This is a genomic window from Mesorhizobium sp. WSM4833 (genome assembly GCF_055811095.1).
Genome location: NZ_JBVVQG010000004.1, coordinates 111,558 through 162,500, shown reverse-complemented (window position 1 = coordinate 162,500; position 50,943 = coordinate 111,558). Strand labels below are relative to the sequence as shown.

The following is a 50,943-nucleotide window of genomic DNA, read 5'->3' as shown; positions in this document are numbered from 1 at the left end:
CGGAAGATGTCATAGCCGAACTCGGCAATGAGCCGCCGCTGATCGCGGATGGCCGCAGCGGCCCGCCCGACCGGCGCGAGGTTTCTGCACGCTGGCTGTCGGGAACATTTCTCACCGGCGTGACCTCGAGCGTGTTGATGGGCGTGGCGCTGTTCGCCGCTCTTGACGGCCGCCAGCAGCTGGCCACCCCACCCGAGATCGCCGAGTTGATCAGCCTTGCCGGCAACGGAGATTCCGGCGAAGTCGCCAAGACGACCAGGCTGGTGGCGCCGCGTCAGATCGCAAAGGCCAAGGACCGCCGCCGCATGGAAGTGTCGATGGTCACCAAGGTCGGCGACCGCGACGTCATCCACACCATGCCTTTCGTGCAGATCAAGATGGCCCTTGCCGCCGGCCACACCACCAGCCGCGCCTACCCCCCCTTCGACCCGATGCAAGTGTTCGGCGACGACGGCGACGACAATGCCCAGCCGGCGACGGCCGCTTCCGGCCAGATCTACGGCGCCAAGGTCGAAAGCGAGATGAGCCTGAAGACCGTCGATTTTCCGATCGACACGGCTTCCTTCGACGAAAAGAGCGACCTCTCCGCCGACGAGGTGGAAAAAGTGGTGCGCGAGGCCGGCACCGACCTCAGCGACGGCGCCGTGCAGGTCGCTTCGCTCCACTATGTCGATCCGCAGCGATTCGGCGAAGCCTTTGCCGAGAGCATGGCCGGCTCCTACGACGTCAAGATCGTGCCGGAAAACGTCTCGGTGGCGCCGCGAGCCACCGTTGACGACCAGGCGCCGGCTTTCGCCGAGGAAATCATCCCCTTCACCAAGGATCTCGACGTCACCGAGGCTTTTGCTGATTCGGGCTACACAGGGGAAGACGCCACCGGAATGGCCGAAGCCATCGCCAAGTTGCTCAATGCGACGGCGCTCAAGGCTGGAACCGTGCTGCGCGTCGGCCTCGAGGTTCACGGCGATGCCGCCAAGGTCGTGCGCACCAGCGTCTACGACCGGACCCAGCACATCGTCACCATCGCGCTCAACGATCGCGGCCAGTATGTGCCGGCGCAGGAACCGGATCCGAACCCCGAATTGCTGACGGCCTTCGATGATTCGTCGGCGCCGGTGGTGGTGCGCGGCAACCTGCCCAACGTCTATGACGGCATCTACCGCGCCGCCTACTCCTACGGCATGTCCAAGGCGATGACGCAGCGGTTGATCAAGCTGCTGGCGTCCGACGTCGACTTCCAGTCTCGCCTCAGCCCCGCCGACCGCATCGAAGTCCTGTTCTCGCAGCCCGACGGCGACGATCAGACCTCGGACAGCTCCGAGCTTCTCTACGTCTCGGCGACGTTCGGCGGCCAGACCCGCAACTTCTACCGCTTCCAGATGCAGGACGGCGGCACCGACTATTTCGATGAGGACGGTTCGAGTGCCGAGCAGTTCCTGTTGCGCAATCCCCTGCCCGCCGGGAAATTCCGCTCCGGGTTCGGCGCCCGCAGGCATCCGATCCTCGGCTATGTCCGCATGCACACCGGCGTCGACTGGGCAGCCCCCATCGGCACGCCGATCATCGCCGCCGGCAACGGCACGGTCGAGAAGGTCGGCTGGGCCGGCGGTTACGGCAAGCAGATCATCATCCGCCACGCCAATGGCTACGAAACCTCATACAATCACCAGAGCGCCTTTGCCAAAGGCATCGAACCGGGCGTGCACGTCCGCCAGGGCCAGACCATCGGCTTCCTCGGCCAGACCGGCCTCGCCACCGGCCCGCATCTTCACTACGAGCTGATCGTCAACGGCACCAAGGTCGATCCGATGCGTGTCCGCCTGCCGGTCGGCAAGGTGCTGAAGGGCGATGACCTCGTCGCCTTCAAGCGCGAACGCGAACGCATCGACGAACTGTTGAAGCAGGAAGACAGCGATTCGCTGAAGGTTGCGAGCGCCAAGATCGACGGTTGATCGGCTTCAGCCTGGCGTATCTTCGGCCCGTCGCGGCCATGGCAATCGATCACCGGGAATGGTCGTCCAGGCGATGACAGCCGCAAGCAGGCAAAGCAGCGCGGTCACCGAAGAAACCGCGGCAAACGCGGCGTCGCTGGCGGCGAGCCTTGTCGCATCGATGGCCGGGGCAAGCCCGGCTGGCGCCGGTTCACCAAATCCCGGGATGCCGGACGTTGCGCTCGCGTCCAGTGCATTCGCGTAGACCCACGCGGCAAGCGAGCCCATCGCCGCCACCGCGATCAGACCGCCGATGCGTGAGACGGCATTGTTGATGCCGGAGGCCGCCCCCGTGTCCTTGTCCTCCACCGCCGTCATGATCGCGGTCGACAAGGGCGACACGACCAGAGCCATGCCGAGCCCCATCAGCCCCATCAGCGGAAATGTTCCCGTCCAGAAATTGTGGATGCCGGCGTAGGTGAGCAAGGCCAGCCCGGCAAACGCAAAAGCCACGACCAGGCTGCCGCAGGCGATCGGAAAACGCGGTCCGATCCGGTCCGACAGCTTGCCGACAGGTCCCGACAAAAGCGCGATCGATGCCGACAAGGGCAGGAAGATGAAGCCGACCTCGGCCGTGCTCAGCCCCCAGCCGGCGATCAGCAGCATTGGCAGATAGAAAAGGTTGGCCGACAGCGCAAAATAGAGGAAGAACGTCGCCACATTGGCGCCGGCGAAAGCACCGACGCGAAACAGGCTGAGGTCGATCATCGGCTCGCCCTGCCGAAGCTCGAAGACGATGAAGACAGCCAGCAATACGACGCCGGCGGCAATGCTCGGCCCTGCCATGAGGCCCTCGCCGCTGGCGCTCATCGAGGTCAGCCCATAGGCAAGCGCACCGAAAGCCAATGTCGCGAGCGCTGCACCGCCGAGATCCAGGCTGCGTTTCTCCGTCGGCGCATCGGCCGGAACCTTGGCCAGCAGAAGCCAGATCGAAATCAAGCCCAGCGGCAGGTTGATGGCGAAGATCGCCCGCCAGATGCCGTCACCGAAGGCCGACAGCACGAAGCCGCCGAACACCGGGCCAAGTGCCGTGGTCAGCGCCGAAGCCGCCGCCCAGATGCCGATCGCGCGGCCGCGTTCTTTCTTCGGGTAGGCCTTGGCGATGATGGCGAGGCTGCCAGGCACCATGATTGCCGCACCGATGCCCTGCAACGCGCGAAATGCGATCAGCACAATTGCATTCGGCGCCAGCGCACAGGCAAGCGAAGCGAGGATGAACAGCGCAATGCCGGCCACGAAGGCGCGGCGCAGACCGAATCGGTCGCCGGCAGCGCCCCCGGCCAGGATCAGCGCCGAGAGCGTCAAGGCATAGGCATTGGAAATCCACTGCGCCTCGGCAAGGCTTGCGCCGAGATTGACGCGGATCGCTGGTGTAGCGATGGCCAGGATGGAGCCGTCTATGAAGCCAAGCGCCGAGGCCAGAATTGCCGCGACCAGCACAAATCGTCGCCGCGACTGCGGACAAAACGTTCCATTCGTGACCGGATTGGTCAGCGGGACGGCGGCGGCTTCACTTGGTGAATGCATGAAACCTTGCTTAAACCCCTGGCGCACCGGCAACAACCAGCCAGTGGCTTGCTGTCGCTGAAACCAGCCGTTTGGCCAGGGTCGCACCCTGTCAGATGCAAATGGCGGCAACCATGCTAGGTTTCCGGAAGGTGCCGATGGGGAAACATCGATGAAGCGGCCACTTGAAGCATCGGCTGAGGGACGCGGCCGTATCGTCGGGATCACCGATGGCGTATTCGCCATCGCGCTCACCCTGATCGTTCTCGAAATCAGGGTGCCGGCGCACGAGGCGATCCATTCCGAACGCGAGCTGCTCGCTGCGATCGCCGCCCTGGCGCCGCGTTTCCTGACCTACGCCTTGAGCTTCCTGACGCTGACCATCTTCTGGTTTGGCCAGCAGGCGCAGCATGGTCTGATCGCCAAATCCGATCGACGGCTTGCCACGCTGAACCTTTGCTTTCTCGCCTTCATCGCCTTGCTGCCCTTCTCGACCGATCTTCTGGCCGACTTCCTCGAGTTCAGAACCGCGGTGCTGGTCTACTGGCTCAATCTGCTGGCGCTCGGCGTCACGCTGTTCGCGAGCTGGCGTTATGCGGAGAAAAGCGGCTTCGTAGCAGAGGATGTCGATGCGGAAACCAAACGCACGGTCTATCTGCGCATCATCAAGGCACAGATCCTGTGGGCGGTCGGCGCCGCACTCTCGCTTGTCAGTCCCTTGCTCGGCGTCGGCTTCATCCTGGTCGTGCAGTTGGTCTATGCCGCCGCGCTTCGCGGTTCACTGCTGCGCAAGGTTATCGGCTGAGGGCCCGCCGACAAACTCCACCGTCACGCCCGGCGAAACCAATTTGGCCAGCTCCCGCGCATCCCAGTTGGTCAGGCGTACGCAGCCATGGCTCTCGGTCTTGCCGATCTTCGACGGATCGGGCGTGCCGTGGATGCCGTAGGTCGGCTTATCCAGGGCGATCCAGACCGAACCGACGGGACCGTTCGGGCCCGGCGGAATGGTCAGGACCTTGTCGTTTTGACCCTGCTTGAAATTGATGCTGGGATTGTAGGTGTAGTTCGGATCGAGCGCCACGCGCGACACCGTGTGTATGCCGGACGGTGACGGCGTATCCGACGAGCCGATGGTTGCGGGATAGGCCGCGACCAGTTTGCCGCCGGCGTCATAGGCGAAAACCTCTTTCTTGTCCTTGTCGGCGACGATACGCGCCACCGGCGTCGAAACCAGCCTGCCGAAATTGGCGACCTTGATGATCGTGCCGGGACGATTGAAATCGACCTCCGGGTTGAGCGCCTTGAGATAATTCTCGTCCATGTGAAAGCGCTCCGCGAGCGCCTCGGTCACCGACGTATAACCCATGCGGTCGAGTTGCGCCTTCTGGCTGTAGTCTTCCGGGATCGACGCGACATAAGGACCGGCCGCGTCCTCCGCTGTGATCGTGTAATTGGCGAAGGCATCGCCGCCGGATTGCGCAAGTGCCGCCTGGATGGCGACCGCGTCGGTCGATCGCAGATTGGCGCCGGTGATCTGGTTGTAGGCGGCGAGCGCCTTGTCGACATTCGAACCGAAACGCCCGTCGATGACGCCAGGCGAAGCGCCACCCCGGTCGAGCAGCACCTGAAGGGCGGCGACATCCTGGCGCGCTCCCAGCGAAAGTGCCGGGGCAACGGTGGTCTTGTCGCCGGCCTTTGGCGGCAGAGCCGCCTGATCGGCGGGTGTCGTCGGCTGGGCAGGGTCTATCGCGGCCTCGTTCAGCGGCTGGCGCTTGATGGTACCCGGCTTAGCCGGCTGCGGCGCGTCGGGATAATTGTCGTCGTAATTGCCATCGTCCTGCGGCGCCGGCGGGTAGGCTTCGGCGGAATTGTCCCCATAGGGATCGTACTCATCCGCCGGCGGCGGGATAACGCGGCCTTCCTCTTCCAACTGCTTGCGCCGGAACCGCGCCATGTCTTCCGGATCGTCGAGATAGTAGCGGTCGTCGCCTTCGGGGGCGCGGCCCAGTTCGCGCAGTCGTGTCTCGCGGCGCAAGGCGCGGCGGTCGAGCCGGGTCTGCGGCGGCTGGATGGCGATGACCTTGCCGGTATCGGCATCGACGATCACGCGGTTGCCCCTGGCGTCGTAGTAGATGTCGAGATTGCCGTCCTGGGCGACAAGGATGCCCCCGGTATCGGCAGCGCGGACAACCCTTGGCGCATTGTCCGTCGTCGGCGCGGCGAACGCCCCGGAAGACACAAGCCCGGCGGCTAGCGCCGAGAGGGCAAAGATCGTGCGGAACATGGTGGCCAAATTCTCCGGTCCGTAAATTTGCCGCCGCCGGCATTGTCTTCTGGCGAACCCCTTCGCCAGCAAACCAGTTACACCATCCTATGGTTCCAACATGAACCGGGCATGAAGATGGCGGTTTTCCGGCGCCTCAAGGAATATAGGCTAGCTTTCGGCAAGTCCCAATTCCTTGCGCGCCTGCCTGGTAAGCTTCAGGGCGACAAGGCGATGGCTCTCGCGCAGATAGTCCTTCAGCGCGGCATCATCCATGCTCTGGCTTGTCCGACGCTGGATCCATGTCATGCCGCGCGAGGCAAGATAGGGTGCGGGCCGTAGCCCCGGCTGTTCCTTGAGCACATCATAGGCGATATCGGAACATTTGAAGGTGACGAAGAGCTGCTGGCCATCGTCCCAGCCGCCGATCGCGAAGACCTTGGCCCCCACCTTCCAAACATGGGCGCCACCCCACTGGACGGCATGGGTCGTCGAAGGCAGCGAGTCGCAGAAGCTGTTGTAGTCGTCCAGTGTCATCCCCGCCCCACGTTTTATATGAAAACGCCACGCGTCCAGGAAGGACGCGCGGCGCAGGATCAGGCTGCCGCTTCCGCCGCGACGATCGTCGGTTTGGAGCGGAAATTCAGCCGGTCGGAACCGGCTGTCACCTTGACGGTCGAGCCGTCGAGGATGTCGCCGAGCAGGATCTTCTCCGCCAGTGGGTCCTGCAATTCCTTCTGCATCACCCGCTTCAGCGGCCGCGCGCCATAGGCCGGGTCGTAGCCCTTGGCCGCCAGCCAATCCACCGCCTCCTGGTCCAGCGATAGCGTGATCTTGCGGTCGACAAGCAGGCTCTCGAGCCGCTTGAGCTGGATCTCGACGATGCGGCCCATATCCTGCCGGCGCAGCCGGTGGAACAGGATCACCTCATCGACGCGGTTGAGGAACTCCGGCCGGAACGATGCCCTGACGACGTTCATCACCTCGTCGCGCACCAGATCGACATCCTGGTCCTCGGTGAGGTTGACGAGATATTCGGCGCCGAGGTTCGACGTCATGATGATCAGCGTATTGCGGAAGTCGACCGTGCGGCCCTGGCCGTCGGTCAGGCGGCCGTCGTCGAGCACCTGCAAAAGCACGTTGAACACATCCGGATGCGCCTTCTCGATCTCGTCGAACAGCACGACCTGATAGGGCCGGCGCCGCACCGCTTCGGTCAGCGCGCCGCCTTCCTCATAGCCGACATAGCCGGGAGGCGCGCCGATCAGCCGGGCGACCGAGTGCTTTTCCATGAACTCCGACATATCGATGCGCACCATGGCGCTCTCGTCGTCGAACAGGAAGCTCGCCAGCGCCTTGGTCAACTCGGTCTTGCCGACACCCGTCGGTCCGAGGAACATGAACGAGCCGATCGGCCGGTTCGGATCCTGCAGGCCCGCGCGGGCGCGGCGCACCGCTTTCGACACAGCTTGCACCGCCTCGCCCTGGCCAACGACGCGCTTGCCGATCTCGTCTTCCATGCGCAGCAGCTTGTCGCGCTCGCCCTGCAGCATCTTGTCGACCGGAATGCCGGTCCAGCGCGAGACGATATGGGCGACGTGGTCGGGGGTAACCACCTCTTCGACCATGCCGGCTTTGCCGTCCTGGGCCTCGGCCTCCTTCAGCTTCTTTTCCAGTTCCGGAATCTTGCCATAGGCAAGCTCGCCGGCGCGCTGGAATTCACCCTTGCGCTGGGCAATGGCAAGGTCGTTGCGCGCCTCGTCGAGCTGCTTCTTCAGGTCGGCGGCGAGCCCGAGCTTCTGCTTCTCGGCCTGCCACTTGGCGGTGATCTCGGTCGATTCCTCCTCAAGGCCGACGAGTTCCTTTTCCAGGCGGGCGAGCCGGTCCTTCGAAGCATCGTCCGTCTCGACCTTCAGCGCCTCGCGCTCGATCTTGAGCTGCATGATGCGGCGATCGATCTCGTCCAGCGCCTCGGGCTTGGAATCGACCTGCATGCGCAGCCGCGATGCGGCTTCGTCGACCAGGTCGATCGCCTTGTCCGGCAGGAAGCGATCGGCGATGTAGCGGTTGGACAGCGTCGCCGCCGCCACCAGCGCTGAATCCGAAATGCGCACCTTGTGGTGCTGCTCGTATTTCTCCTTCAGGCCGCGCAGGATCGAAACGGTGTCTTCCACCGTCGGCTCGTCGACGAAAACCGGCTGGAAGCGCCGGGCAAGGGCTGCATCCTTCTCGACATGCTTGCGATACTCGTCGAGCGTGGTGGCGCCGACGCAGTGCAGTTCGCCGCGCGCCAGCGCCGGCTTCAACAGGTTGGACGCATCCATGGCGCCATCCGCCTTGCCGGCGCCGACCAGCGTGTGCATCTCGTCGATGAACAGGATGATGTTGCCGCTGGCCGAGGTGACTTCGGAGAGCACGGCCTTCAGCCGCTCCTCGAACTCGCCGCGATATTTGGCGCCGGCAATCAGCGCGCCCATGTCGAGCGCCATCAGCTGCTTGTCCTTCAGCGATTCCGGTACGTCGCCATTGACGATGCGCAGTGCCAGGCCTTCGGCGATCGCCGTCTTGCCGACGCCCGGTTCGCCGATCAGCACCGGATTGTTCTTGGTGCGGCGCGACAGCACCTGGATGGTGCGGCGGATCTCGTCGTCACGGCCGATCACGGGGTCCAGCTTGCCGGCACGGGCATCCGCGGTCAGGTCGCGCGCGTATTTCTTCAGCGCGTCGTAGCCCTGTTCGGCACTCGCCGAATCGGCGGTGCGGCCCTTGCGGACATCGTTGATGACCTGGTTGAGCGCCTGCGCGGTGACGCCGGCCTTGGCCAATATGTCGGCGGTCTTGGCCGACTTTTCCATGGCGAGCGCCTGCAAGAGCCGCTCGACCGTGACAAAACTGTCGCCGGCTTTCTTGGCCAGTTCCTCGGCGGTCGAAAACACTTTCGCCAGCGGCTGGGCCAGATAGAGCTGGCCATTGCCGCCCTCGACCTTGGGCATCGCTTCGAGCGCCGTCTCGACGCCAAGCTTGACGTCGCGGACGTTGCCGCCGGCGCGTTCGATCAGCGACGCGGCCAAGCCCTCGTCGTCGTCGACGAGCACTTTCAGGATATGTTCAGGGGTGAATTGCTGGTGGTTGCGGGAAAGCGCCATAGTCTGCGCGGACTGGATAAAGCCGCGCACGCGCTCTGAGTATTTCTCAAGGTTCATATCTGTCTCCTTCCATCACCGGCCCGCTTTGCGGCACCGGATCCGATTGCGGTGACGGACCCGCTCATTCGAGCCGGGTCCAGTTGAGGCTGATATGGTGCACAGGCCCTGAACCCTCAAGACGTCCCGATATCGGCAACCACATAATATTGCACGGCCGCCCAAACGAAAACGGCGGAGATTTCTCTCCGCCGCTCAATGCCTTGAAATGCCGTTGGGTCAGTTGTCGATATCGACATTGACCGGTTGGGCGTTGCCGCTGTCGGCCGGGGCCGCAGCCACCTCGCCGGCGTCGGTCCCGGAATTGGCATTGTCACTACCGCCATCAACCTGATCGGCGTTGACGCGCGGGCGGCGCGGACGACGCGGACGACGGGCAGCACCGCTTTCGGCGGCCGCCTCGTTGAGTTCGGCCTGGGCGGCAAGACCTGCCGGGGAAAGGTTCTCGAACGACGGAGCCGGTTCGGCCGGCGCCACAGATTCGGCCGGCGAAACGGCTTCGCCCTGGACCGGGGTCTCGTTGCCCTGGGGCTGACCACCTTGCTCGGCGGACGATGAAAAGTCGCGCTGGCCGTTCTGGCCATAGCCGCCATTGGGGCGGCGATCACGATGGCGCCCGCCATTGTTGTCGCGGCCGCCATTGTTGCGCCCGCCATTGTTATCGCGGGCCTCGCGGCCACCTTCCCGGTTCAGCGCGACCTCGGCCGGCGTACCTTCGATAACCGGCTGCGGGCCGGCGCCATGGTTGACCACCGGGATCTGGACGTCGGAAGCAGCGTTGCTGTTGTTGCCGCTATTGTCGAAATCGTCGCGGTCCTCATCGCCGTCATCGTCGAAATCATCGCGATTCTGCTGCGTGTTCTGGATTGGCATCTGCGCCTGTGCGGCCGCAATGATGCGATTGTAATGCTCGGCGTGCTGGAGATAGTTCTCCGCCATGACCCGGTCGCCGGAGCTGTGTGAATCACGGGCAAGGGTGGCGTATTTTTCGGCGATCTGCTGAGCCGAACCGCGGATCTTCACGTCCGGGCCATTGCTCTCGTAGTTGCGCGTCAGGGGATTAGGCCCCTTGCGGTTGTTGTTGTTATTGTTGTTATTGTTACCACCGCCGCCGCCATTGTTGTTGCGACCGCGCATGCGCCTGTTCTGCTGTTGTGGCCTCATCAAACTCTCTTCATTTTGAAATTTTCGAAAAACTCTTCACGAACGGAGGCGCTCATGCAGCCAGCCGTTTCGTCTCTTCACCGGCGTTCGCCCGCATCGATTGCGTTGGCGCCACGTGTCATCCTGTTCCGGTTACATCACTTGCCGGACGATTCCCGCACGAAGCTTGGGCATCGTTTGCGCAAGAAGGCAGCTATTTCCAAGGAAAACCGAATCGCTAAGAGCACTGCCTGCTTCGTCTCATCCGGTTAAGGCGACCCTAGCCGCATTCCCCGGCATTGCCAAGCGCTTTTTTGCACTGCGTCAAGGCTTTATCCTTTCAAAGACAATAACCCTGTCGTTTCCACCGAGGTCACGGAAAACACTGCCCGGCACGTAGCCGGCTGCAGTGAATATCTCGCAGACCTCGTTGCGTTGCGTATGGCCGATCTCGACCGCAATTCTGCCTTCAATTTCCAAAAACCTTGCCGCTTCCGCAGCGATGGTTCTGTAGGGGTTCAGACCGTCCGCGCCGCCATCCAGGGCTAGGCGCGGATCGAAATTGCGGACTTCGTCCTGCAGATTTCCAATGTCTTCGGAGGATATATAGGGAGGGTTTGCGACAATTACATGGTACCGGCCGGAAACTTTTTCGAACCAGTCCGACTGCAGCGCCGTGAACCGGCCCGCAAGGCCCAGTTGCCCGGCATTGCGGGCCGCCGTCGCCAGCGCACCCGCGGACAGATCGACGCCGGTGGCATTAGCCGTCGGCACGACGCTGAGCAGCGCCAGCGCAATGGCGCCGGTGCCGGTGCCAAGATCGAGGATGCGACACTCGCCTTCCTGCGTCGCAACCGCCTTGACGAAGGGCAATATCGCCTCGACCAGCGTTTCGGTATCCGGCCGCGGTTCCAGCGTTTCCGGCGACAGCGACAGGCGCAAACCGTAGAATTCACGATAGCCGAGGATGCGATGCACAGGTTCGCCGCCGGCGCGGCGTCTCAAGGCGGCATCGATTTCGGCAACAGCGCCGGCGCCGACCCTGCGTTCGGGGTCCGCAATGGCTTGCGTGCGCGTCGTGCCCGAAAAATGCTCGACGATCAGCCTCGCATCGAGCGCCGGGTCGTCGACGGTGCTGCCGAGCCGAGCCCGCGCTTCCCGCAGCAGCGGCCCGAGCGCGTTGGGCAGGTCAGTCATCGATGCCGATGTCGGCGAGCAGCTTGGACTGATGATCGGCGATCAGCGCGTTGATGATCTCGTCGAGTTCGCCCATCATCACCCGGTCGAGCTTGTAGAGCGTCAAATTGATGCGATGGTCGGTGACGCGCCCTTGCGGGAAATTATAGGTGCGAATGCGTTCCGAGCGGTCACCGGAGCCGACCTGTGACTTGCGCGATTCGGAGCGCTCTTCGTCGGCCTTGCCGCGTTCGAGATCATAGAGGCGGGCGCGCAGGATCTGCATCGCCTTGGCGCGGTTCTGGTGCTGCGATTTCTCAGCCTGCACGACCATGATGCCGGTCGGCAGATGGGTGATGCGGACCGCCGAATCGGTGGTGTTGACGTGCTGGCCGCCCGAACCCGAGGCGCGCATCGTGTCGATGCGGATGTCTTCGGCCCTGATGTCGATGTCGACCTCTTCGGCTTCGGGCAGCACCGCGACGGTTGCCGCCGACGTGTGGATGCGCCCGCTGGCCTCGGTCGCCGGCACGCGCTGTACGCGGTGCACGCCGGATTCGAATTTCAGATGCGCAAAGACGCCCTTGCCCGACACCGTGGCGATGATTTCCTTGTAGCCGCCGGCATCGCCATCGCTGGCCGAGGCGGTCTCGAAACGCCAGCCGCGTTCGGCGGCGTAGCGTTCGTACATGCGAAACAGGTCGCCGGCGAAGAGCGCGGCCTCATCGCCGCCGGTGCCGGCGCGGATTTCGAGAATGGCGTTCTTGTCGTCGGCGGCATCCCTGGGCAACAGCAGGATCTGAATGTCCTTCTGCAGCGCCTCGATGCGGTCCTCGACCCCTGGCAGCTCGGCCTCGGCCAGCGCCCGCATCTCGGCGTCGGTGCCCCTGTCGGCAAGCATGGCTTCGAGGTCGGCCTGTTCATGCTCGGCCGCGCGCAGCGCCCTGACCTTGGCCACCATGTCCTGGATTTCGGCATATTCGGACGCCATCCGCACATAGGCGTCCGGCGCCGGGCCGGCCGACATCTGCGCTTCGAGCATCTCGAAACGCTTGACGACTTGATCCATACGATCGCGGGGCAAATTGACCATGATGAGGCTGCTATAACGGGATCGAACGGTCGTCGGCAAAGGCCTGCAGCAGCGCCCGCATCGGCAGGCCCTGTGCCGGAGCCATCAGATTGTCGTCGAAAAACGCCTTCAATTCGTCCAGCGGCAGTTCCGTCAGCATCGCCTTGACCGGCCCGATCGAGGCCGGCGACATCGAGATTGAGCGGAAACCGAGTCCGATCAACGCCATCGCCGAGATCGGCTTGCCGGCGAGTTCGCCGCACAGCGTCACCGGCGTGTGATTGCGGACGCCGGCATCGGCGATCTGCTTGAGGACGCGCAAGAAGGGTGCCGACAGCGTGTCGAAGCGGTTGGCCAGTTGCGTGTTGCCGCGGTCGACGGCCATGACGAACTGGAACAAATCGTTCGAACCGACCGAGACGAAATCGACCGCTTTCATCAATTCATCGAGTTGGAACAGCAGCGACGGCACTTCAAGCATCGCCCCCAGCTTCAGGCTGGTCGGCAAATGATGGGCAAAGCGCGACAAATGCCGCACCTCGCGGTCGATGATCTCGCGCGCCTGGGTAATCTCGCCGAGCTCGGTCACCATCGGCAGCATCAGCTTCAATTCGCGGCCGCCGCTGGCCTTGAGCAAAGCGCGGATCTGGGTGCGCAGCAGGCCCGGCCGGTCGAGCGTCAGGCGGATCGCCCGCCAGCCAAGCGCCGGGTTCTCTTCCTGGATCGCGCCCTTGAAATAGGGCAGCACCTTGTCGCCGCCAATGTCGATGGTGCGGAAGGTGACGGGCTTGCCGCGCGCCGCTTCGAGCACGTCGCGGTAGAGCTTTTCCTGGGCCTCGGCCCGGGGAAAGGTGGAAGCGACCATGAATTGCAATTCGGTACGGAACAGACCGATGCCGGCCGCACCCGCTTCGGCAAGCTGCGGCAGGTCGACGGCAAGACCGGCATTCATCAGCAAATCGACCTGGACACCATCCCTGGTCGTCGACGGCTTCTTGCGCAGTTCGCGGTAGACCTCTTGCCGGCGCGCCCTGAAACGCACTTTTTCGGCATAAGCAGCTTCGAGATCGGGCTGCGGCCGCAAATGGATCACGCCCTCCTCGCCGTCGACGATGATGGCATCGCCGTTTTCCGCCATGGAAACAGCGCCCTTCATCTGGCCGGCGACGGGGATGCCCATGGCACGCGCGACGATGACGACGTGGCTGGTCGCTGCACCGTCCTCGAGCACCAGCCCGCGCATCTTGTCGCGGGGATAATCGAGCAGTTCGGCAGCCCCCATCGAACGGGCGACGATGATGGCGTCCTTAGGCAGCGATGCCGCGACATCTTCCGGCCCGCGCCCCATCAGCTGGCGCAGCAGGCGGTTGGCGAGGTCGTCGAAATCGCTCATCCGCTCGCGCAGATAGGGATCGGTCATGTGCAGCATGCGGGCGCGCATGTCGCTCTGCACCTTTTCCACCGCCGCTTCGGCCGTCAGGCCGTTGCGGATCGCCTCTTCCAGCCGTCGCACCCAGCCGCGATCGTTGGCGAACATGCGATAGGCTTCCAGCACCTGGCGATGCTCGCCCTCGAAGGCGACGTCGCGGCGTTCCAGCATGTCGTCGATGGACAGCCTGAGCGAGCTGAGTGAGGTCTCCAACCGGCGAACCTCTTCCTCGCTGTCCTCGTTGAACAGATTGGTGACGACGATGCGCGGCTCGTGCAGCACGACATGGCCAAGCCCGACGCCTTCATTGAAGGACAGGCCGGTGAAGCTGACAGGACGGCGCAGATCGAGTTCGAGGCCGGGCCGGGTCAGCCGCGCCAGATCGCCGGTGGCGATCATCTCGGCGATCACCATCGCCGTGGTTTCCAGCGCCTCGACCTCGTCGTCGCGGTAGTGGCGCATGGTCTTGTTCTGCACCACCAGCACGCCCAGCGTGCGCCCTGCCCGCAACACCGGCACGCCCAGGAACGAGTTGTAGATCTCTTCCCCGGTCTCCGGCAGGTAGGCGAAGGCAGGGTGTTCCTGCGCATTGGACAGGTTGAGCGGCCGCGCGCTGGCGGCGATGGTGCCGACCAGGCCTTGGCCCAGCCGCAACTGCGCCAAATGGACGGCGTTCGGGTTCAGGCCTTCGGTGGCGTAGAGTTCGAGCACCGAATCGGCGCGCAGCACATAGAGCGAGCAGACTTCCGCGACCATGTTGGAGGCGATGTCGCGCACAATCCGGTCAAGCCGCTCCTGCGGCTCCAGCGGCTCCTGCATGAGCTCGCGGAGCCGTTTGAGCAAAACGCGCGGGCCACTGGCCTGATCACGCATCGCGGCTTGTTCTCCAATGGGCATTCTGCCCGCCGCAGTTTCCACCGCGACCGGCGCACACGCAACAACTCAAATCGTTCTCGCTACTGCTTATCCAGACCGTAGACGGAATGCAAAGTACGAACCGCAAGTTCCGTATACGGGCCGTCGATCAGGATCGAAATCTTGATCTCCGAGGTCGTGATGGCGCGGATGTTGATCGATTTGTCGGCCAGCGCCTTGAAAGCGGTGGCGGCGACGCCGGCATGGCTCCTCATGCCGATGCCGATGACCGAAACCTTCGACATGCCGGCTTCCGACTGCACGACATCGTAGCCGATCGAGGCCTTGAGGCGTTCAAGCACGGCCAGCGCCTTGTCGACATCGCCCGACGGCACGGTAAAGGTCATGTCGGTGAACTTGCCGTCCTCGGAAATGTTCTGGACGATCATGTCGACATTGATGTTGGCCTCGGCCAGCGGCCCGAAGATGCCGGCGGCAACGCCCGGCCGGTCGCCGACCCGGCGCAGTGAAATCTGCGCTTCGTCCTTGGCGTAGGCAATTCCGGTGACGACCTGCTGTTCCACGATCTCTTCCTCGTCGCAAATGAGCGTTCCGGGCGGATTGAGCAAATCCCCCATTCCGGGCGCATCGGGATCGTCGAAGGACGACCGCACGAAGGTACGCACCCTGTGCACCATGGCAAGCTCGACCGAACGCACCTGCAGAACCTTGGCGCCGAGCGAGGCCATTTCAAGCATTTCCTCGAACGAGATCTTGGCCAGCCGCCGCGCCTTGGGCTCGATGCGTGGATCGGTGGTGTAGACCCCGTCGACATCGGTGTAGATGTCACAGCGATCGGCTTTGACCGCCGCGGCGATGGCGACAGCACTGGTGTCGGAGCCGCCGCGGCCGAGCGTGGCAATACGATTGTCCGGGCCGATGCCCTGGAACCCGGCAATCACCGCCACCTGGCCCTCGCCGAAGCGCTTGATCAGGAACGCACCGTCAATATCGAGGATGCGCGCCGCCCCATGCGCATTATCGGTCTTGATCGGGATCTGCCAGCCCTGCCAGGAGCGGGCGTGCACGCCCATGTTCTGCAAAGTGATGGCCAGCAGGCCGGCCGTGACCTGCTCGCCGGAAGCGACGACCGCATCATATTCGCGTGCGTCATGCATCGGCGAGGCCTCGCGCGTCCAGCCGACCAGTTCGTTGGTCTTCCCGGCCATCGCCGAAACGACCACCGCCACCTCATGGCCGGCGTCGACCTCGCGTTTGACGTGACGCGCCACGTTGCGGATGCGGGCGATGTCGGCGACGGAGGTTCCGCCGAATTTCATCACGATGCGCGCCATGGGAGCGAAATGCCTTTGACTGAAGCCGGATCCCAGCCAAAAGCCGGAATCCCGAAAAGCGGAAGGCCGGCTGACGCCGGCCGCTGAATGCGCGGCCTCCTTAGCCAAATGACGAAGGTTTCGCAAGGCTGGCGGCCAATTGCCGGCTCCAGAAGCCGGCATATTGCCTTCCGCCCCGGCGCCGCCTACGAAATGCTGCCTGCGGGGAATTCTTTTGGTTCGGCATAGCAGATGATGATTGCTCGGTTTCGACGTGCCATGCGATGGCAATCGCTCCCGCTTGTCGCAGGCTTTGCGGTGCTGGCGCTTATTGTCGGCAGCCGTGCCATGCTGGTCGAAGAACAGCGGGCCAACCGCGCCGCCGCGCGCGAGGCAATCGAATATCAGCAATTGCTTTCGGGTCTGCTTTCTCTGGCACAGGAAGCCGAGAACGGCCAGCGTGGCTACCTGCTGACCGGCCAGAAATCCTATCTCGAACCCTATCGGAGCGCTGTCGGCGCCATTCCGGGGCAACTTGCCCGTATCGACAGCTTGACCGCCCCCGACGACCAGTTCGTCCAGCCGATCAACCACATCAAGGACGCGCTTTCGCAAAAGCAGGCTGAACTGGCCGAGACGATTGCCCTGTACGACCAGGGCAATGCGACGAAAGCGCTGGATCTGATTCGCAGCGGCCAGGGCAAGGCAGTCATGGACGAAATCCGAACCAGCATGGATACGGTCCGACGCATCAGCGCCGCAGCCGTCGCCGCGCGCGACGCGCATACCGACCAGGTCGAGACCTGGCTACGCATCGGTTCGGTGGCGGCACTGCTGGCGATCTTCCTGCTTGCCGGCTACGCGATCAGGGAATCGCGCCGCCGCTTCCTTGAGGTGGTCGTCGCCCAGGAGGAGTTGGTGCGCAAGAACGTCGCGCTCGGCAGTGAGATCGAGACACGTGAAAAGGCAGAATCCCAGATCCGCCAGATGCACAAGATGGAGGCAGTCGGCCAGCTTACAGGCGGCATCGCCCACGACTTCAACAACATGCTGGCGGTGATCATCAGCGCCATGAACCTCGCCCAGCGCAAGCTGGCGCGCGGCGAGCACGACATCGCACAATTCATCGACGCGGCGATCGATGCCGCGACCCGTGCCGCCAATCTGACGGCCCGGCTGCTCGCCTTCTCGCGTCAGCAGCCGCTGGCGCCGCAGATCGTCGACGCCAACCGCCTGCTGACCGGGATGTCCGACCTGATCCGTAGGGCACTCGGCGAAACCATCCGCATCGAAACGGTGCTGGCGGGAGGCTTGTGGAAAACCCATGCCGACCCGAGCCAGATCGAGAACGCCGTTCTCAACCTGGCCGTCAACGCCCGCGACGCCATGGGCGATGACGGCAAGCTGACCATCGAGACCGCCAACAGCCATCTCGACGACAGCTACGCCGCCGCCCATGCCGAAGTCGCGGCCGGCCAGTATGTGATGATCGCCGTCAGCGATACCGGTTCGGGCATGACCCCCGATGTCATGGCCAAGGCCTTCGAACCCTTCTTCACCACCAAGCCGGTCAACAAGGGCACCGGCCTTGGATTGAGCCAGGTGTTCGGCTTCGTCAAACAGTCGGGCGGCCACGTCAACATCTATTCCGAGCCCGGCGAAGGCACGACAATCAAGATCTACTTGCCGCGGTATTTCGGCGCCGAAGAGCCGGCCGTGCCCACCGGGCGCGGCGACAACCCCGCCGCACCGGTCGCCGAAACGATCCTTGTCGTCGAGGATGATGCCCGCGTGCGGGTCTCCACCACCGAGGCCATACGCGAACTCGGATACACCGTCATTGATGCCGCGAGTGGCGAGGAAGCGTTGCAGAAACTGGCGGAAAACCCGAAGGTCGCCCTGCTGTTCACCGACATCGTCATGCCCGTCATGAACGGCCGCAAGCTGGCGGAAGAGGCCGTTGCCCGCATGCCGCTGCTGAAGGTGATCTTCACCACCGGCTTCACCAGGAACGCCGTGGTCCACAACGGCGTGCTCGACCACGACGTGCATTTCCTCGCCAAGCCCTTCACCATCGAGCAACTGGCAGCGAAACTGCGTGACGTGCTTGGCACGACGCAGGTCGCAGCGGGCTGATCACAATCGCTTCAGCCTGACGCAGCCGCGCGTCTCCAAAGGCCGGGATAGTCGACAACGAAGCCGTGCGGCGAGACGTTGAGGGTCTCGTCATAGCCGAACACCGGCGCGGCATAGGCATAGCGAACCGTGTCGAGACGCCGATAGGTCTGATCGAGGCGCACCAGCCTCAGTTCAGGGAAAGTCAGGTAGGCGGCCGGGGCAGGCGACGCTTCGCCGATCCCGAGGCCATACCGGCGGATCGCCAGCAGGTTCGATGCCGGTGTGAAGCCAAGATCGACGTCGACAAGACCGTCGACACCCTGCTGGACTTCGCCGTTCAGCGTCCACTGGCCGTTGAAATCGCGTTCGATCGCATAATGCAGCTGGCGCGTGCCGAGAAAGCCTTCGACAAGCGCCGCCCGTGTGTGCCAGCCGGCATCGCAATCCACCCCGTAGGCGAGGCAGCACGGCTTGCCGTCCTGGATGAAGATGGCTTGTCCCTTGAGGCTGTGCCCGCCATCGGTCTGCGCAAGCAGACAGGCATCATGCCCCTCCACGTCCAGCCGATGCCAGAGGATCGAAGCCGTCATTGCTGTCATCGTCACCTCCTTCGAGTTCAAAACGATGATGTGTTCCTTCGCCCGCCAGGCCAATTGTGTTTCACCGCGGCGCACTCCAGCTGACATGCCCTGACAGAATCCGGCTCCCTGCCGGCAGAGGAAAATTGTTGCCTTGACATTCGCGGCTTCACGCCCGACTTCCTAGCGCATGGCCCCGAAATCGAAGTCGATTTCGGAAAGGATCATGCGCAGAATCTAAAGTGCTACAGCGTCCTTTGCGCGTCCAAGAGGACGCGCGGCGCTGTAGTGTCGAGGAGACCAACCTATGCCAGAGCCCCGACGATCGACGATCGATGCCGGAGAAGTGGAACGCTTTTCCGCCCTTGCCGCCGAATGGTGGAACCCGAACGGCAAGTTCCGTCCCCTGCACAAATTCAATCCGGTCCGGCTGGCCTATATCCGCGACCAGATAGCGACGCGCTTCGGCCGTGACCCACGCGCTGCAAGGCCTTTCGAGGGACTGCGCATCCTCGACATCGGTTGCGGCGGCGGACTTTTGTGCGAGCCGATGGCGCGGCTTGGCGCCGAGGTTGTGGGCGCGGATGCCTCCGAAACCAACATCGAAGTGGCCAAGCTGCACGCCGCCGAAGGCAATGTCAGCGTCGACTATCGCGCCACGACGGCCGAGGACCTTGCCGACGCCGGCGAGAAATTCGACGTCATCCTCAACATGGAAGTGGTCGAGCATGTCGCCGACATCGACCTGTTCGTCGCCAAATGCGGCGAGATGGTGCGGCCCGGCGGCATCATGTTCGTGGCCACCATCAACCGCACGCTGAAGGCGCTGGGCTTAGCAATCATCGGCGCCGAATATGTGCTGCGCTGGCTGCCGCGCGGCACCCACCAGTTCGGCAAGCTGGTGCGCCCGGAAGAGCTCGAAAAGGCGCTTGCCGGCGCCGGCCTGACCATCATCGACCGCACCGGCGTCACCTACAATCCGCTGGCCGACCGCTGGGCGCGGTCGAAGGACATGGACGTCAACTACATGGTCCTGGCGGAAAAAGGCTCGGTCTGACCTTATTCAGAATTCAGCGGCCTGTAGCCGCCGCGCCAGTAGATCAGCGCCTGGCCGGCATCGGACGTGCGCACGGCCTCAACCGAACCGATGACGATGGAATGCGTTCCGCGATCGATCATTTCATCGAGGCTGCAGTCGAATGCGGCCACCGCATCCGAAAGCAGCAAAGCTCCGGTCTTGAGCGTCACCCATTCGGCGCCCTCATAGCGGTCCTTGCCCTTGATGCCGCCGAAGCCGGAGAACCGCTCGGCCACGCGCTGATGCTGGGGGCCAAGCGAGTTGACGCCGAAATGCCGGTAGCGTTCGATCACCGGCCAGGTCGACGATGACCGGTTGACGCAGGCGATCACCTTGGGCGGCTCGGCCGACAGCGAGACGACCGAAATGACCACCAGGCCGGAGCGGTCCTCCCCGGTGCCGGCGGTGATGACGCTGACATTGCCGACGATCAGCCGCATCGCGGCGCGAAAATCCGCTACATCGACGGCAGTCCCCTCGGATGTCTTCGGTTCGGTCATGGCTTGCTCCAGAGCACGATTCCAAAAAGGGCAAGGTCCTCGGAAAAGACCACGCTCAAACAAGAAGATAAAGCAGATCTGGATACAAATTCAGGTGAGATCGGCTCCAGGCGCGAAGGCAGTTCGGATCCCCTGCGACCGCTCACGCCTTCTGGCTTTGTGCCCTGGTGGTGATGAACACGCCGGCGGTGATGATGAGCGCGCCTGCCCAGGTCAGCAGTTGATAGTGCTCGCCGAGGAAGAGGGTTCCGGCAAACAGGCCGACGGCCGCCGCCACATAACCGATCTGGCTGAGATAGACCGGACCGCCGACCGCCTGCAGCCGGAAGAAGAACGCGAACATCGCCGATGCCGACGCGACCTGCGCGACGACGACCAGCGGCACGCCGCCGAGTGGGACGAAAGCTTCGCCGCCGAACAGGAGGAGAATGCCGGCAAGCAGCATCGCCGCCGACGCCAGATGGCTGCCGACGGCAAGCTCGATCGGGCCGGTACCGTCCGGCCAGTCGACCGTGCGATAGATGTTGCCGGCGGCAAGGCTGACCGGGATGAGCAACCCCATCGCCACCCAGAACAAATCGGCCGGCTGGCCGGCCTCGCCGCGCGTCACCGCGACCATGACGGCGCCGACGAAGCCGACGGCGATGCCGACAATGCCCAGCATGTTGGGGCGCCGGACACGCAGCAGGATCGAGAACACCAGCGTGATGACCGGCGACAGGGTGAACATGATGCCGGTGTAGCCGGCGCCCAGATGCGGGATGGCCGAGAACATCAGGAGATTGGGGACAGCATAGGACACCGCGGCGGTGACGAAGAAATAGCGCAATTTGTGCGCGGTGAGCCGGACCCGCTTGCCGCGAGCCAAGAGCATGCACAGCAAGACCCCGCCGGCGCCGAGCGAGATGACGAAGGCCCAGACCATGGCCGGCACGCCGGCAGCCGTGGCGAGCTTGCCGAACGGCAGCGTCAGGCCGAGCAGGCCGCCGGTGACGACCAGCAGGCCGAGCGCCGAATCCCAGAGAAGCTTCATTGACCGAATCCTGTAGCGCGGCTCTTGGCCGGCATTGCATCTTGCAGTAAGATAACGGAAAGATTCTTAACGTCAAGATAAATGATGGTGAGACAGTTGGACAGGGCAGCACGGGCGATCGAGCAATGGAAGCGGGAACGACCCGATCTGGACGTCTCGCCGATGGGTGTGCTCGGGCGGCTGAACGAGGCCGCCTCGCTGATCGCCCGCGAGCGCCTGGCGCCGTTGTTTGCCCGTTATGGATTGCAGTCCGGGGAATTCGACGTGCTGGCAACGCTGCGCCGCTCTGGATCACCCTACGCCCTGACGCCGACCGCCCTCTATGAAGCGACGATGGTGACGTCAGGCGCCATGACCAACCGGCTCGACCGGCTCGAAACGTCCGGATTGATCTTGCGCGGGCCGCACCCCAACGATCGGCGCGGCATTGTCGTGCGGCTGACCGAAAAGGGTCTCGCGTTGATCGATGAGGCTATTGCCGCCCATGTTGCCAACGAGCATGAGATTCTTTCCGGCCTGACACCGGCCGAACGGGAGACGCTCTCTCGGCTGCTTGAGAAATTGATCGGGAGCGTGAGCTAAGCCGGGTCAGTTCGTAGGCTGCCGCGAGAACCGGCGCCGGTGTTTCCAGCGGCGGTATGATACGGTGAGGTCGACAAGCCGGGTCGGCATGTTGAGGTAGAGCAGAGCATCCCGCAAACCGCTGAGATAGCGCTCACTCATCGCCTTGTCGGAAAAGTCCGGCATGGCCTCGAGTGTCGCTTCGGCTTGCTGGCTCCGGCCCTTTCCGGTCGGCAATCTGGCCGCAAAGGCTATTTCTCGACGCAGACAGACCTGCTCCACGCGATCCCGCAGCGCCTCTTCGTAGCCGATACCACATCGCATAAGCCGCGCGTGGGTGGCTTCATGGACGATAATCGAAGCGACCAATTCCGGCGTCGTCCCTTCGCTGATGATATGGCGCTCGTCCAATTCGCATGCCTTGGAAGAGTTTGCCCATTGCGCGACGGAAGCAGGAAAGGTTGTGACAAATACCTGTCTTACGTCACCAAGCAGCCGTCTGTAGCGCACTGGATCAAAATCACGAATAAGCTGAAGCGCCTCGACGATCTTGTCGGTGCCCTTGTCGCTGATGATGAGCAACCCGTCGATCGTTCGGGTACCGCTAAGCTTGACGGCGCCCCAGCGGGCCAATCGGCCAACGACGGCTCTTATGCTGCGTCGCGGCTCAATCGCTTCTGGGTCGCGCAAAGCTCCCTCGGAACTCAGTTGCGGTCGTCCGGAAACACCGGGATCGGCATGAACTCGACGCCGTCCTCGACCAGGCTCTTGGCTTCGTCCAGCGTCGCCTCGCCATAGATGCCACGCGGGTCGCTCTCGCCGAAATGGATCTTTCGCGCTTCCTCGGCGAACTTGTCGCCGACATAATCGGCATTCTCGCGCACCTTCTCGGCCATCGCCTTGAGCTGCGCCAAAGCCTGCTTCTGCGCCTCGCCCATGGCCAGCGCTATGGTTTCCTGCTTGCGCGCCGTGGAGACGGCCGGCGCCATCAGTGCTTTCTGCACCTTGTGCGAACCGCAGCTCGGGCAATCGACGAAGCCGCGCTTCTTCTGGGTGTCGAAATCGTCGTTGCTGCGGAACCAGCCTTCGAATTCGTGCTCGTGCTCGCAGATCAGGGCAAAGCGGATCAAGAGGCAGCACCCCTGAGCCGCGGCGCCTCGCCCGAGCCGGCATTGACGGCGAAATCCCGCGCATTCCTGAGATTGGGGATCTTCTTGCGGGCGGCAAGCGACTGCGCCGGATCGATCTCGGCGACGATCACCGCCGGTTCGTCATGCGCGGCTTCCGCAATGATCCGGCCCCACGGATCGACGATCAGCGAATGGCCGTAAGTCTCGCGGCCGTCTTCATGCAAGCCGCCTTGCGCGGCGGCGACGACATAGGCGCCGTTCTCGATGGCGCGGGCCCTGAGCAGCACGTGCCAGTGCGCCTCGCCGGTCTGGCGGGTGAAGGCAGCCGGTACGGAAAGCAGGTCTGCGCCGGCCAACGCCTCGGCGCGGAAGAGTTGCGGAAAGCGCAGATCGTAGCAAACGGCGAAGCCGAGCTTTGCACCCTCGATGTCGGTGACGACGGCCTCGGTTCCCGGTTCATAGGCGGCGGACTCACGCCAGCTCTCGCCATTGTCGAGATCGACGTCGAACATGTGGATCTTGTCGTAGGCGGCGAGCGCAGCACCATCCGGCCCGAACAGCAGCGCCCGGTTGGCGAGCTTGCCGTCGGCGCGCAGAATGGCGGTCGAGCCGATATGCAGGAAGATGCCGAGCTCCTTGGCCAGCCTGCGCGCGGTCGCGACGACGATGTCCTTGTCCTCCGACGTGAACGATGCGGCGCGAGCTTCCTTGTCGCGGATCAGCGCCCCGGTCATTTCCGGCGTCTGGATGTAGGTGGCACCTAGGCTGGCTGCTTCACGCACCAGCCGTTCGAGATCGACGGCGTTGCGCTCGGGGCTCTCGCCCGAACGCATCTGGATCGCAGCGGCCTTGAAAACACCCATCGTCATTCCCTCAATTCGTCGCGCCGTTGGCGAGCAATTTGTCCAGCCGGCCTTCGGCCTCCAGCTCGTGGAGGTCGTCACAGCCGCCGACATGCGTATCGCCGATGAAAATCTGCGGAAAGGTCGTGCGGCCATGCGCCCGGGAGATCATCTCCTGGCGCAATTCCGGCGAGAAGGAGGCATCGTGCTCGGTAAAGGCGACGCCCTTGCGCTCGAGCAGCCGCTTGGCTGCCGTGCAATAGCCGCACATCATGCGGGTGTAGATCGTGACATCGGGCATGACGAATTTCCGCTGTTCGTTGCCGACTTATATAGTCGCGGACTCGTCCGCCCGAAAGTCCCCCGGCAACACACGCGCAAAGGTCAGCACGTCGACGGCGGCCGCACCTCCCCTTTTCAGCGCCTTGGTGGCGGAACGCACCGTGGCGCCGGTGGTGTAGACATCGTCGATCAAAAGCACCCTGCGGCCGGCGATCTCGATTTCCGCCTCGGCAGGCACCCGGAACGCGGCCCGCACATTCTCCTCGCGTTCGCCGCGCTCCAGCCCGACCTGCTGGCGGGTGAGTTTCACGCGCCGCACCGCCGACGGGGCGAAGGGCAATCCGCTAAGTGCCGAGACCGCCCTTGCCAGTTCCGCCGACTGGTTGAAGCGCCGCCTGAAAAACCGCCGCCAGTGCAGCGGCACCGGCACCACCACATCCGCCTCGGCGATGAGATCGGCACCCGCACGCATCATCCAGCGCGCCATCCAAGGTGCCAGATCCGTGCGATCCTGGTATTTCAACCCTTGCACCATCTGGCGCGCAACGCCGGAATAGGCGACCGCCGCCCGCGCCCGCTCGAAAGGCGGCGGATCGGCAATCGCCTCGGCCGACAGAAAGCCTTCGCCCATATGGTGGGTGAACGGCGTACCCATGACAGGGCACCATGGCCGCTCCAGCAGCCTGAGCTTCGGCCAGCAGGCGCCGCACAGCACGCCCGGCTGCGAGACATGCCGGCGGCAACCGGCGCAGACCGGCGGAAACAGCATCCGCGCCGGCCAGCCGACAACCGACCGGGCCAGGTTCGTGATCCCGATGGACTTGATCTTGGGCATCGGATCGGCCACGTGGTTGCTCCTGCGCGCCACTATATCAACGATCTCGGAGCGTGGACAAACAAAGGATCTGCCCGTTGCAGCCAATAATGGATACCTCTCTGTGGCTGACGCACAAGCGGCGCGCGCTTGCCCGTCCGGTCGACGGCGCGGACTTCCTCATGCGCCGCACGGCCGAGGACCTTGCCGAACGGCTGGGCGCCGTCGAGCGCCGGTTCGGCAAAGCGGCCGTGCTGTTTTGCCAGACGCCGGCGGCGGCCGAAACGCTCGCCGAAAGCGGCAAGGTCGCCGACATTGTCCGCGTCGAGACGGATACGGCTTTCCTGAGCGGTGGCGATGCCGGCCTGATCGCACCGCTCGAAACCGTGCCGTTCGAGCCGGAAAGCCTCGATCTGGCGGTGTCGCTCTTGTCGCTGCAGGCCATGAACGACATCCCAGGCATGCTGATCCAGATCCGCCGCGCGCTGCGGCCGGATGGGCTTTTCCTCGGCGCCTTTGCCGGCGCCGGCACGCTTTTCGAATTGCGCGAAAGCCTGCTTGCGGCCGAGACCGAGCTTTACGGGGGCGCCAGCCCGCGTGTCGCGCCGTTCACCGATGTGCGCGATGCCGGTGCGCTGCTGCAGCGCGCCGGTCTCGCTCTGCCGGTCGCCGACGTCGAGACGGTGACGGTGCGCTATGCCAGCCTGTTCAACCTGATCGCGGATCTGCGGGCCATGGGCGAGACCAATGCGCTCACCGATCGCAGCCGGCGGCCGGGCTCGCGCAAGCTGTTTGCCCGTGCGGCGGAAATCTACGCCGAGCGGTTTTCCGACCCCGACGGCCGCGTCAGGGCAAGTTTCTCGATTGTCTGGATGTCCGGCTGGGCGCCCGACGCTTCGCAGCAAAAACCGCTGAAGCCAGGGTCGGCCAAGGTCTCGCTGAAAACAATCCTGGAGGCGCCCGACGGGCAATGATCCTGCCCCAGGCGCGGGAAAGCCGGATCAGGGAGTGGGTGCGAAGGCGTTCGCAAGCTTGCTGTTGTTGTCGCTGAACAGCCAGATGATCCCGTCGCGGACCTCACCGATACCGCCGACGATGGCCAGCGACAGCACGGCGATGATCACGCCATATTCGACGGCCGTGGCGCCGGTCTCGTCGTTCAGAAAACCCAGCAGCACTGCTTTCATGGCCTCAACCCCTCTGTCCGGGACCTTACAGCCGACCTGTTAAGAAAGGTTAACGGCAAAGGCTTAACAGGCGGTGAAACCGCCGCCTTTGCGAAATTTCTTAACCATGTCAGCAGTCGCCGCTGCTCCGGCCATTGGACCTGATGATGCAGACCGAGCTCGGCTGCGGCTGCAGCACGCTGCGGCGCAGCGTGTAGGTTTCGCGATGGCCGATCGAGCCTGTGGCCGCCATGTCGAGCCCGCCGAAACCGTCACGGGCCGACAGCGAGCGTGTCTGGCTGTCGAGGAAAGGGGTTGCGATCAGCGCCAGCGCCACCGCGGCCGAACCGAACAGAAGCGTTATGCGCAATATGCCCATGCCCGCATCGGCGGCGCGAAAGCCGCGCTCGGGCCTGATCGAGTCCCAATCCCTGTCTAGGCTCATGCTATCGCTCCCCGGCAAATCGACGGCTCGGCCGCGAACGGCCATGCTTCAATTTTTCACGACGAGATAAATCTTCCATTAATGCTGGCTGATACAACGCCTCGGCCAGGAACCGGCCGGACGGGAGCCTCAGAGAAGATCGATGAGGAACGGGATCAGCGGCTCATCGGCCGGCGGCATCGGGTAATCGCGCATCTGCTTCGGCCTTACCCATTTCAGCGCCTGCCCTTCCCTGGGCTGCGCGATACCGCGAAAGCGGCGGCAGATGAACAGCGGCATCAGCAGGTGGAAATCGTCGTAGGAATGGCTGGCGAAAGTGAGCGGCGCCAGGCACGGGATGTCGGTTTCGATGCCGATTTCCTCATGCAGTTCGCGAATGATGCATTGTTCGGGCGTCTCGCCCGGCTCGACCTTGCCGCCGGGAAACTCCCACAGCCCGGCAAGTTGCTTGCCCTGAGGCCGCTGCGCCAAAAGCACCCGGCCGTCGGCATCGACCAGCGCGCAGGCGGCGACCAGCAGCAGGCGCTTGCCGGCGGTCACGACATCATTCATGACCCGGCGGCCGGCGATAGTGGTAGCGATAGACTTCCTCGAAGCCGAGCGAATGGTAGAGCGCCAGCGCCGGCACATTGTTGGCCTCGACCTGCAGCCAGGCTTCCCGTGCGCCCCGCAGCCGTGCCCATTTCAGTGCCGACAGGATCAGGTTGCGGCCGTGACCCCTGTTGCGTGCCGACTTGTCGGTGGCGACTTCGAACAGGCCGGCGAGATCGCCGTCATGCACGCAGATCAGCGTCGCCAGCGCTTCTGATCCATCTTCGAGCGCGAACAGCCCGGCTTCGGGCTGGATGGCGCCGATGATCTCCGACAGGCCGGGGCGCAGCGAAACATCCGAACCGCTGACCTTGAGCGACGCGCCGATGAAGCGGCTGATGTCTTTCAGCGGGATCTGGTCCATGGCAGCGTCGAGTTGCGCATCGGCCAGCGGCAGCCGCATGACCAGCGACTCGTCGAACCGGCTCCATCCCTCACGGTCGAGATGACTGGCAAGATCGGGACCCGACAACGGCGACATGCGGAATGTCAGCGGCCTGCCATAGGCATCGAAACGGCGGCTGGCCCGGCCGATACGGTCGGCAATGTGCTGGATGTCGCCGGGATCGAGCGGATTGACCGAGTTCAGCCGCTTGGCCGGATGGCCGGCGGTCAGCCGCACCACCCAGGTGCCGTCATAGTGGACGGCGGCCGCCGGCCAGGCGCGAAAGCCGGCCGCCTCGTAACGGCGTACGATCGCGAGCATGCTTGCCGGATGCCTGGAGCTCAAAACCGTCAGCTCCGGTAATCGCCATTGATGGCGACATATTCCTTGGTGAGGTCGCAGGTCCACACCGTCGCCTTGCCGCGGCCGATGCCGATATCGGCGCGGATGCGGATGTCGTCGCGCTTCATGTAGGCCGACGTCGCCGCCTCGGAATAGCCGGGGTCGCGCTCGCCTTCATGCGCCAGCCTGTTGTCGCCGAACCAGATCGACAGCCGGTCGCGATCGGCGGGTTCGCCGGCCTTGCCGACGGCCATGACGACGCGTCCCCAATTGGCGTCCTCGCCGGCGACTGCCGTTTTGACCAGCGGCGAATTGGCGATCGACAGCGCGATGCGCTTGGCCGAGCGCGCCGATTTGGCGCCGGTGACGGTGACTTCGACCTGCTTGCGGGCGCCTTCGCCGTCGCGCACCACCTGCAGCGCCAGCGATTTCAGCACCTTGCCGAGCGCCCGGCGGAACGTGCCGAGACGGGCATCCTTGGGATCGGTTATCTCCGGCGCGCCGCGCCTGGCGGCCTTGCCGGTGGCGAAGATCAGCAGCGTGTCGCTGGTCGAGGTGTCGCTGTCGACGGTGACCGCGTTGAAAGTCTTGGCCGTGCCGCGCGACAACAGATCCTGCAGGACAGGGGCGGCGATCGGCGCGTCGGTGGCGATGAAGGAGAGCATCGTCGCCATGTCGGGCGCGATCATGCCGGCGCCCTTGGAAATGCCGTTGATGGTGACATCGGTGTCGCCGAGCTTGACGGTCGCGGTCGCCACTTTCGGATAGGTATCCGTGGTCATGATCGCCTTTGCCGCTTCGGTCCACAGCTCGGGCTTGCCCTTGCTGACCAGCCCCGCGAGCAGATGGCTGAATTTGCTGGTGTCGAGCGGCTCGCCGATGACGCCGGTCGAGGCCATGAAAACCTCCGCTGCCGTGCAGCCGGCCGCCTTCGCCGCCGCCTCGCCGGTCAGTGCGGTCGACTCGCGGCCCTTCTTGCCGGTGAAGGCGTTGGCGTTGCCGGAATTGACGACCAGCACCCGCGCCTTGCCCGCGCCGAGATTCTGCCGGCAGAAATCGACCGGCGCCGAGGGGCATTTCGATTTCGTGAACACGCCGGCGACCGCAGTGCCTTCATCGAAGACCATGGTCAAAAGATCGGTGCGGCCCTTGTACTTTATCCCTGCCTCGGCGGTGGCGATGCGCACCCCCTCGATTTCTGGCATTTTCGGGTATTTCTTCGGCGCAAGCGGCGAAATCGTCGTGGACATGGAAGCCTCGGGCGGGAAAAATCGCAAGGGAAGGCCGGTTTGCCCGATAGACCGCGCCGGCGCAAGGGCGTTTTCGTCGCTCTTGTCCGGGAGCTCGAACTCGCCCCTGGGAGCAGGGCTCCGAGACGTCGCAAGCCATGCAGTAGACATCGTCCGACGGCCGGTCCGGCGGTGTCAGCCAGTTTGCGCCTGCCGCGTTCATGTAATAGGAATTTATTCTTGACAGGGTGAGAGCAGCTATGCTACATTTTCGTCCATGGTGCTGATTTGCGCCAGTGACCCGCCTCCGGCGGGTTTTGCTTTTGGGGGCTCACCAACCGAGACGCCGGTAAGGTTCCAGAAAAACGACCAACCCCTGCCCCGACCTTGCCAGCCTCCAGAAGCTTCAAAACGCGCCGTTTCGTTTGAGCGTCGGGTCACCTATATTGCCGGCGAAGTGTTTGGCGAGGACGACAGAGATGGCCGAGGACGCCGATCCGGCGCGCAGATCGATCGGTGCGCGGCGCAATCCCGACAGCGCCGAGGCCATTCTCCAAGCCGCCGAGACCGTACTGGTCGAAGCCGGTTATGCCGGTTTCTCGATCGAGGCGGTGGCGCGGCGGGCCCGCGCCGGCAAACCCACCATCTATCGCTGGTGGCCGAGCAAGGCGGCGTTGCTGCTTGAGGTCTACCAGCGCCAGAAGCGCGTCGATGTTCCCGATACCGGGCGGCTGGAGGAGGATCTCGTCGGCTTCCTGAAGAACCTGTTCGCCCACTGGCGCGAGACATCGTCGGGAAGCGTGTTCCGGTCGCTGATCGCCGAGGCACAGTCGGACGAGACCGCGGCCGCGGCCCTTGCCGACTACTCACTGGGCCGACGGTCCCATACCGCCCAGATCATCGAACGCGCCAAGGCAAGGGGCGAAATCCCGGCCGAAATCGATTCAGCTGTTGTCGCCGACCTGATCGCCTCCTTCGCCTGGAGACATCTGCTGACCAACCGGCTCGACGAGGACGAAGCGACCATCGGCAAGGCCGTCAACTACGTGATGCGAGGCATAGCGGCGCCTGCCTCGTAAAGACGGCAATGAATGAAAAAGGGCGCGGCAACCCCTGGCTGCCGCGCCCCTTTTCAAAAAGCTGCCAGTCTTACTTGGCGCTTTCCAGCGTATCGACCGCCTTCTTCAGGTTGGCGTCGGGGATCTCGACCTTGGCGCCGGCGCGCAGCGACTTGACCAGCGCGAAATACTTGTCGCGGATGACCGCCTGCTTGGCTTGGTCCTTGACGTCGTCGAAGGCCGGCGGCTGCTTGGTGCGCTTGTCCTCGAGCTTGATGACATGCCAGCCGAACTGCGTTTGCACCGGCTGCTCGGTGTATTTGCCGACCTCGAGCGCGGAGGCCGCCTTGTCGAACTCCGGCACCATCTGGCCAGGTCCGAACCAGCCGAGATCGCCGCCGCTGGTCTTGCCTGACGGATCGCTGGTGTGCTCGTTGGCGAGCTTCTGGAAGTCGGCGCCGCCGTCGAGCTGCTTGATGATCGCCTCGGCCTCTTCCTTCGTCTTCACGAGGATGTGACGGGCATGCAGCTCGTTGGTGGGCGGCGTGTTGGCGATTTCCTGGTCGTAACGGGCGCGGACCTCGGCGTCGGTGACCTTGTCGACGACGCCCTTCTCGACCATCTCGCCATGCAGCGCGCGCTGCTGCAGGAAGGCCATGCGGCGCTGGAAGTCGGGATCCTTGTCGAGCCCTGTGGTGACCGCCTGGGCGGCCATGACGCGGATCTCGATGGCAGCCGAAAGGGCGGCGGCACGGCGCTGCTCGGGCGGCAATTGTGCGAACTGCTGCGACAATTCCCCTTCGGCAAGCACCAGATCTGCTTCGGTCAGGGGCTGACCGTTGACCGTGGCGATAACCTTATTGGGATCGACCGGTGCCGCGGCTGGCGCTGCTGCATCCGCCGGAGCGGGAGCGGTTTGCTGCGCCGTCACCGGCGAGAGCGAAAGGGCCGACAGGCCGACGGCCAAGCCAAGGCTGGCGAGCGACGCGCGGCGAAACAACAGGGACATGGGGGGGACTCCGGTGGGGATTGTTAAGAGGGGTGCTTCCAGATCGGCCAGATTGTGGCGGAATTTGGCGCAGCCAGCAGGGCCAGCGCGGCGTTGACATCAGTTGAGCCCCCTCTTATCTGTCCAACGACTTTGCGTCCAGAACCGTTTTCCGGGCGCTTTTTGTGTTTGTCCACGTTCACGTGGAATTGATGGGGCCGCCCGGCGCTCATCTCAAGATTGAGAATTCTATCGAAAGGACCATTGGATGGTCAGTCTCGGCGGTCTCGCCCGTAAGGTTTTCGGTTCCTCCAACGACCGTCGGGTCAAATCGACCCGGCCCCGTGTCGAGGCGATCAACGCCATGGAAAACGAGATGCGGGCGCTTTCCGATGAGGAATTGGTCGGCCGCACCGCGAAATTCCGCCACGACATCGCCAACGGCGCCACGCTCGACGATCTGTTGGTGCCGGCCTTCGCCACCGCCCGCGAGGCCGCGCGCCGCGTGCTCGGCATGCGCCCCTTCGATGTCCAGCTGATCGGCGGCATGGTGCTGCACAATGGCGGCATTGCCGAGATGCGCACTGGCGAGGGCAAGACCCTGGTCGCGACGCTGCCGGTCTACCTCAACGCGCTTGCCGGCAAGGGCGTCCACGTCGTCACCGTCAACGACTATCTGGCCACCCGCGACTCCGAATGGATGGGCCGCGTCTACAAATTCCTCGGCCTCTCGGTCGGCGTCATCGTCCACGGCCTGTCCGACGAGGAGCGCAGCGCCGCCTACGCCGCCGATGTCACCTACGCCACCAACAACGAGCTCGGCTTCGACTATCTGCGCGACAACATGAAATACGAGCGCGCCCAGATGGTGCAGCGCGGTCACAATTACGCGATCGTCGACGAAGTCGATTCCATCCTGGTCGACGAGGCACGCACGCCGTTGATCATTTCCGGTCCGCTCGAGGACCGTTCGGAAATGTACAACACCATCGACACCTTCATCATCCAGCTGCAGCCGCAGGATTATGAGATCGACGAGAAGCAGAAGACCTCGATCTTCACCGAGGAAGGCACCGAGAAGCTCGAGAACCTGTTGCGCGACGCCGGCCTGCTCAAGGGCGAGTCGCTCTACGACGTCGAGAACGTCGCCATCGTCCACCACGTCAACAACGCGCTGAAGGCGCACCGGCTGTTCCAGAAGGACAAGGACTATATCGTCCGCAACGGCGAGATCGTCATCATCGACGAGTTCACCGGACGCATGATGCCGGGCCGCCGCTATTCGGAAGGCCTGCACCAGGCGCTCGAAGCCAAGGAGCATGTGGCGATCCAGCCGGAGAACCAGACGCTCGCCTCCGTCACCTTCCAGAACTATTTCCGCCTCTACAAGAAGCTGTCCGGCATGACCGGCACGGCGCTGACCGAGGCAGAGGAATTCGGCAACATCTACGGCCTCGAAGTCACCGAGATCCCGACCAATCTGCCGGTGATCCGCATCGACGAGGACGACGAGGTCTACCGGACGGTCGAGGAGAAATACAAGGCGATCGTCAGGGAGATCCGCGAAGCCAGCGCCAAGGGCCAGCCGACGCTGGTCGGCACCACCTCCATCGAAAAGTCCGAGCAGCTGGCCGAGCGCCTGCGCAAGGAAGGTTTTACCGATTTCGAAGTGCTGAACGCCCGCCATCACGAGCGCGAGGCGGCGATCGTCGCCCAGGCCGGCAAGCCCGGCGCCATCACCATCGCCACCAACATGGCCGGCCGCGGCACCGACATCAAGCTCGGCGGCAATGCCGAGATGCGCATCGAGGAAGAACTCGGCGACATGCCGGCCGGACCCGAGCGCGAGGCGCGGGAAAAGGAAATCATTGCCGACATCGAGCGGCTGAAGGAAAAGGCGCTGGCCGCCGGCGGCCTCTATGTGCTGGCCACCGAACGCCACGAATCGCGCCGCATCGACAACCAGCTTAGAGGTCGTTCAGGAAGACAAGGCGACCCCGGCCGCTCGAAATTCTTCCTGTCGCTGCAGGACGATCTGATGCGCATCTTCGGCTCCGAGCGCATGGACGGCATGCTGCAGAAGCTCGGCCTCAAGGAAGACGAGGCGATCATCCATCCGTGGATCAACAAGGCGCTGGAAAAGGCGCAGAAGAAGGTCGAGGCGCGCAACTTCGACATCCGCAAGAACCTGTTGAAATATGACGACGTCTCCAACGACCAGCGCAAGGTGGTGTTCGAGCAGCGCATCGAACTGATGGACGGCGAAGGCCTCTCCGAAACGATCGCCGAGATGCGCGAAGGCGTCATCGACGAGATCGTCGCCAAGGCCATTCCCGAAAATGCCTATGCCGAGCAGTGGAACGTTGCCGGGCTGAAGGCCGAGATCGCCGAGTTCCTGAACCTCGACCTGCCGGTCGAGGACTGGGCCAAGGAAGAGGGCATCGCCGAGGACGACATCCGCGAGCGCATCGCGCAGGCCGCCGAAGCCGCCGCCAAGGAGCGCGCCGAGCGTTTTGGCCCCGAGGTGATGAACTATGTCGAGCGCTCGGTGGTGCTGCAGACGCTCGACCATCTGTGGCGCGAGCACATCGTCAATCTCGACCATCTGCGTTCGGTCGTCGGCTTCCGCGGCTACGCCCAGCGCGATCCGCTGCAGGAGTACAAGGGCGAGGCGTTCGAGCTGTTCCAGGCCATGCTTGGCAATCTGCGCCAGGCCGTCACCGCGCAGCTGATGCGCGTCGAACTGGTCCGTCAGGCCGCCGAAGCGCCACCTCCCGAAGCCCCCGACATGTTCGGCACCCATATCGACGGCACCACCGGCGAGAACGACTTCGAAGGCGGCGAAACGGCGCTGCTGGTCCGCCCGGAGACAACCGCCGTCGTCGCTCCCGAAGACCGCGATCCCAACAACCAGGCCACCTGGGGCAAAGTCGGCCGCAACGAAGCCTGCCCCTGCGGTTCGGGGAAGAAGTACAAGCATTGCCACGGGGCGTTCGCGTAAGAGCGCTTTTTTCCCTTCTCCCCGTTCACGGGGGTGAGGCGTGGTCCGCGCAGCGGACGAAAAGCCAATTGCTTGGCTTTTCGAACGACGAACGCCCGGAGCGATAGCGAAGGGCTGGGTGCCGACGTTCGCGATTAGCCAATCTCCCCACCTGAGGGGGAGATGGCCGGCAGGCCAGAGGGGGGCGACTAGCGCCGACGTCAGAAATCCGTTTTACGAGTTTTCCGTATCCCGGCCGTCAGGTTCCTTGGCAATCCCTTTGAATGGCCCTTCGGTCTGCTTTACTTCCATCAAATGGCCAGTTGTTTCGTCACGCTTCTGCCAAAGTCCGTCCGGCCGCTCGAATTGCGTACGTTCTCTTACAGCGCCGCGACGAAAGCCTTCGCCCGTGTTCTTGCCCATTTCAATCTCCGTCGTTTTGGCCTGCGAATCGCAAACCTTGACGCGACGCTAACAAATGTTCCGGCTTCGTTCCAGAGAGGACGATGCGGATGTATCCCCTTGAAACAAGTAAATATTTTGCTAGGATTTACGTCCTACAGGGCTCTCCGATTCGGAGGGTGCGCTAATGCGGACCCTAGCGCTAGTGGTGGCGGTGGTTCTGGTGGGATTAGGTCATAGCCTCGCTGCTGGGCACGGGCTTCGAAGCAATGTGGGCGAAACTCATCTCTCCGGATGTGGCCTTTCCGGACGTTGTTTCGATGGTAATTTCTTCGACCTCATCAGCATTAAACGAAACGGCGCTAGCCGTGTAATAGACCCTATCGAACCCACCTACCTTGTAGGTGACACAGACGATTGCCAGCCATCTCTTTTCGGACGAATTATCCGGGAGGTCTCTGGTGGAAGTCGCGACAGTGCGATTGTCGTCGGGAAAAACAACGATAGCTCCGTGATTCCAATTGCTTGGCTTGGCAACGGTCTCCGCAAATTTTTTAGTCACGGCATTGCCGAAGAGAAGAAAATTCATTGGCCTCACCAGCAGATGGGCCGTAACGGATTCAGCTGGGCTTTTCCCGGTATTTTGGACTGCGACATTGAGCGTAAGGACTTCTCCTGTGTCTTTGGAGTTGAAAGACCCAAGCTCAATTTCACCCTTAAACCGGAGCCACGGTCGTTGTTCGGCGGCGAAGTGTTCGCGGGCGATGCGATTGGCGTCAACGGCGGCATTGGTGGCCGCCCTACTAAGCCAAAGGGTATAAGCGAGGGCGATGATGCCCGCTACCGACAGGGCGATTTGCGCAAGTGCGAGATTTTCTTGCCGCTTAGCGGATGCGGCACTCTCGACAGTGGCATCCGCAGCCCGTTGTTGGGCCTTCAGATCATCGGCCTCGTGCTTATCGCTTGCGCCTTCGCGATCCCTGGCTCGCTCGGCCTCGTCTGGATCTTCGATGATTTTGACCGGAAGCGCAGACTTCCAGGCATAGTTCTCGCCGCCACCTGCCTTCCCGTCTTTGCCTTCCTTCTGGCTGGGGGCTTCAGCGGCCACCCTTTGGGCTTCCTGCGCGCTTACGTGGGTGGCTAGCACCATGAACAACACAGTGAATAGAAAACGCATATTACCCCCTTGGCCACCTCGATCTTTGCGCCATCTTTGGCATATATGACGCAATTCTTTCCGCAGACAGATATTTGTGGTTCACTCCGACTTTATCTGGCTGGGGGGAAAATATGCCGGAATCAGAGGGGCCGAACATGAGTCGGCACGAATTTTCAATTGCATATGACGGTGCCGAGCGGGTCGATGACCATACAATGGATGTCGAAAACCTTGCTCCTGCACTACTCGGATTCGGCAAGCTTATCCGAGAGGCTAATACTGAATTTAACGGCAACAAGGCTAAGGCTAGGGTACTCGTAGTATCTGACTTCGAACATAAGTGCTTCCAAGTCAATTTTGAAGCCGTTCTAACCTACTATGAGTACGTCAGATCACTCATAGAGAGCAACCCCGTCAAGACAGCGAAGGAGGTCTTGGAATGGATTGGAATCTTCAAGCCAACAGGCGTCGGCGTTGCAGGGTATTTAAGTTATCTTGGATATCTAAAAGTGAAGCGCGGACGAAAGATCGAGAGCAAAACCGAAATCACCGATCAGAATGGCCAAGGCGTGGTCGCCATTAGGTTCGAGGGCGATCACAACGAGGTTCACGTGCACCACCACATCCACAACCTTGGCGAAAACCCTAAAGCCCTCGCCGCGACAAGGGATGCGCTTTCACCCATTGGCCGAGACGGCTTCACCAGTCTCGGCGTGCGCAAGGATGACCAATTTGTCGAGACAATCGATGCATCATCGGCAGATGCAATATTGGCCTCGTGCAACGCAGGGCCTGCGGAAAAAGAGCCGAGTGAGCCCGACGTTGACCCGACGACCGCGTGGCTAAGTGTCTATGGACCTGTCTACGATGAAAAGGCAGACAAGTGGCGGTTCAAGCTCGGTACGGATCATATATATGCCGATATCTCAGAAACCACTATTGCCAAGGATGCTCTTGCTCGTGGCGGAGCAATGGTCGATGACACCTATCAAGTCCGCCTAGAGATCACAACTCCAAAGGACGAAAACGGCAAAAAGGGAAAACCAGCGTACAAGATATTGGAGGTGCTTAGGTTTGTACCGGCTACGCCTTCCGGCCAGCAACTCTCCCTAATCCCGGATGATAAGCAGGGACAGTGAACGATGACCGACACAGCCAACCGCCGCTTTGACCGCCTCCTAAAGGCGATGGCTACCAAGCCGCCCTTCACTTCCCAACAGGGTGCGGGAACGATTGCAACAAGAGATCAATCATCAAGTGCGGTTCCCGACGAAGGTTCTGGCGGAACTCGAACTCCCAAAGGTAAGTCTGCAACCACTTCTTCGAAACCGAGACGTAAGTCCCGTTCATCGAACGCCTGACGTGCGACCAGCTCGTCGGTCGCAACGCGCGAACCCTGCTTAACCCACTTCAATATGGCGGGCATGATGTGGCGAGCCTTGCGGCTGGGGATGACCTGAGTAACGACATCGCCACCGCGTTCGATGGCACCAAAGATGATGGCCTTATCATCTTCGCCGCGCTTGTCGACGCCGCCCAACGCGGCTTTGTACTAAGCGCGCACGACTGCGGATCGTGATGGCGATGCCACCGCCATAAGGAATGCGCGTGCCACGCACCGCCTCCCGGCCCTTCGCCATGGCTCCGGGCGTTCGTCGCTCGAAAAGCCAAAGCGTTGGCTTTTCGTCCGCTGCGCGGACCACTCCCCACCCTACCGTTTCTTAATGTGTCTCCGCTACACCAACGCCTGAAAAGAGGCGGAAAACGGAGAGACATCGGGGTGCGCTTTTCCGCGGCCACGACAGCCGGGCGGTTCTTGCCGCAGCGTTGGGCGCTGCGCATGGAGCCGTTGCTTGGCCGCATCGACGCCGTGCTGTTCACCGCCGACGAGCGCGGCGAGGCCGGCCGCATGTCGGTCATCGCCTTCTCCATCCGCATCGTCAGCGCCGTCATCGCCTTCGTCAGCCAGGTGCTGATGGCGCGCTGGATGGGCTCGTTCGAATATGGCATCTTCGTTCTCGTCTGGGTGACGATGGTCATCGTCGGCAATCTCGCCTGCCTCGGCTTCCACACCTCGGTCATCCGCTTCATTCCCGAATACCGCGAGCGCGGCCTGATGGACGAACTGCGCGGCATCGTGCTGGCCAGCCGCCTGTTCGTGCTGATCGCCTCGACGCTGATTGCCGGGCTCGGCGCGCTCGGCGTCTGGCTGGCGGCACCCTGGATCGAAAGCTACTATGTGATCCCGTTTATCCTCGGCGTCATCTGCCTGCCGATGATCGCCATGTCCGATCTTCTGTCGGGCCTGGCACGCGCCAACAGCTGGGCGCTGTTTGCCCTGTCGCCGACCTATCTGGTGCGGCCGGTGCTGATCCTGCTGTTCATGGCGCTGATGCTGTTTGCGGGCTATGCTCCTGACGCGAGGACGGCGATCTTCGCCTCGATCGCGGCCACCTACGCCACCACGCTTGGCCAGCTCATCGGCGTTACCCAGCGCATGGAACGGCAGATTCCGGCCGGGCCGATGAAGGTCCATTTCGCGCAATGGTTCATCGTCTCGCTGCCGATCTTCCTGGTCGAGAGCTTCTTCTTCCTGCTGACCAATGCCGACGTGCTGATGGTCGGCGCCTATATGGATCCCAACGACGTCGCCGTCTATTTCGCCACGGTGAAGACGCTGGCGCTGGTGCATTTCGTCTATTTCGCCGTCAAGGCCGGCGTTGCCCAGCGCTATGCGCAGTTCACCCATGGCGACCCGCACAGGCTCGCCGCCTTCGCCCGCGAAACGGTGTCGTGGACGTTCTGGCCCTCGCTGCTGATGGCGCTGCTGGTGCTGGCGCTCGGCGAACCGATGCTGGTGCTGTTCGGCCCGGAATTCACATCGGGCTATCCGCTGCTGTTCCTGCTCGTCTTCGGCGTCGTGGCGCGGGCCGCCGTCGGCCCCTGCGAAAGCCTGCTGACGATGAGCGGCAACCAGAACATCTGCGCCGCCGTCTATGCCATGACGCTGGCCTTCAACATCGGCCTCAACGTGGTGCTGATCCCGCTGTTCGGCCTGTGGGGCGCGGCGATGGCCACCGCCTTTGCCATGATCTTCGAAGCCGGCGCGCTGTCGTTTACGGTGTGGCGCAAGCTCGGCATCGTCATGCTCATCTTTGTGCCCGCGAAAGGAGCCGCGTGATGGCCGCCATCCCGTTGCTTGAGGAATCCAGCGGCGGCACCGCCGGCGCCATGGTGTCGGGCCTTGCCGGGCTGACCCGTGACGCCGACCCCGCCCATATCGAGATTCTCGCCAACAACCGGCCCGAGCGCAAGCTCGCCATCTACCCGGCATCCGCCGGCTTCGACCTGGTCGAGGAACTGGATTATCTCTGCGCCCGCACGGTCGAGCCCAACGTGTTCTTCAACCCGCGTTTCCTTGCGCCCGCCATGCCGCGGCTGGAGGATCGCGAGGTGCGGCTGGCGGTCATCCGCGACGGCGACGAATACCGCAACCGGCTGCGCCTTCTGGTGCCGTTCTCGGTGGAACGGCCGGTGGTGCCGCTCGGCGTGCCGGTGATGCGCACATGGTCGAGCCCGTTCGGTCCGCTCGGCACGCCGCTGGTCGACCGCGACGACCCGGTGGGCGTCGTCGAGGATTTCTTCTCGATGCTGTCGCGCCCGCATCTCAAGCTGCCGAAAGTGTTCGTCCTGCCCGATGTCCGGCTCGATGGCCCGGTGGCGAGCCTGTTTGCCACCGTGGCCGAGACGCGCGGCCTGATGCTGGTCACCACCGGCCAGACCCTGCGCCCGGCGCTGGAAAGCGAGCGCGACGGCGATGACTATCTGAAGGCCTCGCTGCGTTCGCACCATTATCGCGAGTTCCGGCGGCTGAAGCGGCGCCTCGGCGACCTCGGCAGGCTGGAGCATGTCGTGGCGCGCGGCCCCGAAGACATCCGCCACGCCATCGAGAACTTCCTGACGCTGGAGGCGGCCGGCTGGAAGGGCCGGGAACGCACCGCCATGGCGATCGACCGTTTCCGCGCCGCCTTCGCCCGCGAGGCCGTGCACCGGCTGGCCGAGCAGGACATGTGCCGCATCCATTCGCTGACGCTCGACGGCCGCACCATTGCCTGCCTGATCGTCTTCGTCGAAGCCGGCATCGCCTACACCTGGAAGACCGCCTATGACGAGACGCTGGCCAGCTATTCGCCGGGCACCTTGCTGATGATCGAGGTGACCAGGCAGCATCTCGACGATCCCAACATCATGATGACCGATTCCTGCGCCGTGCCCGACCATCCGGTGATGAGCCGGCTATGGGCCGAGCGCAAGCCGATGGGCACGCTGGTGATCGGCCTGACGCCGGACGCCGACCGCCTCACCCGCCAGGCCGCCTCGCAACTGCACCTCTACCGCGAAACCCGCAACATGGCCCGCCTGCTGCGCAACCGCATGAAGAGCTTGTTGGGGCGGCGCTGAGAAAAGGCAAGGGTGCGGTTCTGGAAGGATGGCACATTTTCGCTGCAATATTTGACACAGAGGTGGCCGGGACTTTACTTCGATTGCCCAAGAGGCAAGCGCTAAGATCGACTTCCGCTTCAAAAAAACGAGATTTCTTGCAGCAATTTTCCGGTGAAACCCGGCAAGATCTACTCGCATTCTTGTGCTTGATGCACGATAGTCTAGTGATTCGGTCCGCGATGAGAGAAAAATGTCGCTGAATCATGAGGCCAACGGCGCCCGGCACATCAGTGCGAACGACAGCGCCGTTGTCCGAAGGGCCGACGAAGACTTCGAAGAACTGATTCGAAGCATCCGAGCCGCCACGCATCAAGCTTTGCCTCTCTTCGAAGAGGAGCCCGTGACCGGATTGGCCCAGTCAGACACGCTGGCCGCCTCCCTCGGCTCGACTTCGGCCCGGACGGGCTCGAGTCAGGCCCACGCCATGCGCGGCTCCTCGCTCTTGTCCAACGATGACGACTTGGCGTGGTCGTTGGTTGAGGACTATGTGGCCAGGTTCGATGCGCAAACGCACGATGCCGACGCTCCCGATACGGACAAATGGGACTTGCAGGAAGAGGTGGCGAAGCTACAACGCTTGCAGGATCGCACCTCGAAAGAGCTTGGGCGAAAATCGCGCGAGCTATCGATCGCAAGCAAGACCATCGCCGACCTGGAGGTCCAACTCAACAGGGCACGGCAGACCATTGCGCAGGCGGATAGGCATGCCGGCCAGCGCGCAACACGGTTCCTCGAAGCGAATGTCGAGGTCGAGCGCCTGGGACGGAACCTGGCGCGCGTGTCGGGGCAACTCCGCGACGAGACCATGGCCAGGCAAGCCGCCGAGCAGGCGCGTGAGGACGTTGCATCGCGGCTCGCCAGCTTGCAACAGGCCGCCATGCTGCTTCGTTCCAAGGTCGCGGACTACCAGCTCCACAACGAACGACTGACCGGCAAACTATCTGCGCAGATGCTTGTACAGCAGGACCTGCAGGCGCGGCTGTCCACGGTCGAGCATCAGCGCGGCGTTCTCGGCGATTGCGCCGCCGCCGCGCAGGAACGGGCCGTGGAACTTGAAAAGAGGTTGCGCTCGCTCCAGCGCAGCGCCCCCGATCAAAGCGTGGTTCGCGCAACGCCGAGCGCCGGGCAGCGCGCCGAGGACGTGGCCGAGCATCGGCGCCAAACCTGGGAAACCGAGATTGCGAATTTACGCCAGGAGCGCGACGCGGCGCGCCGAGACTGTGGCGCGGTGAAGGTTCAACTCGCCGATCTCCGCTTGCGCGGCATGACCGACGAACTCGCGCATGCCCGTTGCCGCAACGAAAACCGCCAGCTTCACCAAAGGCTAGAAACGCTGACACGCCAGGATCCGCCCAGCGGACCGGCAGCCGATGACAGCGCCGATCTAGAACGGACATTCGACGAATTGCTGGCAGCTGGCGAGATCGGCCCGGCCAATGACGGCGACCCCAGCGTGGCGCGCAAAGCGTGTTGATCGCCTGCTGAGACATATCGGGAGCCAAAGCGACCGTGACGCCCTTCGTCTATTGAACTTCGAGTGACCCGCCACCCGAAGCTCGGAGAGCGAAGGGTGGTGCCCCTAGCCGGGATCGAACCAGCACTCCTTGCGGAACTCGATTTTGAGTCGAGCGCGTCTACCAATTCCGCCATAGGGGCTCAGGCCGGGCGGCCTGGATGGCGCGGGACTATACGGTTGGAGGCCTGTTCGTCAACTGGCCAATTCCTCGTCGCCCCGGATGCGACCAAACTGCGCCTTTCGATTTCGTGACGGGGCTGCCATTGTGCAGCGCGGAAAATCTTTCTAGACAGGCGGCGCATCAAAGCGCGGCACGTCTGCGGGGACGGATGGCGTGCGCTGGGTCTTTGTTCTGTGCATGCCGTTACACCCCAACCTGCCTGCGCAATTGAACGACACGCATTAGGAGTGCCGATGCTTCGCGGACTTTACGACTGGACCCTGTCGCTGGCGGCCCGCAAATCCGCCGAATGGTGGCTGGCCTTCATCGCCTTCGTCGAAAGCTCGGTGTTCCTGGTGCCGGCCGACGTGCTCTATCTGCCGATGGCGCTGTCGCGGCCGGATCGCGCCTACCGGTATGCGCTGATCGCCACCGTCGCCTCGGTGCTGGGCGGCATCGCCGGCTGGTTCATCGGCCACTATGCCTATGACGCGGTCGCCAGGCCGATCCTCGAATTCTACGGCAAGTACGACGAGTTCGAGCAACTGCGCGCGGGCGCCGGCGTCGGCTTCATCGTCCTGATGCTGATCACATCGGGTGCCGCCCACCTGCCGCCGATCAAGGTGGTGACGATCCTGTCCGGTGTCATCGGCGTCAATTTGCTGCTGTTCATCGTGCTGGCGATCGTGGCCCGCGGCGCCCGCTTCCTGCTGCTCGCCTGGCTGCTGCGCCGCTATGGCGAACCGATCCGCGAATTCATCGAAAAGCGCCTCGGCCTGATCGCCGGCGCCGGCGCGGTTGCCCTGATTTTGCTCTATATCCTGGTCAAATACGCGTTCTGAACATTACCATTGCGAGCCGGACGGACCGATTGAAATGACAGCGACCATGAATGCCGACACCGGACGCCAGCGCACGCTGACCGCCTTGTTCCTCGCCGTCGCCATGGCCGCCACTGTCGGCTCGGCGCTCGGCTTCCAGTATCTCGGCGGCTACATCCCCTGCCACCTCTGCCTCGAACAGCGCACACCCTACTATATCGGCGTGCCGCTGATGGTGCTGGCGGTGATTGCGTCGATGCTGCACGCACCGGCATGGCTGACACGCGGCCTGCTGGCCGTCGGCGGCATCCTGATGCTCTACGGCCTCTATCTCGGCGTCTACCACTCCGGCGTCGAATGGCAGTGGTGGGCCGGCCCGACCGATTGCACGGCGGGCGCCGGGCCGGTCGACACCGGCGGCAAGGGCGTGCTCGACGCGCTCGACAAATTCGTGCCGCCATCCTGCGACAAGGCCGCCTTGCGCATCCTTGGCCTGTCGCTGGCCGGCTGGAACGCCATCGCCAGCCTGATCCTCGCCGCCGTCGCCTTCCGCGGCGCCCTCACCCGCGACTAAGCCAATTCGATTGAACGGCGTGACGCAGAGTTCGCGAGTGCAACTTGACACCCCAGATAGTCGCTCTCCCCCGATCGACGGGGTAGAGGAAGGGCGCGAGCCTGTTGTAGCCAGGACTCCTCTAAGAGAGGCTCCCTTCCTCTCCCTCCGGAGGGGGGAGAGGTGGCGCTGCGAAGCAGCGACGGAGTGGGGGAAGCCGGTCCTTAAGCGCGAAGCCGCTGATAAGTAAGCGCGACTGAGCCCGCGATATCGGGGAGCGTCAGATTATCATGGTCTGAGGAACCCGTGAGCACCGGCCTATGCCGACCGTAGCCTCAACCGCCACGAACACCACGAGTGCTTCGGCCGGCGAAGGCCGGAAGCGCAGAAAATCGCTTCAGGCGGCCAGCCTCCCGAATTCTCGAACGATCTCAGGGTTCGAGTTCGACATCCCAGTACAGATAATCCATCCAGCTTTCATGCAGATGGTTGGGCGGAAACAGGCGGCCATTGTTGTGCAGATCGTGCACCGTCGGCTGGAAAGGCTTCTGCAGCGGCCACATCTTGGCGTGCGCCGGCATCATGCCGCCCTTCCTCAAATTGCACGGCGAGCAGGCGGCAACGACATTCTCCCACGTCGTCGCGCCGCCGCGATGGCGGGGGATGACGTGATCGAAGGTCAGGTCCTCCGGCGTGCCGCAATATTGGCACTGGAAGCGATCGCGCAGGAAGACGTTGAAGCGGGTGAAGGCCGGGTGCCTGGAGGGCTTCACATAGGCCTTAAGACTGACAACGCTCGGCAGCTTCATCGAGAAGGTCGGCGAGGAGACGGCGTGCTCGTATTCGGCGACGATGTTCACCCGGTCGAGGAACACCGCCTTGATAGCGTCCTGCCACGACCAGAGCGACAAGGGGTAATAGCTGAGCGGACGGTAATCCGCATTCAGCACCAGTGCTGGAAGCCCATCCGGAGATACGGCAACCGTCACGTGTTCACCTCCTTGGTTCTAGACCCGAACGGCACGGATACTGTAAGCCCGACATGACAGGGATGTGAAGCGGATTGTCGCGTCGCTAAAGCGCCAAAAATGCATGATTTTTATGATTTTTCGCGGATTCAGGCCGGCGGCGCGGCGTCCCGCCCTCTGGTTTCACGATAATAGGACCAGAAAAGCCGCGATGCGACACCTCGCCACGGGCTCCATGATTCGGCCAATGCGATCAGCGTTTTCTCCGGCGGACGCGGCTCGATGCCGAGCGCGTGGCCGACCGCGCTCTGCAGCGCGACATCACGCGCGGGGAAAATGTCGGGGTGCCCGGCGGCGAATAAAAGGTACACTTCCGCCGTCCACGGACCGATGCCGGACACCGCCGTCATCGTCGTGATCGCCTCCTGGGCATCGAGGGAACAGAGGTGATGCAGGTCGAGGCCGTCGACCACGGCCTGGGCAATTGCGATCAGGCCACGCTGCTTCGGCCGCGACAGGCCGGCCTCGCGAAACATGTCCTCGCCGGCGGCCAGGATGGCCTGCGGCGTCAGCGGATCGACGAGCTTGGTCAGCCGGCCGAAGATCGCATCGGCGCTGGCGCGGGACACTTGCTGCGAGACGACGATCGACGCCAGGCTTCGAAACCCCGGTTCGGACAGCCGCAGCGGCACCTCGCCGGCCATGCCGCGCACCTTTTCCAGGCGCGGGTCGATCACGCAAAGCGCATCGAGCCCCCGGGCAATGTCGTCCGATGTCGCGATACGCTGCATGCTTTCTTGTTCCTGAACCGGCAGCACGGTAGCAATTGGCAAAACCGCCGCACAACCCGATTGCCGCCGCAGAGATGACACTCCTGACATTCCGCTTCGCGCCCAGCCCCAATGGCGACCTGCATCTCGGCCACGCCTATTCGGCGCTGCTCAACCGGAAGCTGGCGGCACGGGCGGACGGCCGCCTGCTGCTGCGCATCGAGGATATCGACACGACGCGCTGCACGCCGCAATTCGAGGCCGGCGTGCTTGCCGACCTGAAATGGCTGGGGCTTGGCTGGGAAGAGCCGGTGCGCCGCCAATCCGAGCATTTCGCCGAATACCAGGCGGTGCTCGAGCGGCTGGTCCGGGAGGAACTCGTCTATCCCGCCTTCATGAGCCGTGGCGAGATCCGCGCCTTCATCACCGACAGTGAAAAGCGTGGGCGCGACTGGCCGCGCGATCCCGATGGCGTGCCGCTCTACCCCGCCGCTGACAAGGCGCTGCCAGTCAAGGAACGCCAGCGGCGGATCGCCGGGAATGCGCCCTTCGCCTGGCGGCTGGATGTCGATGCCGCCTTGGCGCGTGTCGGCAAGGACCTGTCTTGGACCGAATTCGCCGACGAGACGCTTTCCGCGACACGCTCGATCGAAGCCCGTCCGCAGGACTGGGGCGACGTGATCGTGGCGCGCCGCGATATCCCGACCAGCTACCACCTCGCCGTCGTCATGGACGATGCCCTGCAAGGTGTCAGCCACGTCGTGCGCGGACAAGATCTGTTTTCCGCCACCGGCGTGCAGCGCCTGCTGCAGCAACTCCTGGGACTGCCGCAACCGGCCTATTTCCATCATCGCCTCATCCTCGGGCCCGACGGGCGAAAACTGTCGAAGAGCCTGGGCGATACCGGCCTTGCCGCCTTGCGCCATGCCGGCGCATCGCCTGACGACATCAGGCGAATGGTCGGGCTTTGAGCCCGGTGAGACCAAGAAGCCACCCCAGATGGGCCGGCGTTGAATTCCGGTGATCAACCGTTTCGCTTTGCGCGCCGGGGTGAACGGGATTAGAGCATCGCCACGGCAATTCTCTCCAGTGCGGCGGACTCCGGAACATGCACAGCATCAAGCGGTTCATTCCCGCCACCTTCGTCGTTCTGTGGGCGACCGGCTTCATTGGCGCGCGCTACGCCATGCCATGGGCGGAGCCGTTCACCTTCCTCGCCGCGCGGTTCGTCATCGCCGCCATCCTGCTGGCCGTCCTGATGCTTGTATTGGGTTCGAAAAAAGCCACCCGCGAGGAGGCGCTGCATGCCACCGGCGCGGGCATCCTGATGCATGGCGTCTATCTCGGCGCTGTGTTCTGGGCCATCCACAGGGGCATGCCGGCCGGCTTTTCGGCCCTCATCGTCGGCCTGCAGCCGCTGATCACGGCGGTGCTGGCCGGCAAATTCCTCGGCGAGGCGATCCTGCCGCGTCACTGGCTTGGCCTTGGCATCGGCCTCATCGGTATCGTCATCGTGCTGTGGCCGAAGCTCGGCGCGCTCGGCGGCGGCGTGACCGCGGCGACATTGACCGCCTCGCTGGTTTCGGTGCTCGGCATGAGCGCCGGCACCATCTGGCAGAAGCGCTTTGCCTCCGGCGGCGACCTCGTCGCGGCGACCATGTGGCAATATGTCGGCGGTGGCTCGCTGATGCTCGTCGCCTCCCTCGCCTTCGAAACCCACACGGTCGTCATCAATGGCGAACTCATCTTCGCCATGGCCTGGCTGGTGCTGGTGCTGTCGCTCGGCGCCATCTTCCTGCTGATGGTGATGATCCGCGACGGCGAGATGTCGAAGGTGGCCTCGCTGTTCTACCTGGTGCCGGCGGTGACGGCGATCATCGCCTGGGCCCTGTTCGACGAGCAGCTCAACGCACTTCAGATTGCCGGCATGGCGATCACGACATTCGGCGTCGGCCTGGCAACGGCGCGGCAGGCCAAGGGAAGAACTGTGGAATTGAGGAATTGAGGAATTGAGGAAGAAGCACAGACAGCGCCGGATATGGCCCGCTTTTTCTCCAATTCTTCAGTTCTTCAATTCCTCAATTCGACCTGTCATCCGACCCGCGCGCGCGCCTCCAGGTAGCGGCTGATCGCGGCATTGAGCTCGCCGCCGAGGATGAAGATCGCCGAGACCATGTAGAGGAAGACCACGGCGATCATGATCGAGGCCAGGCCGGCATAGGTCGTCACATAGGACGAGAAGTGGTCGAGATAGGTGGCGAAGATAGTCGAACCGATAAGCCATGCCGCCAGCGTGAAGACGATGCCCGGCACCAGCGAGACGAAGCGGCGCTTGCCCGCCGGCAGCCAGAAATGGACGGCAAACAATCCGCCGACAATGACCGCCGAAGCGATGACGTAACGCCATAGCGTAATGGTGCCCATATAGGGCTTGATCCAGTCGATATGGGCTTCGGCGAGCCGCGCCAGCAGCGGCGCGAACACCAGGAGCACGCTGATCGCCAGGAAACCGGCCGTGGCGATGAGCACGAAGATGATGCTCTGCACCCGGCGGTAGATGATGCCGCGCGTTTCCGAGACGCGGTAGGCGCGGTTGAGCGACGTGCGCAGCGCCTCGATGCCGTTCGAGGCAAAATAGGCCGCAAGCACCACACCATAGGTCAAAAGGTCGGTGCGCCTGACGGTCAGCACATTGAGCACTTCGCGCGCGATCGGCTTGGCGATCTGTTCGGGCCAGGTGTCGAAGACCAGATGCACGGCCGTGTCGGAGAACGCCTGCGCGCCGAGGAAGCTCGCCAGCGTCGTCGCGAAGATCAGGAACGGGAACAGCGCCATCAGCGAGGTGATCGCCAGATGGCTGGCCATCGCCCAGCCGTCATCGGTGTTGAAATGGCCAAGTGCGTCGTAGAGGACCCGCTTGAGGGCTACGATCTTCCGCAACAAGAACCGCGCCCTCCAATTGTCTCCACGCCGGGAATATGGGAAGGGATTGCGGCAAATGGCAACCCTTGGCGAAACCACGAACGGTCCGGCGCGGAAGTTGCGCTCGATTATCATCACCGGTGCGTCTTCGGGAATAGGCGCGTACTGCGCCCGCGCGTTGAAGGCGGAAGGCTGGCGGGTGTTCGCAACGGCGCGCAAGCCACAGGACATCGCCGCGCTCGAAGCCGATGGCATCGAGGCCTTCTATCTCGATTATTGCGAGCCGGACTCCATCGCCGCGCTGGTGACGGCGGTGCTCGACCGCACCGGCGGCCGGCTCGACGCCCTGTTCAACAACGGCGCGTATGCGCAGCCGGGCGCCGTCGAGGATCTGCCCGTTGCCGCGCTCAAGCAGCAGTTCGAGGCGAATTTCTTCGGCTGGCATGATTTGACCCGCCGGCTGGTGCCGGTGATGCGCCGCCAGGGTCAGGGCCGCATCGTCCACTGCTCCTCGATCCTTGGCCTCGTGCCGGTGCGCTTTCGCGGCGCCTATTCGGCGTCGAAGCACGCACTGGAGGCCTTGATGCTCTGCCAGCGCCAGGAACTGGCCGGCAGCGGCGTCCACGTTTCGCTGATCGAGCCGGGGCCGGTGAAGTCGAAGATCGCCAGCAATGGCCTCATTTGGTTTCTCAGCAACATCGACCACGAGAATTCCGTGCACCGCGTGGACTATGCGGCGCAACTCGAGCGACTGCGGGCCGGCGGCAGCCAATCGGCCTTGAAGCCAGGGCCGGAAGTGGTTCATGCGGCGCTGCGCCATGCACTTCTGTCGCGGCGCCCACGCCCGCACTATGTGGTAACAGTGCCCGCCAGGATCGGCGCGGTGCTCAGACGCATCCTGCCGGCATCGATGCTTTACCGCCTGATGGCCAAACGCGCCTGAACGCCAACCAACTGGAACGAAGCAATGGCAACCGTCTTCAACATTCTCGCCATTCTGGTCATGGTCGCCGTTGCGGTCGTGCTTGTTCGCGGCCTCATCAACATGATGCGCGGCGGCTCCGGCGTCACCTCGAACAAGCTGATGCAGGCGCGAGTCATGCTGCAGGCCGTGGCGCTGGTGCTGATCCTGCTGGCGGTGTATTTCACCCGCAAGTGAGGATGCCGGCGGCCGGGGAGGCGAAATGGTCAAGCTCAACAAGATCTACACCCGCACCGGCGATGATGGCACCACGGGTCTCGGCACCGGCGAGAGGCGGCTGAAATCCGATCTGCGGGTAGAGGCCTACGGCACGGTCGACGAGGCCAATGCCTGCATCGGCATCGCAAGGGTCCACACGGCCGCGGCCCATCCCGCGATCGACGCCATGCTGTCCCGCATCCAGAACGATCTGTTCGATCTCGGCGCCGATCTCGCCGTACCCGACGACGGCAAGCCGCTCGGCTATGAGCCGCTTCGCATCGTCGCCGTGCAGACCGACCGGGTCGAAAAGGACATCGACCTTCTCAACAAGGAGCTTCAGCCGCTCAAATCCTTCGTGCTCAATGGCGGCACAGCGGCGGCGGCGGCACTTCACCTTGCCCGCACCGTGGCAAGGCGAGCCGAAAGGCTGATGGTCGCACTGGCCCAGGACCCGAACGAGCACGTCAACCGCGACGGTCTGAAATACATCAACCGCGTCTCGGATTTCCTGTTTGTCGCCGCCCGGGCGGTCAATGACAACGGAAACGCCGACGTGCTATGGGTTCCCGGCAAGAACCGCTGATTGTCGAAAGCGGAAGAGGGCCTGGGGCATGTTCATCCCGCTTTACGACACCAACAGGCTGCGCCACATCCGCCTGCAATATGTGACCATCGGGCTGATCGTGGTCAACGCCCTGGTCTACCTCGCCACCGCGCTCGGCGGCGAGAGTTTCTCCAATGCCGCCGTGCTTGGTCTCGGCTTCATCCCGTCGGTCGTCCATGACACCGCCGAGCTCGATCCCCGTTTTATCGTCATCCCCGAAAGCCTGAGCTATCTCACCTATTCCTTCCTGCATGCCGACATCTTCCACCTCGGCGGCAACATGCTGTTCCTGTGGGTGTTCGGCGACAATGTCGAGGACGCGCTCGGTCACATCCGCTACCTCATCTTCTACCTGTTGTGCGCGATCGCCGGCGCCGCCTTCCAGGGCCTCGTCGCCTGGGACTCGCAGGTGCCGCTGATCGGTGCCTCGGGCGCCATCGCCGGCGTGGTCGTCGCCTATCTGATCCTTTATCCCAGGGTGAAGGTCTGGGTGTTGGCCTTCGCCCGCATCCCGCTGCGCATTCCGGCCTTCATCCCGCTCATCCTGTGGGTCCTTTTCCAGGTGGTGATGTTTGCCGCCGGCGGCGAGGATCAGATCTCCTGGGCCTGCCATATCGGCGGCATCATCGCCGGCGCCGTTCTGGTGCTTGTCTTGCGTAGCCGCGGCGTGCCGCTGTTTGCCGGCGCCGACGAAGACGTCGCGCCCGCCGCGCCCGACCAGCCGCCGGTTGCCACGGAACCGCTGATCCCCGATCAACCCGCCGCGACACCGCGCTGGGGACGCGGAAACGCTTCCAGTTCGGACTGAACCGATTTGAGCCACTTGCAGCGTATTGACGTGCAGGGTTGCCGCAACTACGGAAACGTCTCCGCCGCAACCTAAGGCGGGCAAAGACCAGAATTTCCATCCGGCCAGAATTTCCACCTGGAATGTCGGCTTTCGACAACTCAGAACGGGCGCAGGCTGTTATAGCGCGCCCAATTAGCGTGAAGAGGTGACAGGCAAATGAAGATCCTTGTGCCCGTGAAGCGGGTTGTGGATGCGAACGTCAAGGTTCGCGTGAAGGCTGATGGTTCGGCGGTGGAGCTCGCCAACGTCAAGATGGCGATGAACCCGTTCGACGAGATCGCGGTTGAAGAAGCGATCCGGCTGAAGGAAGCTGGCAAGGCGGAAGAAATCATCGTCGTCTCGATCGGCCCGCAGCAGGCGCAGGAAACCCTGCGCACGGCGCTCGCCATGGGCGCCGACCGCGCCATCCTGGTCAAGACCGACGAACAGACCGAGCCGCT

49 protein-coding genes, 1 tRNA gene and 1 pseudogene (2 of these 51 running past the window's edge) are annotated in these 50,943 nt (G+C 63.4%); 21 read left to right on the top strand and 30 right to left on the bottom strand.

What is annotated here, in order from left to right:
* On the top strand, positions 1-1,952 hold the 3' portion of the coding sequence (locus AC0L2D_RS09150; RefSeq protein WP_063173803.1) for a M23 family metallopeptidase. 10 nt of this gene lie to the left of the window's left edge; the window shows 1,952 of its 1,962 coding nt (coding positions 11-1,962); its start codon lies off the left edge, out of view; the stop codon is at positions 1,950-1,952.
* 6 nt (positions 1,953-1,958) lie between these two features.
* On the opposite strand, the gene AC0L2D_RS09145 is transcribed toward AC0L2D_RS09150, so the two are convergent.
* A complete protein-coding gene (locus tag AC0L2D_RS09145) occupies positions 1,959-3,518 on the bottom strand; it encodes an MFS transporter (protein WP_063173134.1) in 1,560 nt (519 codons plus the stop codon).
* A gap of 151 nt (positions 3,519-3,669) precedes the next feature.
* Here AC0L2D_RS09145 and AC0L2D_RS09140 point away from each other — a divergent pair, with 151 nt between their 5' ends.
* Positions 3,670-4,302, top strand: a complete 633-nt coding sequence (locus AC0L2D_RS09140; RefSeq protein ID WP_063169065.1) for a TMEM175 family protein — start codon at positions 3,670-3,672, stop codon at positions 4,300-4,302.
* On the opposite strand, the gene AC0L2D_RS09135 is transcribed toward AC0L2D_RS09140, so the two are convergent.
* The 8 genes from AC0L2D_RS09135 to AC0L2D_RS09100 all read right to left on the bottom strand — a co-directional run bounded on the left by AC0L2D_RS09135 (position 4,276) and on the right by AC0L2D_RS09100 (position 15,993).
* Positions 4,276-5,781 carry a L,D-transpeptidase family protein gene (locus tag AC0L2D_RS09135; RefSeq protein WP_013529466.1) on the bottom strand — a complete coding sequence of 502 codons (1,506 nt, stop codon included), beginning with the start codon at positions 5,779-5,781 and terminating at the stop codon, positions 4,276-4,278. The two genes, AC0L2D_RS09140 and AC0L2D_RS09135, sit on opposite strands and share 27 nt — an antisense overlap.
* 150 nt (positions 5,782-5,931) lie before the next feature.
* The gene (locus AC0L2D_RS09130; RefSeq protein ID WP_473540853.1) at positions 5,932-6,297 is read right to left on the bottom strand and encodes an MmcQ/YjbR family DNA-binding protein; all 366 of its coding nucleotides are present in this window, start codon (positions 6,295-6,297) and stop codon (positions 5,932-5,934) included.
* Positions 6,298-6,356: 59 nt separating this feature from the next.
* A complete protein-coding gene (clpB, locus tag AC0L2D_RS09125; protein WP_013529464.1) occupies positions 6,357-8,963 on the bottom strand; it encodes an ATP-dependent chaperone ClpB in 2,607 nt (868 codons plus the stop codon).
* Positions 8,964-9,182: 219 nt separating this feature from the next.
* On the bottom strand, positions 9,183-10,127 hold the full coding sequence (locus AC0L2D_RS09120) for a DUF4167 domain-containing protein (protein WP_473540852.1): 945 nt from the start codon (positions 10,125-10,127) through the stop codon (positions 9,183-9,185).
* Between the two features lie 303 nt (positions 10,128-10,430).
* Positions 10,431-11,303, bottom strand: coding sequence for a peptide chain release factor N(5)-glutamine methyltransferase (gene prmC / locus AC0L2D_RS09115; protein ID WP_027163520.1), 873 nt, complete (start codon positions 11,301-11,303; stop codon positions 10,431-10,433).
* Complete coding sequence (gene prfA, locus AC0L2D_RS09110; protein WP_013529461.1) at positions 11,296-12,375, bottom strand: peptide chain release factor 1; 1,080 nt, start codon at positions 12,373-12,375, stop codon at positions 11,296-11,298. The genes prmC and prfA overlap by 8 nt, the downstream gene beginning before the upstream one ends.
* Positions 12,376-12,385: 10 nt before the next feature.
* Positions 12,386-14,656 (bottom strand): phosphoenolpyruvate--protein phosphotransferase, encoded by a 2,271-nt coding sequence (ptsP, locus tag AC0L2D_RS09105; protein ID WP_063169068.1) that lies wholly within the window; start codon positions 14,654-14,656, stop codon positions 12,386-12,388.
* An 83-nt stretch (positions 14,657-14,739) separates the two neighbouring features.
* On the bottom strand, positions 14,740-15,993 hold the full coding sequence (locus tag AC0L2D_RS09100; RefSeq protein ID WP_013529459.1) for an aspartate kinase: 1,254 nt from the start codon (positions 15,991-15,993) through the stop codon (positions 14,740-14,742).
* 258 nt (positions 15,994-16,251) lie between these two features.
* Between AC0L2D_RS09100 and AC0L2D_RS09095 the strand changes: the two genes are divergently transcribed.
* Positions 16,252-18,108 carry a CHASE3 domain-containing protein gene (locus AC0L2D_RS09095; protein ID WP_473540851.1) on the top strand — a complete coding sequence of 619 codons (1,857 nt, stop codon included), beginning with the start codon at positions 16,252-16,254 and terminating at the stop codon, positions 18,106-18,108.
* Between the two features lie 11 nt (positions 18,109-18,119).
* Here AC0L2D_RS09095 and AC0L2D_RS09090 read toward each other — a convergent pair whose 3' ends face one another.
* The gene (locus AC0L2D_RS09090) at positions 18,120-18,689 is read right to left on the bottom strand and encodes a putative glycolipid-binding domain-containing protein (protein WP_084015620.1); all 570 of its coding nucleotides are present in this window, start codon (positions 18,687-18,689) and stop codon (positions 18,120-18,122) included.
* A 286-nt stretch (positions 18,690-18,975) separates the two neighbouring features.
* Here AC0L2D_RS09090 and ubiG point away from each other — a divergent pair, with 286 nt between their 5' ends.
* Complete coding sequence (gene ubiG, locus AC0L2D_RS09085; RefSeq protein WP_013529456.1) at positions 18,976-19,725, top strand: bifunctional 2-polyprenyl-6-hydroxyphenol methylase/3-demethylubiquinol 3-O-methyltransferase UbiG; 750 nt, start codon at positions 18,976-18,978, stop codon at positions 19,723-19,725.
* A gap of 2 nt (positions 19,726-19,727) precedes the next feature.
* Here the strand turns inward: ubiG and AC0L2D_RS09080 are convergent, their stop codons facing one another.
* Together AC0L2D_RS09080 and AC0L2D_RS09075 are read right to left on the bottom strand one after the other, a co-directional pair.
* A complete protein-coding gene (locus AC0L2D_RS09080) occupies positions 19,728-20,246 on the bottom strand; it encodes a flavin reductase family protein (protein WP_013529455.1) in 519 nt (172 codons plus the stop codon).
* 142 nt (positions 20,247-20,388) lie between these two features.
* Positions 20,389-21,279, bottom strand: a complete 891-nt coding sequence (locus AC0L2D_RS09075) for a DMT family transporter (protein ID WP_127387724.1) — start codon at positions 21,277-21,279, stop codon at positions 20,389-20,391.
* 96 nt (positions 21,280-21,375) lie between these two features.
* Between AC0L2D_RS09075 and AC0L2D_RS09070 the strand changes: the two genes are divergently transcribed.
* Entirely contained in the window at positions 21,376-21,861 is a 486-nt protein-coding gene (locus AC0L2D_RS09070; protein WP_013529453.1) for a MarR family winged helix-turn-helix transcriptional regulator, read from the top strand.
* Between the two features lie 6 nt (positions 21,862-21,867).
* Here the strand turns inward: AC0L2D_RS09070 and AC0L2D_RS09065 are convergent, their stop codons facing one another.
* The 5 genes from AC0L2D_RS09065 to AC0L2D_RS09045 all read right to left on the bottom strand — a co-directional run bounded on the left by AC0L2D_RS09065 (position 21,868) and on the right by AC0L2D_RS09045 (position 24,941).
* Positions 21,868-22,422 carry a hypothetical protein gene (locus AC0L2D_RS09065; protein WP_473540849.1) on the bottom strand — a complete coding sequence of 185 codons (555 nt, stop codon included), beginning with the start codon at positions 22,420-22,422 and terminating at the stop codon, positions 21,868-21,870.
* 122 nt (positions 22,423-22,544) lie between these two features.
* On the bottom strand, positions 22,545-22,970 hold the full coding sequence (locus tag AC0L2D_RS09060) for a DUF1178 family protein (RefSeq protein WP_013529451.1): 426 nt from the start codon (positions 22,968-22,970) through the stop codon (positions 22,545-22,547).
* Positions 22,967-23,833, bottom strand: a complete 867-nt coding sequence (locus tag AC0L2D_RS09055) for a carbon-nitrogen hydrolase family protein (protein ID WP_027163514.1) — start codon at positions 23,831-23,833, stop codon at positions 22,967-22,969. Before AC0L2D_RS09055 ends, AC0L2D_RS09060 begins: the two co-directional genes overlap by 4 nt.
* A gap of 10 nt (positions 23,834-23,843) precedes the next feature.
* Positions 23,844-24,113 (bottom strand): glutaredoxin 3, encoded by a 270-nt coding sequence (grxC, locus tag AC0L2D_RS09050; RefSeq protein WP_473540848.1) that lies wholly within the window; start codon positions 24,111-24,113, stop codon positions 23,844-23,846.
* Between the two features lie 27 nt (positions 24,114-24,140).
* Positions 24,141-24,941 carry a ComF family protein gene (locus AC0L2D_RS09045; RefSeq protein WP_013529448.1) on the bottom strand — a complete coding sequence of 267 codons (801 nt, stop codon included), beginning with the start codon at positions 24,939-24,941 and terminating at the stop codon, positions 24,141-24,143.
* A 65-nt stretch (positions 24,942-25,006) separates the two neighbouring features.
* Here AC0L2D_RS09045 and AC0L2D_RS09040 point away from each other — a divergent pair, with 65 nt between their 5' ends.
* Positions 25,007-25,882, top strand: a complete 876-nt coding sequence (locus tag AC0L2D_RS09040) for a class I SAM-dependent methyltransferase (protein ID WP_224674413.1) — start codon at positions 25,007-25,009, stop codon at positions 25,880-25,882.
* A 27-nt stretch (positions 25,883-25,909) separates the two neighbouring features.
* On the opposite strand, the gene AC0L2D_RS09035 is transcribed toward AC0L2D_RS09040, so the two are convergent.
* The 5 genes from AC0L2D_RS09035 to argJ form a co-directional block, all read right to left on the bottom strand.
* Positions 25,910-26,095 carry a Flp family type IVb pilin gene (locus AC0L2D_RS09035; RefSeq protein ID WP_013529446.1) on the bottom strand — a complete coding sequence of 62 codons (186 nt, stop codon included), beginning with the start codon at positions 26,093-26,095 and terminating at the stop codon, positions 25,910-25,912.
* 109 nt (positions 26,096-26,204) lie between these two features.
* Positions 26,205-26,519, bottom strand: a complete 315-nt coding sequence (locus AC0L2D_RS09030; protein ID WP_013529445.1) for a hypothetical protein — start codon at positions 26,517-26,519, stop codon at positions 26,205-26,207.
* Between the two features lie 129 nt (positions 26,520-26,648).
* Positions 26,649-27,071, bottom strand: coding sequence for a (deoxy)nucleoside triphosphate pyrophosphohydrolase (locus AC0L2D_RS09025; protein WP_063169074.1), 423 nt, complete (start codon positions 27,069-27,071; stop codon positions 26,649-26,651).
* A complete protein-coding gene (locus AC0L2D_RS09020) occupies positions 27,064-27,816 on the bottom strand; it encodes a GNAT family N-acetyltransferase (protein ID WP_013529443.1) in 753 nt (250 codons plus the stop codon). Before AC0L2D_RS09020 ends, AC0L2D_RS09025 begins: the two co-directional genes overlap by 8 nt.
* Positions 27,817-27,845: 29 nt before the next feature.
* Positions 27,846-29,087 carry a bifunctional glutamate N-acetyltransferase/amino-acid acetyltransferase ArgJ gene (gene argJ, locus AC0L2D_RS09015; RefSeq protein ID WP_063169075.1) on the bottom strand — a complete coding sequence of 414 codons (1,242 nt, stop codon included), beginning with the start codon at positions 29,085-29,087 and terminating at the stop codon, positions 27,846-27,848.
* Positions 29,088-29,545: 458 nt separating this feature from the next.
* Between argJ and AC0L2D_RS09010 the strand changes: the two genes are divergently transcribed.
* Positions 29,546-30,145: a TetR/AcrR family transcriptional regulator gene (locus AC0L2D_RS09010; protein WP_024503788.1), complete on the top strand. Its 600-nt coding sequence runs from the start codon at positions 29,546-29,548 to the stop codon at positions 30,143-30,145.
* A 70-nt stretch (positions 30,146-30,215) separates the two neighbouring features.
* Here AC0L2D_RS09010 and AC0L2D_RS09005 read toward each other — a convergent pair whose 3' ends face one another.
* Positions 30,216-31,133: a peptidylprolyl isomerase gene (locus AC0L2D_RS09005; protein ID WP_027163508.1), complete on the bottom strand. Its 918-nt coding sequence runs from the start codon at positions 31,131-31,133 to the stop codon at positions 30,216-30,218.
* A 247-nt stretch (positions 31,134-31,380) separates the two neighbouring features.
* Between AC0L2D_RS09005 and secA the strand changes: the two genes are divergently transcribed.
* Positions 31,381-34,113 (top strand): preprotein translocase subunit SecA, encoded by a 2,733-nt coding sequence (secA, locus tag AC0L2D_RS09000; RefSeq protein ID WP_473540846.1) that lies wholly within the window; start codon positions 31,381-31,383, stop codon positions 34,111-34,113.
* Between the two features lie 213 nt (positions 34,114-34,326).
* Here secA and AC0L2D_RS08995 read toward each other — a convergent pair whose 3' ends face one another.
* On the bottom strand, positions 34,327-34,515 hold the full coding sequence (locus tag AC0L2D_RS08995; RefSeq protein ID WP_292699798.1) for a hypothetical protein: 189 nt from the start codon (positions 34,513-34,515) through the stop codon (positions 34,327-34,329).
* A 208-nt stretch (positions 34,516-34,723) separates the two neighbouring features.
* A complete protein-coding gene (locus AC0L2D_RS08990) occupies positions 34,724-35,671 on the bottom strand; it encodes a hypothetical protein (protein WP_473540844.1) in 948 nt (315 codons plus the stop codon).
* 137 nt (positions 35,672-35,808) lie between these two features.
* On the opposite strand from AC0L2D_RS08990, the gene AC0L2D_RS08985 reads away from it, so the two are divergent.
* Positions 35,809-36,792, top strand: a complete 984-nt coding sequence (locus AC0L2D_RS08985) for an LAPAL motif-containing putative phage structural protein (RefSeq protein ID WP_473540843.1) — start codon at positions 35,809-35,811, stop codon at positions 36,790-36,792.
* A gap of 67 nt (positions 36,793-36,859) precedes the next feature.
* Here the strand turns inward: AC0L2D_RS08985 and AC0L2D_RS08980 are convergent.
* Positions 36,860-37,193: pseudogene (locus tag AC0L2D_RS08980) on the bottom strand (transposase); the annotation flags it as partial.
* A gap of 240 nt (positions 37,194-37,433) precedes the next feature.
* On the opposite strand from AC0L2D_RS08980, the gene AC0L2D_RS08975 reads away from it, so the two are divergent.
* From AC0L2D_RS08975 to AC0L2D_RS08965, 3 genes are all read left to right on the top strand, one after another.
* Entirely contained in the window at positions 37,434-38,834 is a 1,401-nt protein-coding gene (locus AC0L2D_RS08975) for a lipopolysaccharide biosynthesis protein (protein WP_473540842.1), read from the top strand.
* Positions 38,834-40,114: a GNAT family N-acetyltransferase gene (locus AC0L2D_RS08970; RefSeq protein WP_473540841.1), complete on the top strand. Its 1,281-nt coding sequence runs from the start codon at positions 38,834-38,836 to the stop codon at positions 40,112-40,114. The genes AC0L2D_RS08975 and AC0L2D_RS08970 overlap by 1 nt, the downstream gene beginning before the upstream one ends.
* Before the next feature lie 232 nt (positions 40,115-40,346).
* Positions 40,347-41,630, top strand: a complete 1,284-nt coding sequence (locus tag AC0L2D_RS08965) for a hypothetical protein (RefSeq protein WP_473540840.1) — start codon at positions 40,347-40,349, stop codon at positions 41,628-41,630.
* A 97-nt stretch (positions 41,631-41,727) separates the two neighbouring features.
* On the opposite strand, the gene AC0L2D_RS08960 is transcribed toward AC0L2D_RS08965, so the two are convergent.
* A tRNA-Leu gene (locus AC0L2D_RS08960) sits at positions 41,728-41,812 on the bottom strand.
* A gap of 274 nt (positions 41,813-42,086) precedes the next feature.
* Here AC0L2D_RS08960 and AC0L2D_RS08955 point away from each other — a divergent pair.
* Positions 42,087-42,674 carry a YqaA family protein gene (locus AC0L2D_RS08955; protein ID WP_013529435.1) on the top strand — a complete coding sequence of 196 codons (588 nt, stop codon included), beginning with the start codon at positions 42,087-42,089 and terminating at the stop codon, positions 42,672-42,674.
* A gap of 34 nt (positions 42,675-42,708) precedes the next feature.
* A complete protein-coding gene (locus tag AC0L2D_RS08950) occupies positions 42,709-43,227 on the top strand; it encodes a disulfide bond formation protein B (protein WP_063173147.1) in 519 nt (172 codons plus the stop codon).
* Between the two features lie 410 nt (positions 43,228-43,637).
* Here the strand turns inward: AC0L2D_RS08950 and AC0L2D_RS08945 are convergent, their stop codons facing one another.
* Together AC0L2D_RS08945 and AC0L2D_RS08940 are read right to left on the bottom strand one after the other, a co-directional pair.
* Positions 43,638-44,195, bottom strand: coding sequence for an HNH endonuclease (locus AC0L2D_RS08945; RefSeq protein ID WP_006328497.1), 558 nt, complete (start codon positions 44,193-44,195; stop codon positions 43,638-43,640).
* A gap of 128 nt (positions 44,196-44,323) precedes the next feature.
* Positions 44,324-44,965, bottom strand: coding sequence for a DNA-3-methyladenine glycosylase family protein (locus AC0L2D_RS08940; protein WP_275954238.1), 642 nt, complete (start codon positions 44,963-44,965; stop codon positions 44,324-44,326).
* A 74-nt stretch (positions 44,966-45,039) separates the two neighbouring features.
* Here AC0L2D_RS08940 and gluQRS point away from each other — a divergent pair, with 74 nt between their 5' ends.
* Entirely contained in the window at positions 45,040-45,915 is an 876-nt protein-coding gene (gene gluQRS, locus AC0L2D_RS08935) for a tRNA glutamyl-Q(34) synthetase GluQRS (RefSeq protein ID WP_275954239.1), read from the top strand.
* 137 nt (positions 45,916-46,052) lie between these two features.
* On the top strand, positions 46,053-46,949 hold the full coding sequence (locus AC0L2D_RS08930; protein ID WP_063169083.1) for a DMT family transporter: 897 nt from the start codon (positions 46,053-46,055) through the stop codon (positions 46,947-46,949).
* 86 nt (positions 46,950-47,035) lie between these two features.
* Here the strand turns inward: AC0L2D_RS08930 and AC0L2D_RS08925 are convergent, their stop codons facing one another.
* Positions 47,036-47,887 (bottom strand): YihY/virulence factor BrkB family protein, encoded by an 852-nt coding sequence (locus AC0L2D_RS08925; RefSeq protein WP_013529430.1) that lies wholly within the window; start codon positions 47,885-47,887, stop codon positions 47,036-47,038.
* A gap of 55 nt (positions 47,888-47,942) precedes the next feature.
* Here AC0L2D_RS08925 and AC0L2D_RS08920 point away from each other — a divergent pair, with 55 nt between their 5' ends.
* The 5 genes from AC0L2D_RS08920 to AC0L2D_RS08900 form a co-directional block, all read left to right on the top strand.
* Positions 47,943-48,809 carry an SDR family oxidoreductase gene (locus AC0L2D_RS08920; RefSeq protein WP_082827492.1) on the top strand — a complete coding sequence of 289 codons (867 nt, stop codon included), beginning with the start codon at positions 47,943-47,945 and terminating at the stop codon, positions 48,807-48,809.
* A gap of 24 nt (positions 48,810-48,833) precedes the next feature.
* Positions 48,834-49,025 (top strand): twin transmembrane helix small protein, encoded by a 192-nt coding sequence (locus AC0L2D_RS08915; protein ID WP_013529428.1) that lies wholly within the window; start codon positions 48,834-48,836, stop codon positions 49,023-49,025.
* A gap of 25 nt (positions 49,026-49,050) precedes the next feature.
* Positions 49,051-49,632: a cob(I)yrinic acid a,c-diamide adenosyltransferase gene (locus tag AC0L2D_RS08910; protein ID WP_013529427.1), complete on the top strand. Its 582-nt coding sequence runs from the start codon at positions 49,051-49,053 to the stop codon at positions 49,630-49,632.
* A gap of 28 nt (positions 49,633-49,660) precedes the next feature.
* Complete coding sequence (locus AC0L2D_RS08905) at positions 49,661-50,461, top strand: rhomboid family intramembrane serine protease (protein WP_024503780.1); 801 nt, start codon at positions 49,661-49,663, stop codon at positions 50,459-50,461.
* A gap of 198 nt (positions 50,462-50,659) precedes the next feature.
* Positions 50,660-50,943 carry the 5' end (the start) of an electron transfer flavoprotein subunit beta/FixA family protein gene (locus tag AC0L2D_RS08900; RefSeq protein WP_013529425.1) on the top strand. Its footprint extends 466 nt past the window's final position, so the window shows 284 of its 750 coding nt (coding positions 1-284); it begins with the start codon at positions 50,660-50,662; the stop codon falls past the right edge of the window.

Excerpts from the sequence above, each read along its gene's own strand:
- AC0L2D_RS08955 (WP_013529435.1), top strand. The coding sequence starts at position 42,087 with ATGCTTCGCGGACTTTACGACTGGACCCTGTCGCTGGCGGCCCGCAAA.
- AC0L2D_RS09035 (WP_013529446.1), bottom strand. The coding sequence starts at position 26,095 with ATGAAAGCAGTGCTGCTGGGTTTTCTGAACGACGAGACCGGCGCCACG.
- AC0L2D_RS08920 (WP_082827492.1), top strand. The coding sequence starts at position 47,943 with ATGGCAACCCTTGGCGAAACCACGAACGGTCCGGCGCGGAAGTTGCGC.
- AC0L2D_RS08930 (WP_063169083.1), top strand. The coding sequence starts at position 46,053 with ATGCACAGCATCAAGCGGTTCATTCCCGCCACCTTCGTCGTTCTGTGG.
- AC0L2D_RS08905 (WP_024503780.1), top strand. The coding sequence starts at position 49,661 with ATGTTCATCCCGCTTTACGACACCAACAGGCTGCGCCACATCCGCCTG.
- AC0L2D_RS09010 (WP_024503788.1), top strand. The coding sequence starts at position 29,546 with ATGGCCGAGGACGCCGATCCGGCGCGCAGATCGATCGGTGCGCGGCGC.
- prmC (WP_027163520.1), bottom strand. The coding sequence starts at position 11,303 with ATGACTGACCTGCCCAACGCGCTCGGGCCGCTGCTGCGGGAAGCGCGG.
- AC0L2D_RS08910 (WP_013529427.1), top strand. The coding sequence starts at position 49,051 with ATGGTCAAGCTCAACAAGATCTACACCCGCACCGGCGATGATGGCACC.
- AC0L2D_RS09120 (WP_473540852.1), bottom strand. The coding sequence starts at position 10,127 with ATGAGGCCACAACAGCAGAACAGGCGCATGCGCGGTCGCAACAACAAT.
- AC0L2D_RS08915 (WP_013529428.1), top strand. The coding sequence starts at position 48,834 with ATGGCAACCGTCTTCAACATTCTCGCCATTCTGGTCATGGTCGCCGTT.
- AC0L2D_RS09140 (WP_063169065.1), top strand. The coding sequence starts at position 3,670 with ATGAAGCGGCCACTTGAAGCATCGGCTGAGGGACGCGGCCGTATCGTC.
- AC0L2D_RS08940 (WP_275954238.1), bottom strand. The coding sequence starts at position 44,965 with ATGCAGCGTATCGCGACATCGGACGACATTGCCCGGGGGCTCGATGCG.
- AC0L2D_RS09090 (WP_084015620.1), bottom strand. The coding sequence starts at position 18,689 with ATGACAGCAATGACGGCTTCGATCCTCTGGCATCGGCTGGACGTGGAG.
- AC0L2D_RS09030 (WP_013529445.1), bottom strand. The coding sequence starts at position 26,519 with ATGAGCCTAGACAGGGATTGGGACTCGATCAGGCCCGAGCGCGGCTTT.
- AC0L2D_RS09145 (WP_063173134.1), bottom strand. The coding sequence starts at position 3,518 with ATGCATTCACCAAGTGAAGCCGCCGCCGTCCCGCTGACCAATCCGGTC.
- AC0L2D_RS09080 (WP_013529455.1), bottom strand. The coding sequence starts at position 20,246 with ATGACCGAACCGAAGACATCCGAGGGGACTGCCGTCGATGTAGCGGAT.
- AC0L2D_RS08950 (WP_063173147.1), top strand. The coding sequence starts at position 42,709 with ATGACAGCGACCATGAATGCCGACACCGGACGCCAGCGCACGCTGACC.
- AC0L2D_RS09135 (WP_013529466.1), bottom strand. The coding sequence starts at position 5,781 with ATGTTCCGCACGATCTTTGCCCTCTCGGCGCTAGCCGCCGGGCTTGTG.
- AC0L2D_RS08990 (WP_473540844.1), bottom strand. The coding sequence starts at position 35,671 with ATGCGTTTTCTATTCACTGTGTTGTTCATGGTGCTAGCCACCCACGTA.
- ubiG (WP_013529456.1), top strand. The coding sequence starts at position 18,976 with ATGCCAGAGCCCCGACGATCGACGATCGATGCCGGAGAAGTGGAACGC.
- AC0L2D_RS08965 (WP_473540840.1), top strand. The coding sequence starts at position 40,347 with ATGTCGCTGAATCATGAGGCCAACGGCGCCCGGCACATCAGTGCGAAC.
- AC0L2D_RS09025 (WP_063169074.1), bottom strand. The coding sequence starts at position 27,071 with ATGAATGATGTCGTGACCGCCGGCAAGCGCCTGCTGCTGGTCGCCGCC.
- gluQRS (WP_275954239.1), top strand. The coding sequence starts at position 45,040 with ATGACACTCCTGACATTCCGCTTCGCGCCCAGCCCCAATGGCGACCTG.
- AC0L2D_RS09130 (WP_473540853.1), bottom strand. The coding sequence starts at position 6,297 with ATGACACTGGACGACTACAACAGCTTCTGCGACTCGCTGCCTTCGACG.
- AC0L2D_RS08995 (WP_292699798.1), bottom strand. The coding sequence starts at position 34,515 with ATGGGCAAGAACACGGGCGAAGGCTTTCGTCGCGGCGCTGTAAGAGAA.
- secA (WP_473540846.1), top strand. The coding sequence starts at position 31,381 with ATGGTCAGTCTCGGCGGTCTCGCCCGTAAGGTTTTCGGTTCCTCCAAC.
- AC0L2D_RS09055 (WP_027163514.1), bottom strand. The coding sequence starts at position 23,833 with ATGGGTGTTTTCAAGGCCGCTGCGATCCAGATGCGTTCGGGCGAGAGC.
- AC0L2D_RS09100 (WP_013529459.1), bottom strand. The coding sequence starts at position 15,993 with ATGGCGCGCATCGTGATGAAATTCGGCGGAACCTCCGTCGCCGACATC.
- argJ (WP_063169075.1), bottom strand. The coding sequence starts at position 29,087 with ATGTCCACGACGATTTCGCCGCTTGCGCCGAAGAAATACCCGAAAATG.
- grxC (WP_473540848.1), bottom strand. The coding sequence starts at position 24,113 with ATGCCCGATGTCACGATCTACACCCGCATGATGTGCGGCTATTGCACG.
- prfA (WP_013529461.1), bottom strand. The coding sequence starts at position 12,375 with ATGGTCAATTTGCCCCGCGATCGTATGGATCAAGTCGTCAAGCGTTTC.
- AC0L2D_RS08970 (WP_473540841.1), top strand. The coding sequence starts at position 38,834 with ATGGCCGCCATCCCGTTGCTTGAGGAATCCAGCGGCGGCACCGCCGGC.
- AC0L2D_RS09095 (WP_473540851.1), top strand. The coding sequence starts at position 16,252 with ATGCGATGGCAATCGCTCCCGCTTGTCGCAGGCTTTGCGGTGCTGGCG.
- ptsP (WP_063169068.1), bottom strand. The coding sequence starts at position 14,656 with ATGCGTGATCAGGCCAGTGGCCCGCGCGTTTTGCTCAAACGGCTCCGC.
- AC0L2D_RS09020 (WP_013529443.1), bottom strand. The coding sequence starts at position 27,816 with ATGCTCGCGATCGTACGCCGTTACGAGGCGGCCGGCTTTCGCGCCTGG.
- AC0L2D_RS09005 (WP_027163508.1), bottom strand. The coding sequence starts at position 31,133 with ATGTCCCTGTTGTTTCGCCGCGCGTCGCTCGCCAGCCTTGGCTTGGCC.
- AC0L2D_RS09075 (WP_127387724.1), bottom strand. The coding sequence starts at position 21,279 with ATGAAGCTTCTCTGGGATTCGGCGCTCGGCCTGCTGGTCGTCACCGGC.
- AC0L2D_RS08985 (WP_473540843.1), top strand. The coding sequence starts at position 35,809 with ATGAGTCGGCACGAATTTTCAATTGCATATGACGGTGCCGAGCGGGTC.
- clpB (WP_013529464.1), bottom strand. The coding sequence starts at position 8,963 with ATGAACCTTGAGAAATACTCAGAGCGCGTGCGCGGCTTTATCCAGTCC.